This window comes from Vibrio sp. B172a (genome assembly GCF_030248355.1).
Classification (GTDB): domain Bacteria; phylum Pseudomonadota; class Gammaproteobacteria; order Enterobacterales; family Vibrionaceae; genus Vibrio; species Vibrio owensii.
In genome coordinates this window covers 57672-98961 of the sequence record NZ_JAHGAC010000019.1, presented here as the reverse complement: position 1 = coordinate 98961, position 41290 = coordinate 57672, and the positions used below count along the sequence as shown (strand labels likewise).

The following is a 41290-nucleotide window of genomic DNA, read 5'->3' as shown; positions in this document are numbered from 1 at the left end:
CCGAAGCTTCTAATTGGATTATCATCAACGAGTGCCCACACAGATTGATAGGTCTATATTGTTAAAGAGCTTGCTTATCAAGAAGTTTTTCTCTCAAAGCGGAGGTGCATTCTAGCGAGATAATTGAGAGTGTCAAACACTTTTTTCAACTAATTTTCCTAGAAGCTTTTCACCTCTTCGACTCCGCTGAAGCCTTGTGGCGTCTGCCGTGTCGATGGATGCGCATTATAGGGAGAAGATTTTCTTTGGCAAGACTAAAAATGCATTTTTTCTAAAAAAACATGCCAAGCGAACACTTTCCATCCAACCTTAAAATTACCCAGAAATAACACTCAGGATCTCTACAATTTACCCACAAAAAGCTGTGGATAACTATTCGTCGCTATCAAAGAAGTAGGAAATGCGTGAGCGCGGATTAAGATACTCTTTGATTTTTTCCGGCAATTTAGACGGGTGAATCGCATTAACTATCTTTATATCTTTAGATGCGAGGTCAATGATTGGCGCTTGCGTTCTTGGAACCGCAGGATCATAGACCAATACATTCGGGAACAATAGGTGAGATGCATTCACTGAGATAACCAAGCCCACCATATTGTTAGAAAGCTGAACTACCGTCCCTGGAGGGAATACGCCCATAAACTTAATTAAGATATTAAGGTTCTCTTCTTTATATAGGTGCTTACAGTTCTTATATAAGTGGGAAAGTGCTGTATATGGAATTTTCTGTTCAGAAGCGATTGGGGTATGACACAGATTGTCAAAAGCATTAGCAACAATAATCACCTGTGCGAGCTCATCAATCTCATCCCCCTTCAAACCCTCTGGGTAGCCAGAGCCGTCGCGCAGTTCATGATGTTGAGCGATCACGGTTTTTGCGCTATCTGGGAAATCTTCAATTTGGTTAGCCATGTCTAAGCCGTACTTAGTGTGCAGCTTTAGATAGTTGCTTTCGGGCTCACTCAGTGGCGTTTGCTTCCTTAATATAGCGGTTGGGATTTTGATCTTGCCCATGTCATGAAACAAAGCAGCAAACGAAAGTGCTTTTAGTTGCTCGGCAGAATAACCTTTCGCTCGTCCAATCATCATCGCAATAACGGCAACATTAAGAGAGTGGAAGTAGATATCTTCGAACTCATTCTTACCGTTCATTAAGTGCAAAGTCACATTGTCATCACACATTAACTTCTCAACGATATCGTCGATCAGTTGCTTTGCTTCCCCTACCGCATCTGCGGGACGGTTACGAATTTTCGTCATCACAGAACGCATTCGAGCGAGTGATCGTTCAAATTCTTTTTCACATTGAATAACGCGACGACGATAAGCGCTCAGCTTTTCAATTCGTTTTTGCTTCTCTTGCCATAATTTTTGAGCCTCAAGATCTAAGACATCGTCTTTCTTTACTTCGGTTTGAGGCTGATTAGCAGGAAGGGGAGATACATCGCTTTGTTCCGGATTAAAGTACACAAACTTCACGCCAAGGTGACGAATCATCTCCACTTGTTCTTGGTCTTTAATCTTGAAGCTATTGAGTAGGAATGGGTGATCGTTCCACTTTAGCGGAAGACGGATATGTAACCCAGGCTGAATACGATCCACTGTAAGTTTAATTGCTGCCACTGTTCCACTGCTGATAAGACTTTATTGATAAGCCTCTAATACTAGTAGATTTTGTAAATGAATTCATCAATAAGGGAGATGAATGAAGCTTCTCTGTGCATGTCATCAACAAACTCGCACAGAGAGTAATAAAGAAGGGTTAGAAAAGAGTTCGATCCGCTTTGCGTAGTTTTAACTCTGCTTCAAATACCGGCTTGGTGTGTGATTGCTGATCTTTGATTAGCCCCATTAACGTTTGAACTGCCACTCTAGCCATCTCACTGATTGGGAAGTGCACGGCTGACACCGTTGGATATAAGCTTTCACACAAATCCACACTATCAAAACTCACCAATGAGATTTGTTCTGGCACTGGGATACGCTTTTCATGCAAAAACTGCATCGCTCCGACCGTCATCTCTTCACTACATGAAAACACAGCCGTCACTTCAGGATGGCGGTGATAAATAGCGGCCATTGCATCATAACCACTTTGGCGTCCGTAATTGCCTTCTTCACACCAGCTTTCGTCTATATTAATGCCAGCCGTTTTCATTGCATCCACATAGCCGAGTTTTCGCAATAAACTGTTATGACGTTGAGAAGGACCGCTGATACAAGCGATATGTCTATGACCACCAGCAATTAAATGTTCAACGGCAATTCGACTGGCGTGATGATGGTTGAATGTGACGCAACGCTCCTCTATGCCTTCGACATAACGATCGAGTAGCACAAACGGCGTTGGCAACTTGGCGAGTTCTCGTAAATCATCATCAGATAGGTAGCGGCTATGGAGCACATAACCATCACACCGCAGATCATTAAAACGCTGAATGGCTTCCTTTTCCCCTTCCGCCGAATGGTGTCCTTGCGCTGTAATTAGGAACTTCTTATGCATGTCCAATTCGGTCTGCACTTGCTCCATCATCTCACCAAAGAATCCACCGGTATAGTACGTCACCAACAAACCAACCATGTTGCTAGATGAAGTTGCAAGCGAACGGGCAATAGCACTTGGGCGGTAGTTAAGTTCAGCCATCGCAGCTTCAACTTTTTTCTTTGTTTCTTCTCTGAACTTCCCCTCTCCATTAATAATGCGAGAAACGGTAGAGCGGTTTACTCCCGCAAGTTCAGCGACATCTTTAATCCTTGCCATCGTGCTTATTCAATCCAACTGCTTTTTGTTAATGGAGACAATACCAGAAAGTGACTGCCAGCAAATCGTAAGGTGTGTAGGGGGGGCGATGCTGGCAGCCTTAATCATACACTGGCAAATTTACGAGTAGAAATGAGAGTCGAATAATCCGTGATGCCCATACCGTGCTCGGCCAGCTCTTGCTTTAATATTGGAGAGGTCAGCACCTGAAGTTCTAACTCTCGCTGCAGAGCGTAGCCGCTAATAGACAATAAGTGTTGATCGACATCAGCAGGGTGACACATCACTTCAACCACATCATATTGAGACTTGAGACTTTTTAGATGCGCCATAACACCATCTAAACTCACCCCCTGATCATAGAACTCATCGGTAAAATGATACGTGGTATCACAGTCGATATGACACAAACCTCTACCACGCAACGGTACTCGATACTGCTCAGCCACTCTTCGAATCACTGGCAATAATTGAGGGTGAGTGTGAGCATGATGATGACTATCTATATGGCTAAGCGGTAATCCCAACGAAAGAAAGCGCTCAACTTGAGCAACGGCTTCTTGGTAAACCGCCTCTTCTTGGAAATCACGCTTCTTCCACAACTCATTAAAACGAACAAACTGCTCCCCACCACTGGTAAGATTTGGGTGCCCAGTTAGAGGGTTCCCTGCAGTAAAACGAAGGTGGACGCCAATTTTTAAGTTCGGATTCTGATTCGCTAACTCAACAGCGTGTTGCTCTGCGTCCATACCCATCATCATGGTTGTCGATAGCACAACACCCTGTTGATGCGCTTTGATAATGCCGTTGTTTACACCTTGAGTTAAACCAAAATCATCTGCGTTAAAAATCACTTTCATTCGCGATGTTCCTCGAGTTACAAAGTCGTCAGTTTAAACTGCGGCAGGTATGGTGCATTCACTTCCAATATTTCATCTAAGATGGATTTCGCACGACCAATATCTGGAACCAATGGGTTGTTCGTTAATGCCATTAAGGCTTTGTCATAACTCCCCTCAACCGCCGCTTCTATTGCGAGTTGTTCATAGGCTTTTACTTGATGAAGCAATCCACTGATATTGGTAGATAAATTGCCAACAGCCAGAGGTTTTGCCCCCCAACTTCCAATAACGGCACTGCATTCAATAACGGCATCATCAGCTAAGCCATTGATTGCACCATTATTTAGCACATTAACAACGTGAATACTGTTACGATTGTTGTAAATCGAATCCACAAGATTTAAAGAAGCATCAGAGTAATAAGCACCACCTCTCTCTTCTAATTCCTTAGGTTTGTGGTCTAAATTTGGGTCTTGGTAAAGTTTGAAGAGTGCACTTTCTGTTTCCATCACCTGTTCAGCACGTGTCCCCTGCTCCCCTGCACTTTGCTTTTCTTCTGCTAGCATCGCGTCGGTTTGATAGAAGTAACGATGATAAGGACATGGTATTGCGCCTAACGCTTTTAGAAATGCAGGATCCCATGGTTCTTCCCAAATATTCTTCATACTGAAATTGGCACCGTCACCGACTTTCTCTAGTACCGTTTGAGTAATTTCTTCGCCTTTCAGCCAAGCTTTTAGCACCCAAACAAGATGGTTCAAGCCTGCAAACTCGAGTTGAAGCTCCTTCGGTTCACACTCCATCATTTCAGCTATCATCATCTCCATCGAGACAGGGACATTGCACAAACCAATACTTTTAACCTTAGAGTACTTGCTCACCGCTTCAGAGACTAAACCTGCAGGATTGGTAAAATTCAGCATCCAAGCATTTGGCGCAAGCTCCTCAATATCTTTACAAATATCCAGAATCACGGGAATAGTTCGTAATGCTTTAGCAAATCCACCAGGACCTGTTGTTTCTTGACCGATGACATCGTACTTAATTGGGATACGCTCATCGTTAGCTCGTGCAGCTAAACCACCGACTCGGAATTGAGTCATAACAAAATCAGCACCTTTGATCGCCTCACGTCGGTCAAATCCAGCTTTGATTTCAATATCTGCACCAGCTTTATCCACCATACGCTGAGCTAAGCCCTTGATGATCTCTAGCTTCTCAGCGCCTGCTTCAATATCCACAAAGTGCATCTGTTTGACTGGCAAAAACTCCAAGCGTTTTATCACCCCTTCTACCAGTTCCGGAGTATAGCTGCTGCCGCCACCAATAATGGCAAGCTTGATTGCATCTCTTGGCATAATGGCTTCCTTACTTCTCAGCGAGTTGCTTATTCAGCGCGACGATTTCAACGGCCATTTCTTGCGCCAATATTGTGGTCATCAAATGGTCTTGAGCATGTACCATCACTAACGTCATTGGTACTTTGCCTTCTCCTTGGTCTTCTTCGATCAATTGAGTTTGAATCAAGTGTGCTTTGTTAATGCACTCTCTAGCTTGAGAAAGCTTTTCCTCTGCGGCAACGAAGTCTTTCTCTCTCGATAGACGTAACGCTTCGTAACTTAGACTTCTAGCCTCACCAGCATTGCAGATGATTTCCATCACAACTAATTCTTGTTCCATGTCTTCTCTCCGAAAAGAAGGGCTGCCAAGTCACAGCCCAATTAATAGTTAAGCCGTCACGCCTTCACCCGAAGGCTGCTCTGCTTCTTTGGATTCTTTATTGGTCGGTAATTCTTGCTCAAGTACCTGTTTCTCAAACATCTTGAAGAACGGCAGGTAAATAAAGAGGTCAAGAATAAGCAGGCCAATCACCAACAAAACAGGTGAGAATGTCCAGCCACTTCCCCATGACGCACCAATAATCGCAGGCGTTGTCCAAGGCGTTGTCGCGACACCCATACCAACAAAACCAAGATGCACAGCAAAATATGCGATGGTTGCGTTCAAGATTGGAGCAAATACGAATGGAATAAATAGGATTGGGTTCATCACTACAGGGCTACCAAAAATGACTGGTTCATTGATTTGGAAGAACCCCGGTACAGCACTCATGCGACCAATACTTTTGAGGTGCGCTGAACGGCTGAAAGACATCAATAGGACTAGTGCCAGTGTTGCACCCGAACCACCAATGAAGATATAGAAATCCCAGAAAGGTTGAGTGAATACGTTTGGAATAGGTTGACCAGCAACAAACGCATCAATATTCGCACTGATATTAGTTAAGAAGATTGGGGATAACAGACCAACAACAATTGCAGCCCCGTGGATACCTGCAAACCACAACAACTGACACACAAGCAGCGCACCAATGATCGCTGGTAAAGTATTGGAAGCACTGATCAATGGTTTGAACATTGCCATCACGGCATCAGGGATCAACATGTCATATTGAGTTTGAACAAAAATACTCAACGGATAGAGCGTAATGAAAATTGCCAAGACTGGCAGTAAAACTTCAAAAGAACGAGCGATAGCTGGCGGTACCTGCTCTGGCATACGAATAGTAATGTTATGCTTCTTCATAAACCGGTACAGTTCAACTGAGAAGAAAGCACACATAACCGCTGTAAAGATCCCTGTTCCTCCCATGTGATTCATCGCTAAAGCACCATCTTTGGCAGGAGCAGCAACCAATAAAAAGCTCATGAGTGACAAAACTGCACTGGTAATGCCGTCCATCTTGTACGCCTTCGCCAAACTGTAGGCGACCCCAAGCGAGACAAATATGGTCATGATCCCCATAGACATATTAAAGGGCATCATTATGGTATCGAAATGCGTTGTCGCGAAATCCAACCATATTTGCCCTAAAGTAAACGTGGTACCTTCAGCAAATGGGGGAAATGCAAAAATTAAGATAAAACTGCCAACAATAATAAACGGCATTGCCACAATAAATCCGTCTCTCATTGCTCTAACATGAGGTTGATTACCCACTTTAGCCGCAATTGGGGCTATATGCTTTTCGACGATTCCGATAATCGCATCATAAAGCTTCATAGATTCCATCCTTATTTCAGACAAAAGAATTCTGCACCGAATATTTATATTCAGTTAAAATTCTTACTTTTATTTAAATTATTGAATTAGTTAATAAGTTCTAATGCTTGTTGTAGTACTTCTTCCCCTTTCATCATTCCGTAAGCTTGAGGGGAAATCGCTTCAATATTTTTGCCGTGTTCATTTGCTGTTTTGCGAAGCTCTTCTAGTTGGAATCGCACTTGTGGCCCCAACAAGCAGACGTCATATTCTTTAATCGCTTCATCAAACGCATTCACTGATAGCGCATCTATCTTGCATTCAATGCCTTGTTTTTCAGCTGCTTGTTCCATTTTTTTAACCAACATACTGGTCGACATCCCAGCACTACAGCACAAAAGAATTTTTTTCATAGCCTTACTCCCGTTGTGTAAATTTCAATCTACAAAAACTGTAGCAAAAATAACCAACGCAAAAAAGCGCAACCGGTTGCATTGTTCGTGAACCAAATCTCATTTTAGAAAATACAGCCTATTTTTTATTAATTATTTAGGTCTAGGATAAAAGCCAACAAAATAACAAAATGTATTAACTTATATTTATAACTATCAATATATTACTACTGACAACGTCATAATTAATTTCTAAAAAGGAATAGAAAATGAAATTAAATAAACTGGCTATGGTTACATTTTTAGGTACTGCGCTATCTCAATTTTCATTTGCCCAAACTGCACCAAAAGGCACGATATATTTAACCTTTGATGACGGTCCTATTAACGCTTCTATTGATGTGATTAATGTGCTTAATGAACAAGGTGTTAAAGGTACTTTCTACTTTAATGCTTGGCACTTGGATGGCATTGGCGATGAGAACGAAGATCGTGCATTGGAAGCTTTGAAACTGGCGCTTGATACAGGGCATGTCGTCGCGAACCACAGCTATGCTCATATGGTGCACAACTGTGTTGATGAATTTGGCCCAACGAGTGGTGCAGAATGTAATGCAACCGGCGATCACCAAATCAATGCTTACCAAGATCCGGTTTACGATGCTTCGACATTTGCAGATAACTTAGTCGTGTTTGAGAGATACCTGCCTAACATCAACAGTTACCCGAACTACTTTGGCGAAGAACTGGCTCGCTTGCCTTATACCAATGGCTGGCGTATCACAAAAGATTTTAAAGCCGACGGATTATGTGCAACCTCTGATGATTTAAAGCCTTGGGAACCCGGCTACGTCTGCGATCTTGATAATCCATCAAACAGTGTAAAAGCTTCTATTGAAGTACAAAACATCTTGGCGAATAAAGGATATCAAACACATGGTTGGGATGTAGATTGGGCACCAGAAAACTGGGGAATTCCAATGCCAGCTAACAGTTTAACAGAAGCAGAAGCATTTCTTGGCTACGTTGATGCCGCATTAAACAGCTGCGCACCAACCACGATCAATCCGATCAACTCAAAAGCCCATGGCTTCCCTTGTGGCACGCCCTTGCATGCTGACAAAGTCGTGGTCTTAACACACGAATTCCTATACGAAGATGGCAAGCGTGGTATGGGGGCTACTCAAAACCTTCCTAAATTAGCAAAATTCCTTCGAATCGCTAAAGAAGCAGGCTACGTATTCGATACCATTGATAACTACACGCCTATTTGGCAGGTCGGCAACGCGTATGCTGCCGGTGATTACGTAACGCATTCTGGCACTGTTTACAAAGCAGTGACAGCACACATCGCGCAACAAGACTGGGCACCATCTTCTACTTCTAGCCTTTGGACCAATGCAGATCCTGCTACCAACTGGACACTTAACGTTTCTTATGAAGCAGGTGATGTCGTGACTTACCAAGGCCTACGCTATCTAGTCAACGTACCGCACGTATCACAAGCAGACTGGACTCCGAATACACAGAACACCTTGTTCACAGCTCTATAGGCTGTTCCTACTATCACCATGTAGTAGTTTGCGCGAGGCATACCCCTCGCGCTTTTTTTGTTTCGAGGATTCAGAAACTTCGAGGCACCGCCTTGAGTTACCGTATCGGCGCACCGACCTGACTGGACAAACATTCCTGCTACTAACGCGAAGGCACGCTAACTTTCTTCCGTCATTTCCGAACGCCCAAAACGACGAAAGGCCGCTATAAAAGCGACCTTTCTATGTATGGTACCAGTGGGTGACTTGGTTGGACAGGCACTCCTGCCGCCACGCTGGATTTTAATTAACAAAACCCAGATACAACAAAGCCCCGACTTTCGTCGAGGCTCTGTCTTAGAATATGGTATCGGTGGGCGACTTGATTGGACAGGCACTCCTGCCGCCACGCTGGATTTGAATTCACAAACCCCAGATACAACAAAGCCCCGACTTTCGTCGAGGCTCTGTCTTAAAATATGGTACCGGTGGGCGGACTTGAACCGCCACGCCCGAAGGCAACGGATTTTGAATCCGTCGTGTATACCAATTTCACCACACCGGCATCTCTGGGCTATTGCCCTTTGATGGTTGGCATTATACGTAAGCTTTTGACCTGCGCAAGCAGAAAAACCTTAAATAACTATCGTTTGCTGATAATTTCGCCACAAAGTGTGACAAAGGAGATCTCATCTTAGCTCAGTCTGCCGTTTCGCTTTGTTGTAATACTACCATTCAGCCCTATAAACGATTAACGGTAACATCCGAAACGTAACCATTACCTATATTAGATAGCGCACCATGAATCATCGTCGCTGCATCACCTGCACTCATAAAGCTACTGGTGTCTAATGACTTACCGCTCGTCTCCCAAAATTCCGTTGCCATACCTCCAGGATACACAGCGATAATTTTCATTGGTTTGCCTTTTAATTCCATACGAACGGATTCAATCAAACCTTTGACAGCCCACTTCACCGCGCAGTAGGTCGATTCTTGTGCCTTAGGCTGCTGTGCTGCTGTCGACATCACCATCACAACGTTTACTGGCTGATCTTGATAACGTTTGACCAACTCTCGAAGGATATTAATCGCCGAAGTGAGGTTATTTTCAATCAGCTTTTGAATCTCTTGCGGGTCTTGCTCAGCTAATAAACCAAAATACCCACTTCCCGCACAGTGAATCAGCTTAGAAGGCACTTTAGGCAGCTCATCAAACAAATTCTCGACTTGGGATGTATCCACCAAATCACAACTACGTGTTTGCGCTTTATTGGAGAGATGCTGAGCAAGAGTCGCCAACTTCTCTTCACTGCGTCCGGTTAACAGTGTTTCTTCGCCTTGAGCATCATACAACTTAGCTAGCTGCGCACCTAAGCCACTACTCGCGCCAGTAATTACGATCATCTTGTACCTCTATCACGTCATTCGTAATTTTGTTAACTCAGCAAGGTACCGTATGTTTGATGATTTCACAGGCTGAGTAGCGCGAAGTTTGAACTGGATAGCTTTGTTAAGTGGAAGGATGGATATAAAGTGTCTTCTGCTACGGTGATTTCTTCGTAATTAGAGACTCTGTGCGTTAGCTCTCTTTTCACCAACAAGCGGAATCTATATCCTGACGCACAATTTTAAAGGTAAGTGATGGAACTATGACGACTTCTACAACTCTTCCACCAGCAGGCTTCTTTCGTCGATTAGCGGCGTTGTTCTACGACACGCTGATTATCTTGGCGATTGAAATGATGGCTGCAGGTGTTGTAATGGCAATCGTCTTTGCGCTGAATGCAGCAGGATTGCTGAGCTACGGGGAATATGCGGATGCAGCTGACATGCTAGGAAAACATCCTGTATTAAGCCCACTATTTACATTCTATCTGGCGGCAGTCTGGGTATATTTCTTTGTCTTCTTCTGGACTCGAGCAGGACAAACCTTAGGGATGCGAGCTTGGAAAATGCAAATTCGTAACAGTAAGGATGGTGCACCAATTACGGTCACTCAAGCGTTAATTCGTTTAGGTACATCGGGCTTTGGTTTGGCTAACTTAACTGTGCCAATCGACCCACAAAAACGTGGCTTCCACGACATCTGGGCAAAAACTGAAGTCGTTGTCTTGCCGAAAGCAAAATAACAAAACAGCGTAAACAGAATAGAAAAAAGGAAGGCACTGTACCTTCCTTTTTTATGTTTATCGCTTTGGAAAACCTACAGTTTTCTTCTTAGCAAGGATACCGCGATTGCTAGGAACACTAAGCTAGGGGCCAATGCACCGAACACTGGTGGAATGCCGTATACCAAGGTAAGAGGTCCAAAGAACTCACTGGATATGTAGAAGGTAAAGCCCGCGACCACACCCGAAAGGACTCTTGCGCCCATGGTGACACTACGCAATGGACCGAAAACAAACGACAACGCCATCAGCATCATTACCGCGATAGAGAGCGGTTGAGATAGCTTGCGCCAAAATGCCAGTTCATAACGTGAGGCATCTTGTTCCGACGCTTTCAAATAGGTCACATAGTCATACAGGCCACTTAAAGAAAGCTCTTCTGGTTTCACCGTTACCACCGCCAGCTTATCTGGCGCTAATGAGGTGTGCCATTCCATCTGCTCTAAATCGCGCTTGGTAATGACGTTTTCATTTTCCATATCGGTGATTTGCACATAACGCATCAACCAGTTGTTATCTTGTTGGTAGTCGACTTCTTCTGCGAAGATAACTTTGTCTAAGTTCTTCTCTTCATCGAAACGCCACATGTTCAAGCCGTAGAGTTTGTCGTCTTCTACTTTACCGATAAAAATGAAGTCATTGGCATCACGAGCCCACACCCCAGCCCGAACGGAGACAATACTACCGCCAGACAAAGCAAACGCACGTAAATCACGAGCCATCTTTTGCGCTTCTGGTGCGCCCCACTGACCCAACGTCATAACGATAAGCATCAATGGTACGGCCGTTTTAAGCACAGATAAGCCGATGTCCAACTTAGAGAAACCCGCGGCTTGCATTACCACAAGCTCAGAGCTTGATGCCAGCATGCCCAAGCCAATCAAAGCACCCAGTAGCGCTGCCATTGGGAAGAACATTTCGATGTCGCGAGGAATACTCAAAAGTACGAAGTAAAGCGCATGCATTAAGTCATAAGCACCACGGCCGACTTTACGCAGCTGCTCTACGTATTTGATGATGCCCGACAAGCCAACGAAGGTCGCCAGAACCAACGCAGTGGTAGAGATGATCGTTCTACCGATGTAAAGGTCTAAGAGTTTAAACACAGCTTACGCGAGCCTCTTCTTGCGGAATTTGTCTTTCATTCGTCGAACAGGAACGCTGTCCATCATGTTTGCCAAAATAGCCACTATCAACAACATTGCATTGATTGGCCACATACCAATGGCCGCAGGAATCGCACCATCCTCTAACGCAGATTTCGTTGCACTGATGGCAAGGAAGTACGCAAGGTAAATCAAGATGGCCGGTCCCATTTTAGCGAAACGCCCCTGACGTGGGTTAACTGCGGATAAAGGAATAACCAGCATCGTTAATAGTGGAATACATACGAACAATGAGATACGCCATTGCAGCTCTGCTTGCGCTTCAGGATCTGGATGGCCAATCAAGTCCGCCGTTGGGTATGCCTCCCAGTCGCGACCTTTTTGCTTCACCTCACGTTGGCCAATCACACCTTCGTACTGATCAAACTTAGTCACCATGTACTCAACACGAGTCGGCACACCTTCATAACGCGTCCCCTCATGCATGGTGATGATCTGACGGCCATCCGACAATTCTTTCACTTCACCAGAAGAAGAGAACATCACGCTAGGCAAAATAGAATCACGTGGGCGCATCTGTGCTACAAACACGTTACTTAACGTGCTGTCTTTAATGTCATCGATGAAAACAACCGAAGAACCATCTGGTGTGCCTTGGAACTGACCTTTCTTAAGTAGATCAACGCTGTTTTCGGCAGCGACTTGTTCATAAAGCTGCTCTACGCGGTCTTGCGACCAAGGTGATAGCCATAATGCGTTAAACGCCGCAACACCAGAAGTAATGATCGCCAAGTACAACGCCGCTTGTACTAGGAATTTATTCCCAATACCTGTCGCGTTCATCACCACGATTTCACTTTCTGCATATAAACGACCAAATGTGATCAATATGCCGATGTACAAACTCAATGGCAGCATTAATAGCCCCATTGCTGGCATGTTTAAACCAACAATTGAGAAAATTAATCCAGCAGGAATATCCCCGTCCGAAGCGTCAGCAAGAACACTGATAAACTTCTGACTCAAAAACACCAAAAAAAGCACGAAGAAAATCGCAAATTGGCTCTTGAGTGTTTCGCGGATCAAATATCTAACAATAATCACGCTGAAATTACCTATACAAAACTTGTTTTTTTGGTCGAATCACTATAGTTTCCCGTTGAACCATTTATTTTTTTAAAAATTATAAACTAGATGTTAGCGCTTAAATCAGCTCTGTTGGTAAGACCTGAGCTTAAATTCAACAAGTAAGCGATCATTATCTAACATTTAGAGCAATTTGTCTTCAGGATGTAGGAGTACGCATGGAGTTCAGTGTTAAAAGTGGCAGTCCAGAGAAACAACGTAGCGCATGTATCGTTGTTGGTGTGTTTGAACCACGTCGCCTTTCTCCAGTAGCCGAGCAACTTGATAAAATCAGTGACGGTTACATCAGTTCACTACTTCGCCGTGGTGATCTAGAGGGTAAACCTGGTCAGATGCTGCTACTGCATCAAGTACCAGGTGTTTTGTCAGAGCGCGTTCTACTTGTAGGTTGTGGTAAAGAACGTGAGCTAGGCGAGCGCCAGTACAAGGAAATCATTCAAAAGACGATCAGCACACTTAACGAAACAGGTTCTATGGAAGCAGTATGTTTCCTAACTGAACTGCACGTTAAGGGTCGTGATACTTACTGGAAAGTTCGCCAGGCAGTAGAAGCGACTAAAGATGGTCTTTACACATTCGATCAGTTCAAGAGCGTTAAGCCAGAAACTCGTCGTCCACTGCGTAAGCTAGTATTCAACGTACCAACGCGTCGTGAACTAAACCTAGGTGAGAAAGCAATCACTCACGGTCTAGCTATCGCATCTGGTGTGAAAGCATCAAAAGATCTTGGCAACATGCCACCAAACATCGCAAACCCAGCGTACCTTGCTTCTCAAGCACGTCGCCTTGCTGACGATTACGAGACAGTAACCACCAAGATCATTGGTGAGCAAGAGATGGAAAAACTGGGCATGACATCTTACCTAGCAGTAGGTCGTGGTTCGAAGAACGAATCAATGATGTCGATTATCGAATACAAAGGTAACCCAGAGTCAGAAGCAAAACCTATCGTACTTGTCGGTAAAGGTCTGACGTTCGATTCAGGCGGTATCTCTCTAAAACCTGGTGAAGGTATGGATGAGATGAAGTACGACATGTGTGGTGCAGCATCTGTATTCGGTACAATGAAAGCGCTAGCGAAGCTAAACCTACCAATTAACGTTATTGGTGTTCTAGCAGGCTGTGAAAACATGCCAGGCAGCAACGCTTACCGTCCAGGTGACATCCTAACAACCATGTCTGGTCAAACTGTAGAAGTTCTGAACACAGATGCGGAAGGTCGTCTTGTTCTTTGTGATGCACTGACTTACGTAGAGCGTTTCGAACCAGACTGCGTGGTTGACGTTGCAACGCTAACGGGTGCTTGTGTTATCGCGCTAGGCCACCATATCAGCGGCGTAATCTCTAATCACAACCCACTTTCTCATGAGCTAGTAAACGCTTCTGAGCAAGCAAGTGACCGTGCATGGCGTCTACCAATGGCAGACGAGTACCACGAGCAGTTGAAGAGCCCATTTGCTGATATGGCAAACATCGGTGGTCGTCCTGCTGGTACTATCACTGCGGGTTGTTTCCTGTCTAAGTTTGCTAAAAAGTACAACTGGGCACACGTCGATATCGCAGGTACTGCTTGGAAATCAGGCGCAGCGAAAGGCTCAACGGGCCGTCCTGTCTCAATGCTTGTCCAATTCCTTTTGAACCGCAGCGGCCAAGAGACAGAAGAGTAATTTCTGAACATCATCTAAAAGGGCCGCAAGGCCCTTTTTTATTACCTCGATTTTCTAAAATGAAAATCGGATTTAATATGGTTTCAGGAAGAGACCAACGGCAAGTGAGAGAATGATGCAAACTGCAACCTTCTACATCATTAACAAAGAGAGCCCGCAAGCAACGGTGGCTGGCTTTGAAGAATACATTGTGTTTTTGGCTCAGCACTTTGCTCGCCAAGGCGCAAAAGTATATCTGAACTGCCAAGACAAACCGCATGCCGAGCAGCTCGCTGAAGCCTTTTGGCAAATTGATGCAGACAAGTTCATGGCACATAATCTTGTAGGCGAAGGACCGAAGTACGCCACCAATATTGAGATCGGCCATGAAGGTGTAAAACCTAATTGGAACCGTCAGCTGGTAATTAATTTGGCGGAAAATGAGACAACCTTTGCGAACAAGTTTGCTCAAGTGGTAGACTTCGTGCCTTGCGAAGAAAAAGCTAAACAGCTCGCAAGAGAAAGGTATAAAATTTACCGTCAGGCAGGTTATCAACTGCAAACGATCGAAATTCAATATCCTTAACGGTCAATCCTTATAGTTAAGCTCTCCACTCAGAGAGTTCACTTATAAAGATTGACTTAGATTCAACCATCAACGTATCCATTAAAAGAGCGCTATGGAAAAGACATACAACCCAACTTCAATCGAACAAGCTCTGTATCAGACTTGGGAAGAGAAAGGCTACTTTAAGCCACACGGTGACACTACTAAAGAATCATACAGCATCATGATCCCGCCACCGAACGTCACTGGTAGCCTACACATGGGCCACGCGTTCCAAGATACGATCATGGATACGCTTATCCGTTGTGAGCGCATGAAGGGTAAAAACACTCTTTGGCAAGTAGGTACGGACCACGCAGGTATCGCAACTCAGATGGTTGTTGAGCGTAAGATCGCTGCAGAAGAAGGCAAAACAAAACACGATTACGGTCGTGAAGCTTTCATCGACAAAATCTGGGAATGGAAAGGCGAATCTGGCGGCACTATCACTAAGCAGCTTCGTCGTCTTGGCGCATCTGTCGACTGGGATCGTGAGCGCTTTACGATGGACGATGGTCTATCTAACGCTGTTCAAGAAGTATTCGTACGTCTATACGAAGACGACCTAATCTACCGCGGTAAGCGTCTAGTTAACTGGGATCCAAAGCTACACACAGCGATTTCAGATCTAGAAGTAGAGAACAAAGACACTAAAGGCAACATGTGGCACTTCCGCTACCCACTAGCAGATGGCGTGAAAACAGCAGATGGCAAAGACTACATCGTTGTTGCAACGACTCGTCCAGAGACCATGCTAGGCGATACTGGTGTTGCAGTTAACCCAGAAGATCCACGTTACAAAGATCTTATCGGTAAAGAAATCATTCTTCCTATCGTTGATCGTCGCATCCCAATCGTGGGCGATGAGCACGCAGATATGGAAAAAGGTACTGGCTGTGTGAAAATCACACCTGCGCACGACTTCAACGACTACGAAGTTGGTAAGCGCCACCAGCTACCAATGATCAACATTCTGACTTTCGACGCGAACATCCGTGACGCTTCTGAAGTATTCAACACCAACGGCGAAGCAAGCGACGCTTACAGCACTGAGCTACCAGCTAAGTACCACGGTATGGAGCGTTTTGCCGCTCGTAAAGCTATCGTTGCTGAATTCGACGAGCTAGGTCTACTTGAAGAAGTGAAAGATCACGATCTACAAGTTCCTTACGGCGACCGTGGTGGCGTGGTTATCGAACCAATGCTAACTGACCAATGGTACGTGCGTACTGCGCCTCTAGCGAAAACAGCGGTTGAAGCAGTAGAAAACGGCGACATCCAATTCGTTCCTAAACAATACGAAAACATGTACTTCTCTTGGATGCGTGACGTTCAAGACTGGTGTATCTCTCGTCAGCTATGGTGGGGTCACCGCATCCCAGCTTGGTACGACAACCAAGGTAATGTTTACGTAGGTCGTGACGAAGAAGAAGTTCGTAAGAACAACAACCTAGAGTCAGTCATTGAACTGCACCAAGACGAAGACGTACTGGATACATGGTTCTCTTCTGCACTATGGACGTTCGGTACTCAAGGTTGGCCAGAGCAAACTGACGATCTGAAAGTATTCCACCCTTCAGACGTACTAGTGACTGGTTTCGACATCATCTTCTTCTGGGTTGCACGCATGATCATGATGACCATGCACTTCGTGAAAGACGAAAACGGCAAACCACAAGTACCATTTAAGACGGTTTACGTTACTGGTCTAATCCGTGACGAAAACGGCGACAAGATGTCTAAGTCGAAAGGTAACGTACTTGACCCAATCGACATGATCGATGGTATCGATCTAGAGTCTCTAGTAGAGAAGCGTTGTGGCAACATGATGCAGCCTCAGCTAGCGAAGAAGATCGAGAAGAACACTCGCAAGACGTTTGAAAACGGTATCGAAGCATACGGTACAGACGCACTACGTTTCACTCTTGCAGCAATGGCATCAACAGGTCGCGATATCAACTGGGATATGAAGCGTCTTGAAGGTTACCGTAACTTCTGTAACAAACTATGGAACGCAAGCCGTTACGTAATGATGAACACAGAAGAGCAAGATTGTGGCTTCAACGGTGGTGAGATTGAATACTCACTAGCGGACAAATGGATCGAGTCTCAGTTTGAACTAGCGGCGAAAGCGTTCAACAACCATATCGACAACTTCCGTCTAGATATGGCATCTAACACGCTTTACGAATTCATCTGGAACCAATTCTGTGACTGGTACCTAGAGCTAACTAAACCAGTTCTATGGAAAGGTACTGAAGCTCAACAGCGTGGTACTCGCCGTACGCTAATCACGGTTCTTGAGAAGACTCTACGCCTAGCTCACCCAGTGATTCCTTACATCACTGAAACTATCTGGCAAAGCATCAAGCCACTAGTTGAAGGTGTAGAAGGTGAGACAATCATGCTTCAAGCACTGCCTCAATTCGACGAAGCAAACTTCAACCAAGAAGCGCTAGACGATATTGAATGGGTGAAAGCGTTCATTACCAGCATCCGTAACCTACGTGCTGAATACGACATCAACCCAGGTAAGCCGCTTGACGTTATGCTGAAAGCTGCAAACGCAGAAGACGCAGCGCGTCTAGAAGCAAACAAACAAGTACTGATGTCTCTAGCAAAACTAGAATCTGTACGCGTACTTGCTGCTGACGAAGAAACGCCAGCGTGTGCGACAGCATTGGTTGCTAAGTCTGAGCTGATGATCCCAATGGCGGGTCTGATCGACAAAGACGCTGAGCTTGCTCGTCTGGATGGCGAAATCAAGAAAACTCACGGCGAAATCAAGCGTATCGAAGGCAAACTAGGTAACGAAGGCTTCGTAGCGAAAGCACCTGAAGCGGTTGTTGCTAAAGAGCGTGAGAAGCTTGAAGGCTACAAAGAGACACTAGCTAAGCTAGAAGAGCAGAAGACAACGATCGCTGCACTTTAATCGCTAAAGACTAGAGTAAAAGAGTCAAAGGGTTGGTGTGAAAGCATCAACCCTTTTTGCATTTTAGCGCTCGGAAAGCTTTCAAAGATATTCGCTCTTCTCTCCTACTTTCCCTCCTATTTAATAGTTTTTACCTATCAAACTAATCTTAACTGCCCATTAGATTTAATGATAATAATTCTCAATAATAGACCTATCGAAACAACACAACGATTGAGTAATTATCATGAAAAAGACACTAACCTTTGCAGCACTCCATTTTACAATCGCGTTTAGTGTCGCTTACGTGCTTACTGGCGACATTCTAATTGGTAGTTTAATTGCCATGATTGAGCCTTCAGTGAATACCGTCGCTTTCTACTTTCATGAAAAGGCATGGGCAAAAGTCCCAGCGCTTAAAGCTCGTCAGTGGATGACCAAATTAAAAACCGCAAGCTTTGCCACTATCCACTTCAGTGTTGCGTTTAGCGTGGTTTACTTACTAACAGGTGATGCGTTTGTCGGCGGTATCATGGCGATGCTAGAGCCAAGCTTGAACACTGTGGCTTACTACTTCCACGAGAAAGTATGGATGCGTAAATCAGATAACCAAGCACCACAGTTCTGTTTACACCAACACGCTTAAACATGGAGGCTCAATACGCCTCCTAACGAGCAAAATAACATTTACCATTGACAAAGTTGCGCACCGCAATTAATTTAATTGCGGTGCGCAACTTTATTTTTAGAGGTAAGTGATAATGAATGCTCGTCAACTTCGACACTATTCCCGTCAAGCCGTCCGATTGCTTGGTATGCTCGATAAACAATGCGGCGATGTCGCTCTCACTCCAGTGCAAGCGCACGCGTTAGGTGAAATCCAGCTGCAGCCGTTGACCATCAATCAACTGGCACAGCAGCTTAATGTCGACAAGTCCAATGCGAGTCGAACCGTTACCGGTCTGATTAAATTAGGCTTGGTTGAGAGCATCGAAAACCCAAAAGACAAACGTAGCCAACTTGTAGCGCTTACAGAGCGAGGGCAACAGGCGTTATCGCAACTAGACCAGCAGCAAAACAGCTTCTTTGAACAAGTGCTTACCCAACTCGATGACAGCGAGCAAGAGCAACTCAAACTTGGTCTAGAGACTTACCTAAAAGGGTTAACGAAAGTGTGCCAGGCTGAAGAATACGTTCTTCGACCTCTTACCAAAGCAGATAACTCGCAAGTTGCAGACGTGATTCGTAAAGTATCTGCAGAATACGGTTTAACCGCAGACAAAGGTTATGGTGTGGCCGATCCAACGCTTGATGACATGTACTCGGTTTACGACCAGCAAGGCGCAGCCTACTGGGTAGTCGAATACCAAGGCGAGATTGTGGGCGGCGGCGGCTTTGCACCTTTAGCTGGTGAGCCAAATGTGTGTGAGTTGCAAAAGATGTACTTCTTACCTCAAACAAGAGGGCACGGTTTAGCCAAACGCATCGTCGCATTGAGCTTACAACTGGCGAAACAGTTTGGGTATCAGCAGTGCTATTTAGAAACGACAGAATGTCTAAGAGAAGCGGTAGGCTTGTATGAAAAACTAGGCTTTGAGCATCTCGATGCCCCGCTAGGACAAACGGGGCATGATGCATGTGAAGTCGTGATGCTTAAAACGTTATAGCAATTTATCCCAAAACTTAAAGTACAAGGTGGGTAACACAGAGCTCTTGGCTAAGCGCCACTGTAAATGCTTGACGTTGCCCATCCAACTCCACCACGAGTTCGTAGAGATCATTTGGATCGGGATCATTAAGATCGGCATACTTTGGCGCTTCGATCTGGAACAAAGCACTCGCATGATCCGCTCGGACATCAATAGGAATATGGTAAGTCATGCCATTGAACTTAACCGATGCCGATACTAAACCCGGCGCAAAAGTTTGGTAGTACAAATCCACCTTAAACTCACAACCACCACCGTGGTGCCAAATCTGCTCGGTAGCCACGCGGTCTAAACGCACATTGCGAATAAACTGCAAATACGGTTCTTGCCATACCCCTAAGCGCTCATCACTCTTTTGGTATTCATGATCTGCAAGTGAGCACAACTCTGGTTTATCCTCATCCAACAGAAGATCTTCTTCTTCCTCAAGGAACAGGATCTCAAAACGGTTACGCCCCATCTGCATGAACGGACGAATGTCTTTTTTGTACACGCTTTGTGAGCTATCACAGTCGAACAATGCTACCCCGTTCAAACGCACTTCTGCATGGTAATCCACACCACCCAACACCATTTCTACCGCAGGGAATGCCATCATGGATTCGTCCACTTCAATGTCGTGCATCAGGTGCCACTCTTGCTGACGAATCGCTTCTTCAGTCAGTTCAGCAGGCAATACCTGACTCAAAGGAGCAGGGAAAGTAATGTCATCCTGTGGGATAGAAAGGTCCGTCAGTGGAGAGACTTGCCATAAACCGGCGAGTGAGAGTTGCATATACACCTTGAGCTAGATCAATTTTCACGCATTATATACACAACTAACTTAGGGTTACAGGCTATAAGCAGACAAACTCAATGAGAATTATTTATCGTCATCGGCGGTTATCATTTTCAAGGCACAAAAAAGCCAGCGATAAACGCTGGCTTCTTAGATTGAATAAGAGGATTACTCTTCGTCTTCATCATCTTCTTCAGGGTAAAGCGCATCTTCGCCTTCGTAGTAAGTACCCCAACCGTCGTAAATGATGTCGTATTTTTCTGCAAGATGAACCAGTTTCTCAACCTGTGCATCAATCGCTTCTGCGTTTAGTGCAGATTCCATTGTTGCATCACAGCAAAGCAGTTTGTTGCCGTCTTCATCTTCTGTTTCTTCAGCTTCAAGAACTTCAAAGCCCATCTTGAACGCTTCAACAACCGCTTTCTCTAGCGTGTCGAAGTCTTCAGCAAATAGGTGGTGCTCGATTTCGTATAGTGAATCTGGATCGCTGCCGTCTTCTAGCAATGCTGCAATGATATCGCGAGTCTCTTCCTTTTGAATCTCAATTAATTCTTCTACTGATAGATATTCATCTTCGTGAGACATGTTTTGGCTCCAGATTAGTTACTTGATGGAAACACTATACTCTAAACTGAGTACGTTAATGCGGTGAAATATGGCACGGATTGCGATGAAAAGCCACAAACAAACACCAAACTGCGGTGATTCTTGATGATAATTTTTGCTCGCAAATCTAAACTCCGCTCACAGAAACAAAAAATTAACAAAAACGGCTAATCTTTAATATTCAGAAGATCCTAATTGAACCTAAGACGAGTAATTTTAGGCTTGTTTGCGTGTTTATGATCTTGGAGTGAATACAGCAACGGCTCGGTAATTCTGACCTAACGAATAAAAGAAAGCTAAAAACTGCATATTTCAGAATGGTTATGCATGTTTTATGCACTTTTGATGTATGAGTTCTTTCTCGAACGAAAAAGAATAAAAACGCACTTTTTAAAAGTCATGAACAAACAACAAAATATAGAATTAAAATACACCAAGGAATCATTTACAAAATATAACGCCAAAAAACGATATTTTTGCAATATATAATCAAAGTTCTAGGACTTGCATCTTTGCACCAAGCTTGTCATAACTAACGGCTGGAATATTTGTAAGGATGCAAAATGAGTAAGCTGTACGTTGGATCAGAAGTTGGTCAACTAAGACGAGTTCTATTAAATCGCCCAGAGCGCGCCCTCACACACCTAACGCCATCGAACTGCCACGAGCTACTGTTTGATGACGTATTGGCGGTCGAAGCGGCTGGTGAAGAACACGACGCATTTGCGCGCACACTGCGTGAACAAGATGTCGAAGTACTACTGCTTCATGATCTGCTGGTTGAAACCCTTGCGGTTCCAGAAGCAAAACAATGGTTGTTGAATACTCAGATCTCTGACTTCCGTTATGGTCCGACTTTCGCTCGTGACTTACGCCAGTACTTCGCAGAGATGGACGATGAGCATCTAGCAAGCATTCTTCTTGGCGGCTTGGCATACTCCGAACTGCCAATCAAATCTTCATCAATGTTGCCGAAGATGAAGCGCCCACTGGATTTCGTGATCGAACCTCTGCCTAACCACCTCTTTACCCGTGACACGTCATGCTGGGTATACGGCGGTGTTTCTCTTAACCCAATGATGATGCCTGCACGTCAACGCGAAACCAACCATCTGCGCGCGATTTATCGCTGGCACCCAACCTTCGCGGGTCAAGATTTCATTAACTACTTTGGTGATGAAGACCAACACTACGACAATGCTAACGTTGAAGGTGGTGATGTACTGGTTATCGGTAAAGGTGCGGTTCTAATTGGTATGTCTGAGCGCACAACCCCGCAAGGTGTAGAAAACTTAGCGGCAAGCCTGTTTAAATCTGGTCAGGCGAAAGAAGTGATTGCTATCGACCTACCAAAACACCGCTCGTGCATGCACCTTGATACGGTCATGACGCACATGGATGTAGACACTTTCTCGGTATACCCAGAGATCATGCGTAAAGATTTAGACACTTGGCGCCTAACACCTAAAGGCAACGGTGAAATGCATGTCGAAGCATCACACAACTATCTGCATGCCATTGAATCGGCACTTGGCTTAGACCAATTGAAGATCATCACAACGGGTGGTGACAGCTACGAAGCTGAGCGAGAGCAATGGAACGATGCCAACAACGTACTGACGGTGAAACCTGGTGTTGTGATTGGTTACGAACGTAACGTCTACACTAACGAGAAGTACGACAAAGCTGGCATTGAAGTCCTGACTATTCCGGGTAACGAGCTTGGTCGCGGTCGTGGTGGTGCACGTTGTATGAGCTGCCCTATCGAACGTGACGATATTTGAGAAACCTCTCCCACCAAATAAAACCAATTGAGACTAAGGTTGATGTGAATGCATCAACCTTTTTTTGTTTTCAGTTAAAATAATTATTCACAATAAAAGCATTTATATGTTTTAATGCTTTTATTCTTTATCAACCAAACGACCTAAGGGACGAGCTATGGCTTTCAATCTACGTAATCGCAACTTTTTGAAGCTATTGGACTTCTCAACCAAAGAGATCCAGTTTTTGCTCGAACTGTCTGCAGAGCTGAAAAAAGCTAAATATGCAGGAACAGAGCAGAAGAAACTTCAAGGTAAAAATATCGCACTAATCTTTGAGAAATCTTCTACTCGTACCCGATGTGCGTTTGAAGTCGCAGCCTTTGACCAAGGCGCTCAAGTCTCTTACATCGGTCCTTCTGGCTCACAGATCGGTCATAAAGAATCGATGAAAGACACTGCTCGCGTTCTTGGTCGTATGTACGACGGGATTGAATACCGTGGCTTTGGTCAATCCATTGTTGAAGAGCTTGGTACTTATGCTGGCGTACCAGTCTGGAATGGTTTAACGGATGAGTTCCACCCGACCCAAATCCTTGCAGACTTCCTGACCATGCAAGAGCACGGGCGTGGGAAACAACTGCATGAGATGACGTTTGCTTACCTTGGTGATGCTCGCAATAACATGGGGAATTCACTCATGGTTGGCGCAGCAAAAATGGGCATGGACATTCGCCTTGTAGCACCAAAAGCGTTCTGGCCAGAAGAAGCATTAGTGGCAACTTGCCAAGAAATTGCCCAACAAACCGGCGCGAAAATCACGCTGACGGAAAACGTTGAAGAAGGCGTTAAAGGCTGTGACTTCCTATACACCGACGTTTGGGTCTCGATGGGTGAGTCGGCTGAGGCTTGGGATGAGCGTGTTGCGCTGATGGCACCTTACCAAATCAATATGGATGTGATTAAGCAAACGGGTAACCCTCATGTGAAGTTCATGCACTGCCTGCCAGCATTCCACAACGATGAAACGACTGTGGGTAAAGAGGTAGCAGAGAAATACGGAATGAAAGGGCTTGAAGTCACCGAAGAGGTGTTTGAGTCTGAATACTCTATCGTATTCGATGAAGCCGAGAACCGCATGCACACAATTAAAGCCGTGATGGTGGCAACCTTAGGCAGCTAAACCAAAGCATTAAAAATGGTAACAAAAACCATGATGTAATCGCTTGCGCTCACGAAAGTTAAGCGTATAATGCTCGGCAATTTGTCTGAGGATTACGAAATGACCACGCCGATTGCTGACGTAAAAACGCGATTTGCTCTAGCTAAGCGACTACGCTTACGTGCTGTTATTTTCGTTAATTCTATTGAATTTTAAAACCTCCCCAATTGGGGAGGTTTTTTTATGTCCGAAATTCCATCAGGGTAATTTTGGGGATAGTCACCACTGTTATAGGGAAGAAGATCATGGCGAACTCGCTTTACCAGAAGCACATCATCTCTATTCCAGAGCTTTCACGTGAAGAACTGGAACTGATTGTAGAAACTGCAGGTCAGCTAAAAAAAGAACCTCGTCCAGAACTGATTAAAAACAAGGTTGTAGCGAGCTGTTTCTTTGAGCCATCCACACGTACTCGTCTGTCATTCGAAACAGCGATTCAACGTATCGGTGGCGATGTTATTGGTTTTGATAACGGTGGTAACACCTCTCTGGCGAAAAAAGGTGAGACGCTGTCTGACTCAGTTCAAGTGATCTCTTCTTATGTCGATGCATTCGTAATGCGTCACCCTCAAGAAGGCGCAGCGCGCTTGGCGTCTGAGTTCTCTAACGGCGTACCAGTTATCAACGCTGGTGATGGCGCAAACCAACACCCAACGCAAACGCTACTCGACCTATACACCATCGCGGAAACACAAGGTCGTCTAGACAACCTGAACGTTGCGTTCGTTGGTGACCTAAAGTACGGCCGCACCGTACACTCATTGACGCAAGCATTGGCGAAGTTCAATAACATCCGTTTCTTCTTCGTTGCACCAGAAGCACTTGCGATGCCAGATTACCTATGCGAAGAGCTAGATGAAGCAGGTATCCAGTACAGCCTGCACACAGATATGGAAAGCGTGATTCCTGAGCTAGACATTTTGTACATGACTCGCGTACAGAAAGAGCGTTTCGATGAATCTGAATACGCGCACATCAAGTCAGCTTACATCCTAACAGCGGCACTACTAGAAGGTGCGCGTGAGAACTTGAAAGTGCTACACCCACTACCACGTGTGGATGAAATCACCACAGACGTCGACGTCACACCACACGCTTACTACTTCCAACAAGCAGAAAACGGCGTTTACGCACGCCAAGCTTTGTTGGCACTGGTTCTTAACGAAACACTGTAATCGAGGGAGAGAATAACATGGCTAAAGAAACTCAATTGCAGGTTGAAGCAATCAAAAACGGCACAGTAATCGACCACATTCCAGCACAAATTGGTATTAAGGTGCTGAAGCTGTTCGATATGCACAACTCTTCTCAACGCGTAACCATCGGTCTGAACCTGCCTTCATCAGCACTCGGTCATAAAGACTTACTGAAGATTGAGAACGTGTTCATCAACGAAGAGCAGGCAAGTAAGCTGGCACTTTACGCACCACATGCGACCGTAAACCAAATCGAAAACTACGAAGTTGTGAAGAAGCTAGCGCTGGAGTTACCAGAGCAAGTTAAAAACGTGTTTGAATGCCCAAACACTAACTGCATTACCCACAACGAGCCGGTTGCGAGCAGCTTCCAAGTGTTCGAGAAGAAGGAAGAAATCCGTCTGAAGTGTAAATACTGTGAGAAAGTATTCGCACGTGAGATCGTGACTGAGCGTTAATTTCTCGCTTCGATTCTTGCTAACGATAAATTGACTGATACCCCGCTAATGCGGGGTATTTTGCTCTTTACGTGCTTCATGTTTAAAGGCAAACTGATTCTTCTTAAGAACGCTCAAGATACTTGAGCAAACTCTTTATTCCCCCTAAACAGATGGAACAATTCAAATGACGAAAGTACTTCACACTGAGTCTGCACCAGCAGCAATCGGTCCTTACGTTCAAGGCGTAGATCTAGGCAACATGGTTCTAACTTCTGGCCAAATCCCAGTAAACCCAGCGACAGGTGAAGTGTCTGCAGACATCGCAGAGCAAGCTCGTCAATCTCTAGAAAACGTAAAAGCTGTTGTTGAAGCATCAGGCCTTAAAGTGACTGACATCGTTAAAATGACAGTATTCGTGAAAGACCTAAACGACTTCGGTACAGTGAACGAAGTTTACGGCAAGTTCTTCGATGAGCATGAAGTAGCAAACTACCCTGCGCGTTCTTGTGTGGAAGTCGCTCGTCTGCCTAAAGATGTAGGTATCGAGATTGAAGCAATTGCAGTTCGCAAATAATTGCACTTACTGACAAGCATAAAAAAACGGGTAGCTCAGGCTACCCGTTTTTTTTATTATCTTTTTGTGATGATATCGCAGTAACACTTAAGCAGCGTTGCGCTGTTTCACTTCTTCATCCAACTCTGCCAACTTCTCTTTCATTTGCTCGCGGCAAATATTCGCTAGCTCACGTACGCCTTCTTTGCCGTAACCTTCAGAGCTAACTGGTGGCAGCATCTCAATGATCACATGACCATTGTTCCAGCGGTTGAATTTGATATGGTCTGTCGAACTGCACACGATAGGAATGATTGGCACTTCTGCACCGATAGCGGCATGGAATGCACCAGTCTTGAATGGCAGTAAGCCACGGCCACGTGAGCGCGTACCTTCTGGGAACATCCATACTGAAACATCACTGTTTTTGATGCTGTCCACGACTTGGTCGATAGTGCCTTTTGCTTTAGAGCGGTTTGCACGGTCAATCAAGATGTTACCTGTTAGCCAGTAAAGCTGACCAAACAACGGCATCCACGCTAGGCTCTTTTTACCTACTGTTACCACTTTTGGTGTTACTGCAGAAGATACAGTGAAAAGGTCCCAGTTGTTTTGGTGGTTAGCAATGTAAACATGCTGACCGCGAGAGTACGCATCTTCCGGAAGACGCAGCTCAAGCTTGATACCAAATACGCGCGACATCTTGCCGAATAGACGACCAAAGGTGAACACGTGCTTAGGGTTTCGAGGGCTTAGTAGGCAGTAACCACAACCACCAATAAACATCACAATTGCGAAAATTGCGACAGCAAATACACGTAACAGTGCAATCATTGTTGTTCTCCAGGAACCGGCTTTGCGCCAGCTACAGCTATTATTGTCTCTTTGAACATAGTTATGAACTATGACAGAAAGCGCGATATAAAAAAGCCGAAACCTGAGTTTCGGCTCTCTTCATATCTAGGTCAACTGCGATGCAGTTTAACCTGCCTCACTCACGCGCTCAATATTTGCGCCAAGTGCAGACAGTTTATTTTCGATTTTGTCGTAACCGCGGTCGATGTGGTAGATGCGATCAACGATGGTTTCGCCTTTTGCGATACAACCTGCAATCACCAAACTTGCCGAAGCTCGCAGGTCCGTTGCCATCACTTGTGCGCCACTTAGAGAGTCTACGTCGCCACAGATAACCGTATTACCTTCGATATCTGCTTTCGCGCCCATACGCATCAATTCAGGTACGTGCATGAAACGGTTTTCAAAGATAGTTTCAGTGATCACGCCGCCGCCTTTCGCCATCATGTTCAATAGCGTGAATTGCGCCTGCATGTCAGTAGGGAAACCTGGGTGCGGAGCCGTGCGAATGCTTACTGCTTTCAGTTCACGGTCAGTCATATCAACAGAAATCCAGTCTTCACCAGTTTCTACTAATGCACCCGCTTCTTCTAGCTTCGCCAGTACCGCTTCTAGCAGATGTGCATTGGTGTTGCGACATACAACTTTGCCGCCAGAAACCGCTGCTGCAACTAGGAAGGTACCGGTTTCGATACGGTCAGCCACTACGCTGTGCTTACCACCACCTAGACGCTCAACGCCTTCGATAGTGATGGTATCAGTACCCGCACCAGAGATTTTTGCGCCAAGTGTGTTTAGGAAATCCGCTGTATCAACGATTTCAGGCTCACGCGCTGCGTTGTCTAGCGTTGTTGTGCCTTCAGCAAGCGCTGCTGCACACATGATAGTGATCGTTGCACCAACACTCACTTTGTCCATCACGATGTGCGCGCCTTTAAGGCGACCATCGACTTCTGCTTTCACGTAACCATCTTCTAGGGTGATGGTTGCACCAAGCTGTTCTAGACCAGTAATATGTAAATCAACAGGACGAGCACCAATAGCGCAACCGCCAGGTAGAGAAACCTGACCTTGGCCAAATCGAGCTACAAGAGGACCAAGCGCCCAAATAGATGCACGCATGGTTTTTACTAAATCGTAAGGAGCACAGTATTCGTTGATACTGCTTGGATCGACATGAACGGAACCATTACGACTTACTTTTGCGCCAAGACGCTTAAGCAGTTCCATGGTTGTGTCGATATCACGAAGGTGTGGCACGTTCGCCACTTCTACAGGCTCTTCCGCCAAGATAGACGCAAATAAAATCGGCAGTGCTGCGTTTTTTGCACCTGAAATGGTCACTTCACCAACCAGTGGTTTATCTGACCCAATAACTCGAAACTTTTCCATCAATAAACCTTAAAGCGACATTAGCTTCTTATCACGAGCCCACTCTTCTGGAGTGAACGCTTTGATCGATAGCGCGTGAATGTCGTTACGCTGGATGTAATCCATCAGAGGACCGTAAATTAACTGCTGCTTCTTAACGCGGCTCATTCCATCGAAACAAGCATCAACAGCAACCACCTCATAGTGGCTACCTTCACCTTTTACATGCACTTCTTGAAGGTTTAGTGCTTCTTCTAGTAACTGTTGTACTTTTGCGCTATCCACAATTTACCCCTGATAATTCTGTATATGTTTGGCCACTAAAGATTCAACGTTGCTCAGCTGAAACAAAGTGCGCAATTGCGCCGGCACGAAACTGAGCATTATATGACAGTTTTGCTTTTTTGCATGCTCTAATAAGTGGATTAACATCACCATTCCCGCAGAGTCAATGCGTTCAATCTCTTGGAGCGAGCATTCTAGCTCGGTTTGAGAAGGTTGCCATTGCTGTGCCACCGCCCACAATGCGGGCACTGTATCGCGATCCAGCGCCCCTGTAAGCTTAAGAATGTCTGTTTGTAAATGCCACTGAGAATGAGACTGCGCCATTACTTTGCTGCCTCGAAGCGAATTGGTTGTGCTGCCAATTTCTCTAAATCTTTTGCGACCGCAAGAATACCGTCTTGGCGAATCTGAGTATTCCACTCTGATTGCTTGCTCGATAGTAAGCTAATGCCTTCTGCAACCATGTCGAATGCTAACCATTCACCGGTTTTCTTATCTTTACGCAGTTTGAACTCAAGTTTGATATTTGGACGCGGCGCGTCAATGATATCGACTTTGATGCTCGTGATGCGCTTAGAAGGGTCTAGTTTTGGCTCAGGGCCAAATTCAATTTGCTGATCCGTATATTGTGTTAACACTTGCGCGTATGAAGTCACCAAATAAGCACGGAATGCTGTGATGAATTCACCCACATCTTCACGCTTCGCCCCTTTCAAGTTTGGACCAAGCAGTTTCAATGCCGCATAGCGATCGTTGACGTAAGGCATCAGCTCTTCTTCAACAATGGTTTTGAGCAAGTTTGGATCTTGTTTGATTTGCGGTTGCTCGTTTTTCAGACGCTCAAACGTCACTTCAGCAACCTGCTTCATCATTGAATATGGCTGAGTTTTATCTACTTCAGCTGCCACTGCACCAAAAGCAGTAAACGCCGCTACGAATGAAAGTAATAGTCTAGAAAACATGGGTTATTCCTTACTCGTGTCACCAGAATCGCCTGAGCCACCAATGCTGTAAAGTACCTGACCAATCAGGTCTTCTAATACTAATGCAGATTTGGTGTCTTCGATGGTATCACCATCAACAAGCATTTCTTCATCGTCAAAAACAAAGCCTGGAACCAAGCCAATGTACTGCTCACCAATCAATCCTGATGTCAAAATTTGCACACTAGAAGTTTCAGGGAACTGGTTATACTGGCTGTTAATCGACAAGCTCACGACTGGTAATAGGCTATCAGGGTTAAGTGTAATGTTACTTACACGACCGATAACAACGCCACCAACTTTCACTGGAGAGCGTACTTTCAAACTACCAATATTATCGAACTCGGCTTTCAGGGTGTAAGTATTGCCAGAGCCAATGCTTTTTACGTCAGCAACCTGAAAAATCATCACAAGAATCGCGCAAATTCCTGCTAATACAAAGCTGCCAACCCATAATTCTGTTTTACGTGTTTGTTGCATGATTAATTCCCAAACATCAATGCGGTCAGTACAAAGTCTAGTCCCAGTACTGCTAAAGAAGAATGCACAACAGTGCGCGTCGTTGCTCGGCTGATCCCTTCCGAAGTTGGAATAGCGTCATAGCCATTAAATAGAGCGATCCAAGTAACGGTAATCGCGAACACGATACATTTGATCATGCTGTTACCGATGTCTTGACCTAGTTCAACCGAAGATTGCATCGCAGCCCAAAAGCTGCCGTGGTCTACGCCTTTCCAATCCACACCGACAATCTGAGCTCCCCAAATGCCAACCGCCATAAAGATCATAGCCAATAGAGGCATTGAGATGACACCAGCCCAAAAACGCGGTGCGATAACACGTTTTAGTGGATCGACGGCCATCATTTCCATACTAGAAAGCTGCTCCGTTGCTTTCATGAGTCCGATTTCTGCTGTTAGAGCAGAGCCAGCACGGCCAGCAAACAAAAGCGCCGTAACAACAGGGCCAAGTTCACGTAGCAACGATAGAGCCACCATCTGACCAAGGCTACCTTCTGCACCATAGTCCACCAGCACAACATAACCTTGCAGACTAAGCACCATACCGATAAACAAACCCGAAACGACGATAATCGCCAATGACTGAACGCCAACCGAGTAAAGCTGCTTAATCAGTAACGGAAAGTTTTTTATTGGCTGAGGTCGAGTCACCAAGGCGCCAATGAGCATTAAAGTCGCGCGACCAAACGCTTCACAGATGGCGAGTGTGCGTCTTCCTAAAGAAGCGACAAATTGAATAAAGCTATCGGCCATCAAATAAGTCCTTTTCGATACTTTGAGCAGGGAAGCGGAATGGTACTGGCCCATCAGCTTCACCTTTTAAGAATTGCTGCACGCGAGGATCAGGGTTATCTCTCAGTTCTTGCGGCGTACCAAAGGCTATGATTTTGCCATCGGCCATCAAGTAAACCCAATCAGCAATACTCATCACTTCAGGAACGTCGTGAGAAACAACAATTGAAGTCAGGCCTAGTGCTCGATTCAAATTACTGATCAATTCGACCAGCACACCCATGGTGATTGGGTCCTGCCCTACAAACGGCTCATCGTACATGATGAGGTCTGGATCAAGTGCAATTGCACGCGCTAACGCAGCACGTCGAGCCATACCGCCAGATAATTCGCTAGGCATCAGCTTTGCCGCACCACGTAAGCCAACGGCTTCAAGCTTTAGCAGCACCATGGTGCGGATGAATTCTTCAGAAAGTTCTGTGTGTTCACGTAAAGGAAACGCCACGTTGTCGAACACGTTCAAGTCAGTAAACAAAGCACCCGACTGAAATAACATGCTCATCTTCTTTCGAGCGTGATAAAGCTTTTTACGAGATAGTGATGGGATATTGTCGCCATCAAACCAGATCTCTCCTTGCTCAGGATAAAGCTGCCCGCCTATCAGGCGCAGCAGTGTCGTTTTACCAATCCCCGACGGCCCCATAATGGCGGTCACTTTTCCTTTTGGCACTTGCAAATCAACACCATCGAAGATCTTGCGTTCGCCGCGTGAAAAAGTGAGATTGTTAACGGTAACTAAATCGTTGTTCGACATACTATCTCTTCTACTGTTTGTGAGCGGTTCTCACAGAGTTGCAATCCAACTCAACCCCGATTGTTTTCAAGATATTACGTCGAGAATATCCTAAAGTGACTTCGGTACACTTATTAGGCTGCAATCATAAGCACATTGAACGTTAATTAAAAGCACTGTTCAATTAAATAAAGCCCGCGAAATTCAAGCAATTCTTCATAAATTATGACGAAATGACAGGAAGGTGTTTATATCCCATGCCAGATTAACCGTATTCTGAACGACGAGTATATGAGCAACAATTAAACACAATTTCGTTACTAACCTTTAATTTATTTGTTGTTTATCTTCCATTTTTGGCCGCAAAAGGTCAAAATTAGCGGTTACTCATTTCACTTATTTTATTACTTAGGAATCATCATGCTCGAAGCCGTAGCGTTGCTTATCGTCGGTCTTGTTTTACTTGTTTGGAGTGCAGATAAACTTGTTTTTGGTTCTGCCGCTCTGGCCCGCAACGTCGGTATTTCACCTCTAGTGATCGGTATGACCATTCTAGCAATGGGCTCTTCGGCACCAGAAATGATGGTTTCTGCAACCGCAGCATGGGACGGCAAAACCGACACTGCTGTAGGTAACGTTCTGGGTTCGAACATTGCCAACATCGCTCTGATCCTAGGTATTACAGCCCTAATTAAACCGCTTTCTATCAGTTCTGCCGTTATTCGTCGTGAGCTGCCTTTGATGATAGCAGTGACGGTTCTAGCGGGTATCTTACTTTGGGACAGTCATCTAGGTTTCTACGAAGGTGTACTGCTGTTTGTTTTGTTTGGTGGCTTCTTATTTGCCATGCTGCAAATCAGCCGCAAAGAACAAAAAGCGGGCGATGCTTTCGTTGATGAGCAAGAGTCTGAAGTTCCAGACGGTGTGAGCAACTCAAAAGCCGTTATGTGGGTAGTGATTGGCTTGATACTGCTTCCTTTGGCAGCAAGCATGCTGGTTGATAACGCCGTGGTTATTGCTAAGTACTTCGGCATGAGTGATCTCGTTATCGGCCTAACCATCATTGCCATTGGTACTAGTCTTCCTGAGCTTGCCGCATCTCTTGCTGGCGTTCTAAAAGGCGAAGACGACATGGCTGTGGGTAACATCATCGGCTCAAACGTATTCAATATTCTTGCGGTAATGGGCCTACCAGGCATCATTAACCCTTCAACCTTAAGCGAGTACGCAATGGGTCGTGACTTCTGGGTGATGCTAGGTGTATCTCTACTCTTGGTAGCGATGTGTCTTGGTAAATCACGCAGCATTAACCGCCTTGAAGGTGGCATCCTGTTTGTGTGTTTCTTGGCTTACCAAGTGTACCTATTCGCAAACATGGCCGCTTAATAACATAATAAGTAAAGACAAATTGGAGCACTGATATGTCCACTCAATTTGATTTTCGCGCTGCTGCTAAACAAGTTCTCGATATCGAAGTAACGGCCTTACAACAACTTGACCAATACTTTGACGCGCAGTTTGAACAAGCTTGCGAATTGATTCTTTCCAATAACGGCAAAGTTGTCGTAATGGGCATGGGCAAATCAGGTCATATCGGCAATAAAATTGCTGCGACCCTTGCGAGCACTGGCACTTCGGCATTTTTCGTTCACCCTGGCGAAGCTGCGCATGGTGACCTAGGCATGATCAGCGCTGGTGATATTGTTGTTGCGATTTCAAACTCAGGGGAGTCTCATGAGATTTTGTCTCTATTCCCAGTTTTGAAACGCCTGAACATCAAAATCATCAGCATGACAGGCAAGCCAGAATCAAATATGGCGAAACTGTCCGATCTGCATTTGCAAATTACAGTCCCTAAAGAAGCTTGTCCGCTGGGCCTTGCTCCAACAAGCAGCACAACAGCGACATTAGTAATGGGTGATGCCCTTGCAGTTGCACTATTGCAAGCTCGTGGTTTTTCAGCAGAAGACTTTGCCTTGTCACATCCCGGCGGTGCACTGGGAAGAAAATTGCTGCTTAAGCTGTCTGATATAATGCACTTCGGTAATGCACTACCAAAAGTATCACCGGATGCTCTGATTCGTGACGCCTTACTCGAGATTTCGGAAAAAGGCTTGGGTATGACCGCTATTGTCGATGAGCACGATGCTATGCTTGGTATATTCACCGATGGTGATTTGCGCCGTACTCTGGACAAACGCATTGATATCCATACCACAGCGATCGGTGACGTAATGACGAAGAACCCTACCACCGCGCACCCAGAAATGCTGGCAGTGGAAGGGCTAAACTTAATGCAAGACAAGAACATCAATGCTCTGATCTTGTGCGATGACAATAAAATTGTTGGCGCACTGAATATGCATGATTTACTTAAAGCAGGCGTGATGTAAGATCACGCCCCCAAAAGACTTAACGAATTGATTTAACAGATTAAGGCAATGGTCAGGGAAGTACTGAGCTAAGATAAAGGCCTTTATTTTATGAGTTTTACTCGCCTTATTTATTTGCTCTTGGTTTTTGTTGTCGCTTGGTGTGGTTATTACCTACTCACGCCAAAAGGTAATGAAGATATCCAAGTAGCACCAAATTTAGAACTGCCTATGTTCAGTGGTACTGGACTAGAAAACATCACCTATGGTGAAAATGGTGTCCGCAGTTACATCATCCGTTCTACTAACTTGGATCATTATGCCAAGAGTGGAGACACGATTTTTAAAAGCCCAACGCTTATGGTTTACCGCGAAGGTAGCGTTGTGGAGTGGAAAGTTACTGCAACAAGAGCAGTACTAGATGAAGACCAAATTCTGACCCTGTACGACAAAGTACTGATGCAGAATCTATTGCCTGATGCGAGTTTCGACACCATGGCAACAGACAAACTGGTCATCAATCTAAGCAATCGTGATTTTAAAGCCGATCAACAAGTGATGTTGGTTGGACCGCAATTTGAAACTACCGGAGGCGCAATGCAGGGCAACTTAAAAGCTCACACTGCGACTCTGACTGATGAAGTTCAAGGTCGATATGAAACCGTTACACCTTAGCCTATTGGCATTGGTTTTAGCAGCGCCACAAGCGTTAGCACTTAAGTCGGATACTCAACAGCCGGTTTACATCAATTCAGACACCCAACAGGTGGACATGAAGAGTAATCAGGTGATCTTTAAAGGTGATGTGTCGCTTAAGCAAGGTAGCATCAATATCGATGCTGACAGAATCGTTGTGACTCGCGATCCTAAGACCGAGTCTATTAAGCAGATCCAAGCTTTTGGCAAGCCAGCGAAGTTTTCTCAGTTGATGGACGATGGCAAAACACTCAGTGGTCAAGCAACTGAGTTAGACTACCGAATCTCTACTGATGAACTGACCATGAAAGGTCAAGCGCAACTAGCACAAGACGGTAATACCATCAAAGGTTCGTCGATCCGTTACCAAATTGGTCAACAGAAGCTTGTCGCTGACAGCTCGAAGGATGAGCGCGTAACCACCATCCTACAACCGAACCAAATCGAGAACTAATATGGCAGTACTGAGCGCAAAGAACCTTGCGAAGAGCTACAAAAAGCGCAAGGTCGTTACCGATGTAAGTCTCGAAGTAGAGTCTGGCCAAATTGTTGGTCTTTTGGGTCCAAACGGTGCGGGTAAAACCACATCGTTTTACATGATTGTGGGGTTGGTGCCACGTGATGAAGGCACCATTACTATCGACAATCAAGATATCAGTATCCTTCCGATGCACAGCCGCTCTCGTTTAGGCATTGGCTATCTGCCACAAGAAGCATCGATCTTCCGTAAGCTGTCGGTGGAAGACAACATCATGGCTGTTTTAGAGACTCGCCAAGAGCTTACTCGAGAAGAACGCCAAGATAAGCTTGAAGATTTGTTGGAAGAATTCCACATACAGCACATACGCACCAGTGCGGGTATGGCACTATCAGGTGGTGAGCGCCGTCGTGTAGAAATAGCCCGAGCACTGGCCGCTAACCCTCAGTTCATTTTGTTGGATGAACCGTTCGCGGGTGTTGACCCAATTTCGGTTAACGACATCAAAAAAATCATTGAACACTTGCGCGATCGCGGCCTTGGCGTGTTAATCACTGACCATAACGTTCGCGAAACCTTGGACGTTTGTGAAAAAGCCTATATCGTAAGCCAAGGACACCTAATTGCATCGGGAACTCCGGATGAAGTTCTCAATAACGAGCAGGTGAAACAAGTTTATCTCGGCGAACAATTCCGTCTATGATTACATTAGGAACGGTAAGATTCTGAGCATTACAAGGTAAGTAACACTGAATGAAACCTTCATTACAACTCAAGCTAGGTCAACAGTTAGCCATGACGCCGCAGCTGCAGCAAGCGATTCGTTTGTTGCAATTGTCGACGCTCGATCTTCAACAAGAAATCCAAGAAGCACTGGACTCCAACCCGCTACTGGAAGTTGAAGAAGGCCACGAAGAACCTCAAGCAAACGGTGAAGACAAATCAGCGTCTGAATCTGCTGATAACAGTGCGAACGAAGCCAACGATGCCTCAGAGCCCGATCTGCCAGACAGTTCAGATGTAATTGAGAAATCAGAGATCAGCTCTGAGCTAGAAATCGATACTACTTGGGATGACGTTTACAGCGCAAACACAGGCAGCACAGGCCTAGCGCTTGATGACGACATGCCTGTCTACCAAGGTGAAACTACCGAGTCGCTGCATGATTACCTTATGTGGCAGTTAGACTTAACACCTTTCAGTGAAACCGACCGCACCATTGCCCTCGCGATCATCGATGCTATCGACGACTACGGCTACCTAACCCTTTCTCCTGAAGAAATTCACGAGAGCTTCGACAACGAAGAAGTGGAATTGGATGAAGTAGAAGCTGTACGTAAGCGAATCCAACAGTTTGACCCTCTTGGCGTTGCTTCTCGCAACCTACAAGAGTGCTTGCTACTGCAATTGGCGACATTCCCTGAAGACACGCCATGGCTTGCTGAAGCGAAGATGATTCTTAGCGATCATATCGATCACCTTGGTAATCGCGACTACAAGCTTGTTATCAAAGAGACTAAGCTTAAAGAAGCTGACCTGCGTGAAGTACTGAAGTTGATTCAACAACTTGACCCTCGCCCAGGCAGCCGTATCACACCCGATGACACTGAATACGTCATTCCGGATGTGTCCGTATTTAAAGATCATGGTAAGTGGACCGTATCCATTAACCCTGACAGCATTCCGAAACTAAAAGTAAATCAACAATATGCGCAACTAGGCAAAGGCAACAGTGCGGATAGCCAGTACATTCGCAGCAATTTGCAAGAGGCAAAATGGCTGATTAAGAGCCTAGAAAGCAGAAACGAGACGCTTCTCAAAGTTGCAAGATGTATTGTTGAACATCAACAAGATTTCTTCGAGTATGGTGAAGAAGCCATGAAACCAATGGTACTAAACGATGTAGCATTGGATGTGGACATGCATGAATCGACAATCTCTCGTGTAACAACACAGAAGTTTATGCATACCCCACGTGGCATTTTTGAATTGAAGTACTTCTTCTCTAGCCATGTTAGTACAGACAATGGTGGAGAATGTTCGTCCACAGCAATTCGTGCTCTTATCAAGAAACTGGTCGCAGCGGAGAATACCGCTAAACCACTGAGTGATAGCAAGATTGCTGCTCTTCTGGCTGACCAAGGGATTCAAGTCGCGAGACGAACGATAGCGAAATATCGCGAATCCTTGGGTATCGCCCCTTCAAGTCAGCGTAAACGCCTACTTTAAGGCACCAACTGAAAAGGAAAGTCTATGCAAATCAATATTCAAGGCCATCACGTTGATCTTACCGATTCAATGCAAGACTATGTTCAATCTAAGTTTCAGAAGCTCGAAAGGTTCTTCGACCACATTAACCAAGTCCAAGTCGTACTAAAAGTTGAAAAACTCAACCAAATAGCGGAAGCTACGCTCCACATCAATCAGGGCGAAATCCACGCGTCATCGAACGACGAAAGTATGTATGCAGCAATTGATTCGCTGGTGGATAAATTAGTTCGTCAACTTAATAAGCACAAAGAAAAACTAAACAGTCATTAATCATGCAATTGAGCGAGATACTGTCACTGGACTGCACCAAAAGTGCAGTCCATTGTACAAGTAAGAAACGTGCCCTAGAGATGATCAGCCAAATTGTAGCTGAGAACACGGGCCAAGATTCTACAGAACTGTTTGAGTGTATGCTCAGCAGAGAAAAAATGGGTAGTACGGGTATCGGCAACGGTATTGCTATCCCTCACGCAAGAATGCAATCTAGCGATAAAGCCATCGCCGTATTACTGCAATGTGACGAGGCGATTGAGTTTGATGCTATCGACAACCGACCTGTCGACCTTCTTTTTGCTCTTCTTGTTCCAGAAGAACAGTGCAAAGAGCACCTCAAAACACTATCCTCTATGGCAGAACGCCTGAGCAACAAGCAAGTGCTAAAGAGCCTGCGTAACGCTCAGAGTGATGAAGAACTCTACGACATTATGATTCATCAGTAATCAGGACGATCACCATGCGATTAATCGTTGTTAGCGGGCATTCCGGTGCCGGGAAGAGTGTTGCCCTGCGCGTACTAGAAGACTTGGGGTATTACTGTGTAGACAACCTACCAGTAAACTTGCTTGACGCGTTTGTTCAATCCGTATCAGAGAGCAAACAAAACGTTGCAGTAAGCATTGATATTCGAAACATTCCTAAGAAACTCAAAGAACTGAACACTACCCTAGAGAAGCTGAAAGCTGAACTGGATGTGACAGTACTGTTCTTAGACGCGAATAAAGAAACACTCCTTACACGCTACAGTGAAACACGACGGATTCACCCGTTATCGCTTGGTAGTCAGTCATTGTCGCTTGATCAGGCCATTGAGCTTGAACAAGAGATCTTAATGCCACTTAAAGCGCACGCTGATTTAGTGCTGAACAGCAGTGGACAATCTTTGCATGATCTCAGCGAAACGATCCGTATGCGTGTTCAGGGTCGAGATCGCAAAGACTTAGTCATGGTGTTTGAGTCATTCGGATTCAAATACGGCCTTCCTTCTGATGCTGATTACGTGTTCGATGTACGCTTCTTGCCAAATCCACATTGGGAACCTGCGTTACGCCCACTGACCGGCTTAGATGCGCCCATCGGTGCTTTCCTAGAGCAACACCAGTCTGTACTTGATCTTAAATACCAAATTGAGAGTTTCATTGAGACTTGGTTACCACTGCTAGAGAAAAACAACCGCAGCTACCTAACAGTTGCGATTGGTTGTACTGGTGGTAAACATCGCTCAGTGTACTTAACTCAAAAAATCGGTGAGTTCTTTGCTGATAAAGGCCATCAAGTACAAATTCGCCACACTTCATTGGAAAAGAACGTTAAGGAATAACGGTGGAAATAAGTCGTAAAGTATTGATCCAAAACCGCTTAGGCTTGCACGCCCGTGCTGCGGTTAAACTGGTAGAACTGGCGCAAAGCTTCGATGCGGTAATCACCATCGACAACGAAGAAGACAAAACCGCGACCGCAGACAGCGTCATGGGGTTGTTGATGCTGGAATCCGCCCAAGGACAATACGTGACTATCCACGCGACTGGCGATCAATCTGAGCAAGCCCTTGATGCGGTTTGTCATTTGATTGAAGATAAGTTTGATGAAGGCGAGTGATTCACTCGCTTTTTTATTATCTCTAGCCAGATATCCCACATAAGTTTCACCTCCTACTTAAATTCCGATAAATAATTTTGTCGACTTTCATAAGTTGTTATTAAAAGGTGCCTAGAATTAAGTTATTATTCAAAGCATTGTAAATATCAGGAATTGGGAGGAATGAATGGCAGAGCAAATAGAATTCGACCAAGCTCACCAAGCCCTCCAAGAAGTCACTGAAGCGCTGGAAAACGGCCGCTTCGTCCATGTTCGTCGCCAACTTCAGGACATGGAGCCTGAGGATATTGCCCACCTTTTAGAAGCCTCTCCGCGTAAAAGTCGTGAGGTTCTTTGGCAACTTACCGACCCAGAAGATTACGGTGAGATTCTTGACGAGCTAAACGAAGACGTTAAAGACAGTCTTGTGTCCAAAATGGCTCCTGAAGCGCTTGCAGAAGCGACGGAAGGCATGGACACCGATGACGTGGCTTACGTACTGCGTAGCTTGCCTGACGACGTCTCACGTGAAGTTCTTTCCCAGATGGACTCTGCCGATCGTCTGCGCGTGGAAACCGCCCTATCCTACCCTGAGGATACCGCGGGTGGACTAATGAACACCGACGTAATTACCATTCGTGGTGACGTTGATGTCGACGTAGTCCTGCGTTACCTGCGCATGAAAGGCGAACTACCCGAAGCGACTGATGCACTGTACGTGATAGATGATGACAGCAAACTGATTGGTGAACTGCCTATCACAACGCTGATCACGACGCAGCCTGATGTCAAAGTCAGTGAAGTCATGGAAGACGCCGACGATGCAATTACAGTAGATACCAGTGACTCCGACGTAGCAAGCCTGTTTGAACGTCGTAACTGGGTATCCGCTCCTGTTGTCGATGAGAACCAGCATCTTGTCGGTCGTATCACCATCGATGACGTGGTCGACGTTATCCGTGAAGATGCCGAACACTCAATGATGAGTATGGCGGGTATGGACGACGACGAAGACACCTTCGCTCCGGTCGTTAAATCGGCGCGTAAACGTAGTATCTGGTTGGGTGCCAACGTACTTGCTGCACTAGCCGCGGCTTCTGTCTCCAACATGTTTGAAGCCACGCTTGATCAAATGGCCGCGATTGCCGTTTTGATGACCATCGTACCTTCAATGGGTGGTGTGGCCGGTAACCAAACCGTAGCGCTTGTTATCCGTGGCTTAGCTCTCGGTCATATCGGTGACTCGAACAAACGCGAACTCTTGATGAAAGAAGCCGCCATCGGCTTGTTAAACGGCATTATGTGGGCGCTGATCATCGGTGGTATTGTGGTTGCTTGGAAAGGTAACTGGATGCTTGGTGGGATTATCTCCGCCGCCATGCTGACCAACCTACTGGTTGCGGGTGTTGCCGGTGTTACCATCCCAATCCTACTGAAGAAAATGAACATCGACCCAGCCCTCGCTGGTGGTATGGCGCTAACCACAGTGACTGATGTAATCGGTCTGTCGGTCTTCCTCGGTCTCGCGACCTTAATGATTTAATATCAGTAATGACCTACAGATAACGAGCAATAAAAAAGCCTGATGAAAACATCAGGCTTTTTAGTATCTAGCGCGTGGGAAGCTTACTCACCAGCAACCTTCATGGTATCCAA

Annotated in this window: 45 protein-coding genes and 1 tRNA gene (1 of these 46 running past the window's edge); 24 read left to right on the top strand and 22 right to left on the bottom strand. The window is 45.3% G+C overall.

All coding sequences use genetic code 11. The features are described from left to right. Nucleotides 1-372 precede the first annotated feature (372 nt). The 7 genes from KIT90_RS18010 to KIT90_RS17980 form a co-directional block, all read right to left on the bottom strand. Complete coding sequence (locus KIT90_RS18010; RefSeq protein WP_285377898.1) at nucleotides 373-1623, bottom strand: HD-GYP domain-containing protein; 1251 nt, start codon at nucleotides 1621-1623, stop codon at nucleotides 373-375. Between the two features lie 139 nt (nucleotides 1624-1762). Continuing rightward, entirely contained in the window at nucleotides 1763-2761 is a 999-nt protein-coding gene (locus KIT90_RS18005; RefSeq protein ID WP_038896993.1) for a LacI family DNA-binding transcriptional regulator, read from the bottom strand. 104 nt (nucleotides 2762-2865) lie between these two features. Then, nucleotides 2866-3621: a chitin disaccharide deacetylase gene (chbG, locus tag KIT90_RS18000; RefSeq protein WP_285377896.1), complete on the bottom strand. Its 756-nt coding sequence runs from the start codon at nucleotides 3619-3621 to the stop codon at nucleotides 2866-2868. A 17-nt stretch (nucleotides 3622-3638) separates the two neighbouring features. After that, on the bottom strand, nucleotides 3639-4961 hold the full coding sequence (locus KIT90_RS17995; protein ID WP_285377894.1) for a 6-phospho-beta-glucosidase: 1323 nt from the start codon (nucleotides 4959-4961) through the stop codon (nucleotides 3639-3641). A gap of 10 nt (nucleotides 4962-4971) precedes the next feature. Continuing rightward, on the bottom strand, nucleotides 4972-5283 hold the full coding sequence (locus KIT90_RS17990; RefSeq protein ID WP_005441971.1) for a PTS lactose/cellobiose transporter subunit IIA: 312 nt from the start codon (nucleotides 5281-5283) through the stop codon (nucleotides 4972-4974). 48 nt (nucleotides 5284-5331) lie between these two features. Continuing rightward, complete coding sequence (locus KIT90_RS17985; protein ID WP_009707622.1) at nucleotides 5332-6666, bottom strand: PTS sugar transporter subunit IIC; 1335 nt, start codon at nucleotides 6664-6666, stop codon at nucleotides 5332-5334. 86 nt (nucleotides 6667-6752) lie between these two features. Further along, a complete protein-coding gene (locus KIT90_RS17980; protein ID WP_012128957.1) occupies nucleotides 6753-7058 on the bottom strand; it encodes a PTS sugar transporter subunit IIB in 306 nt (101 codons plus the stop codon). A 248-nt stretch (nucleotides 7059-7306) separates the two neighbouring features. On the opposite strand from KIT90_RS17980, the gene KIT90_RS17975 reads away from it, so the two are divergent. Beyond that, nucleotides 7307-8590: a carbohydrate-binding protein gene (locus KIT90_RS17975; RefSeq protein ID WP_264403831.1), complete on the top strand. Its 1284-nt coding sequence runs from the start codon at nucleotides 7307-7309 to the stop codon at nucleotides 8588-8590. Nucleotides 8591-9049: 459 nt separating this feature from the next. Here the strand turns inward: KIT90_RS17975 and KIT90_RS17970 are convergent. Continuing rightward, a tRNA-Leu gene (locus KIT90_RS17970) sits at nucleotides 9050-9134 on the bottom strand. 176 nt (nucleotides 9135-9310) lie between these two features. Further along, nucleotides 9311-9976 (bottom strand): SDR family NAD(P)-dependent oxidoreductase, encoded by a 666-nt coding sequence (locus KIT90_RS17965; RefSeq protein WP_285377892.1) that lies wholly within the window; start codon nucleotides 9974-9976, stop codon nucleotides 9311-9313. Nucleotides 9977-10221: 245 nt separating this feature from the next. Between KIT90_RS17965 and KIT90_RS17960 the strand changes: the two genes are divergently transcribed. Continuing rightward, nucleotides 10222-10701, top strand: a complete 480-nt coding sequence (locus KIT90_RS17960) for an RDD family protein (protein WP_005441982.1) — start codon at nucleotides 10222-10224, stop codon at nucleotides 10699-10701. Between the two features lie 74 nt (nucleotides 10702-10775). On the opposite strand, the gene lptG is transcribed toward KIT90_RS17960, so the two are convergent. Then, nucleotides 10776-11846, bottom strand: a complete 1071-nt coding sequence (gene lptG / locus KIT90_RS17955; RefSeq protein WP_078608152.1) for an LPS export ABC transporter permease LptG — start codon at nucleotides 11844-11846, stop codon at nucleotides 10776-10778. 3 nt (nucleotides 11847-11849) lie between these two features. Continuing rightward, on the bottom strand, nucleotides 11850-12950 hold the full coding sequence (gene lptF / locus KIT90_RS17950) for an LPS export ABC transporter permease LptF (RefSeq protein WP_009707625.1): 1101 nt from the start codon (nucleotides 12948-12950) through the stop codon (nucleotides 11850-11852). Nucleotides 12951-13150: 200 nt separating this feature from the next. On the opposite strand from lptF, the gene pepA reads away from it, so the two are divergent. From pepA to KIT90_RS17925, 5 genes are all read left to right on the top strand, one after another. Further along, on the top strand, nucleotides 13151-14659 hold the full coding sequence (gene pepA / locus KIT90_RS17945) for a leucyl aminopeptidase (RefSeq protein WP_005432840.1): 1509 nt from the start codon (nucleotides 13151-13153) through the stop codon (nucleotides 14657-14659). Between the two features lie 115 nt (nucleotides 14660-14774). Beyond that, nucleotides 14775-15224 carry a DNA polymerase III subunit chi gene (locus tag KIT90_RS17940; RefSeq protein WP_285377899.1) on the top strand — a complete coding sequence of 150 codons (450 nt, stop codon included), beginning with the start codon at nucleotides 14775-14777 and terminating at the stop codon, nucleotides 15222-15224. A gap of 94 nt (nucleotides 15225-15318) precedes the next feature. Then, entirely contained in the window at nucleotides 15319-18177 is a 2859-nt protein-coding gene (locus KIT90_RS17935) for a valine--tRNA ligase (RefSeq protein ID WP_005432830.1), read from the top strand. A 226-nt stretch (nucleotides 18178-18403) separates the two neighbouring features. Next, entirely contained in the window at nucleotides 18404-18802 is a 399-nt protein-coding gene (locus tag KIT90_RS17930) for a DUF2061 domain-containing protein (RefSeq protein ID WP_005432839.1), read from the top strand. A 115-nt stretch (nucleotides 18803-18917) separates the two neighbouring features. After that, complete coding sequence (locus tag KIT90_RS17925) at nucleotides 18918-19823, top strand: bifunctional helix-turn-helix transcriptional regulator/GNAT family N-acetyltransferase (RefSeq protein WP_285377887.1); 906 nt, start codon at nucleotides 18918-18920, stop codon at nucleotides 19821-19823. A 16-nt stretch (nucleotides 19824-19839) separates the two neighbouring features. Here the strand turns inward: KIT90_RS17925 and KIT90_RS17920 are convergent, their stop codons facing one another. Both KIT90_RS17920 and rraB read right to left on the bottom strand, forming a co-directional pair. Beyond that, on the bottom strand, nucleotides 19840-20640 hold the full coding sequence (locus KIT90_RS17920) for a hypothetical protein (protein WP_285377885.1): 801 nt from the start codon (nucleotides 20638-20640) through the stop codon (nucleotides 19840-19842). Nucleotides 20641-20811: 171 nt separating this feature from the next. Next, nucleotides 20812-21228, bottom strand: a complete 417-nt coding sequence (gene rraB / locus KIT90_RS17915) for a ribonuclease E inhibitor RraB (protein WP_005432867.1) — start codon at nucleotides 21226-21228, stop codon at nucleotides 20812-20814. A gap of 584 nt (nucleotides 21229-21812) precedes the next feature. Here rraB and arcA point away from each other — a divergent pair. The 6 genes from arcA to KIT90_RS17890 all read left to right on the top strand — a co-directional run bounded on the left by arcA (nucleotide 21813) and on the right by KIT90_RS17890 (nucleotide 26444). Further along, nucleotides 21813-23033, top strand: a complete 1221-nt coding sequence (gene arcA / locus KIT90_RS17910; protein ID WP_005432859.1) for an arginine deiminase — start codon at nucleotides 21813-21815, stop codon at nucleotides 23031-23033. Between the two features lie 157 nt (nucleotides 23034-23190). Further along, nucleotides 23191-24195 carry an ornithine carbamoyltransferase gene (locus tag KIT90_RS17905; protein ID WP_285377883.1) on the top strand — a complete coding sequence of 335 codons (1005 nt, stop codon included), beginning with the start codon at nucleotides 23191-23193 and terminating at the stop codon, nucleotides 24193-24195. 69 nt (nucleotides 24196-24264) lie between these two features. Next, entirely contained in the window at nucleotides 24265-24390 is a 126-nt protein-coding gene (locus tag KIT90_RS27840) for a hypothetical protein (protein ID WP_005432831.1), read from the top strand. A gap of 89 nt (nucleotides 24391-24479) precedes the next feature. Further along, nucleotides 24480-25409 (top strand): aspartate carbamoyltransferase, encoded by a 930-nt coding sequence (pyrB, locus tag KIT90_RS17900; RefSeq protein WP_005441998.1) that lies wholly within the window; start codon nucleotides 24480-24482, stop codon nucleotides 25407-25409. A gap of 17 nt (nucleotides 25410-25426) precedes the next feature. Then, nucleotides 25427-25888, top strand: a complete 462-nt coding sequence (gene pyrI, locus KIT90_RS17895; protein ID WP_020195884.1) for an aspartate carbamoyltransferase regulatory subunit — start codon at nucleotides 25427-25429, stop codon at nucleotides 25886-25888. A gap of 166 nt (nucleotides 25889-26054) precedes the next feature. Next, nucleotides 26055-26444, top strand: a complete 390-nt coding sequence (locus tag KIT90_RS17890) for a RidA family protein (RefSeq protein ID WP_005432832.1) — start codon at nucleotides 26055-26057, stop codon at nucleotides 26442-26444. 87 nt (nucleotides 26445-26531) lie between these two features. On the opposite strand, the gene KIT90_RS17885 is transcribed toward KIT90_RS17890, so the two are convergent. From KIT90_RS17885 to mlaF, 8 genes are all read right to left on the bottom strand, one after another. Continuing rightward, nucleotides 26532-27257, bottom strand: coding sequence for a 1-acylglycerol-3-phosphate O-acyltransferase (locus KIT90_RS17885; RefSeq protein WP_005436392.1), 726 nt, complete (start codon nucleotides 27255-27257; stop codon nucleotides 26532-26534). A 147-nt stretch (nucleotides 27258-27404) separates the two neighbouring features. Continuing rightward, nucleotides 27405-28670 (bottom strand): UDP-N-acetylglucosamine 1-carboxyvinyltransferase, encoded by a 1266-nt coding sequence (gene murA / locus KIT90_RS17880; protein ID WP_005436390.1) that lies wholly within the window; start codon nucleotides 28668-28670, stop codon nucleotides 27405-27407. Between the two features lie 9 nt (nucleotides 28671-28679). Beyond that, entirely contained in the window at nucleotides 28680-28934 is a 255-nt protein-coding gene (gene ibaG / locus KIT90_RS17875) for a BolA family iron metabolism protein IbaG (RefSeq protein WP_005432865.1), read from the bottom strand. 3 nt (nucleotides 28935-28937) lie between these two features. Then, nucleotides 28938-29258, bottom strand: a complete 321-nt coding sequence (locus tag KIT90_RS17870; RefSeq protein ID WP_005436388.1) for a lipid asymmetry maintenance protein MlaB — start codon at nucleotides 29256-29258, stop codon at nucleotides 28938-28940. Continuing rightward, complete coding sequence (gene mlaC / locus KIT90_RS17865; RefSeq protein ID WP_005436387.1) at nucleotides 29258-29896, bottom strand: phospholipid-binding protein MlaC; 639 nt, start codon at nucleotides 29894-29896, stop codon at nucleotides 29258-29260. The genes KIT90_RS17870 and mlaC overlap by 1 nt, the downstream gene beginning before the upstream one ends. Nucleotides 29897-29899: 3 nt before the next feature. Beyond that, complete coding sequence (gene mlaD / locus KIT90_RS17860; protein WP_005436386.1) at nucleotides 29900-30397, bottom strand: outer membrane lipid asymmetry maintenance protein MlaD; 498 nt, start codon at nucleotides 30395-30397, stop codon at nucleotides 29900-29902. Between the two features lie 2 nt (nucleotides 30398-30399). Further along, nucleotides 30400-31191, bottom strand: coding sequence for a lipid asymmetry maintenance ABC transporter permease subunit MlaE (gene mlaE / locus KIT90_RS17855; RefSeq protein ID WP_005436385.1), 792 nt, complete (start codon nucleotides 31189-31191; stop codon nucleotides 30400-30402). Then, a complete protein-coding gene (mlaF, locus tag KIT90_RS17850; RefSeq protein WP_270051936.1) occupies nucleotides 31181-31984 on the bottom strand; it encodes a phospholipid ABC transporter ATP-binding protein MlaF in 804 nt (267 codons plus the stop codon). The genes mlaE and mlaF overlap by 11 nt, the downstream gene beginning before the upstream one ends. Nucleotides 31985-32383: 399 nt before the next feature. On the opposite strand from mlaF, the gene KIT90_RS17845 reads away from it, so the two are divergent. The 11 genes from KIT90_RS17845 (at nucleotide 32384) to mgtE (ending at nucleotide 41177) form a co-directional block, all read left to right on the top strand. Further along, nucleotides 32384-33349: a calcium/sodium antiporter gene (locus KIT90_RS17845; RefSeq protein WP_009707637.1), complete on the top strand. Its 966-nt coding sequence runs from the start codon at nucleotides 32384-32386 to the stop codon at nucleotides 33347-33349. A gap of 35 nt (nucleotides 33350-33384) precedes the next feature. Further along, the gene (gene kdsD, locus KIT90_RS17840) at nucleotides 33385-34356 is read left to right on the top strand and encodes an arabinose-5-phosphate isomerase KdsD (RefSeq protein WP_285377875.1); all 972 of its coding nucleotides are present in this window, start codon (nucleotides 33385-33387) and stop codon (nucleotides 34354-34356) included. Between the two features lie 90 nt (nucleotides 34357-34446). Beyond that, nucleotides 34447-35010 carry an LPS export ABC transporter periplasmic protein LptC gene (lptC, locus tag KIT90_RS17835; protein WP_009707639.1) on the top strand — a complete coding sequence of 188 codons (564 nt, stop codon included), beginning with the start codon at nucleotides 34447-34449 and terminating at the stop codon, nucleotides 35008-35010. Then, nucleotides 34991-35485, top strand: a complete 495-nt coding sequence (gene lptA / locus KIT90_RS17830) for a lipopolysaccharide transport periplasmic protein LptA (RefSeq protein WP_005436379.1) — start codon at nucleotides 34991-34993, stop codon at nucleotides 35483-35485. Before lptC ends, lptA begins: the two co-directional genes overlap by 20 nt. 1 nt (nucleotide 35486) lies before the next feature. Further along, complete coding sequence (gene lptB, locus KIT90_RS17825; protein ID WP_005432855.1) at nucleotides 35487-36212, top strand: LPS export ABC transporter ATP-binding protein; 726 nt, start codon at nucleotides 35487-35489, stop codon at nucleotides 36210-36212. A 50-nt stretch (nucleotides 36213-36262) separates the two neighbouring features. Continuing rightward, nucleotides 36263-37738: an RNA polymerase factor sigma-54 gene (locus tag KIT90_RS17820; RefSeq protein WP_005442216.1), complete on the top strand. Its 1476-nt coding sequence runs from the start codon at nucleotides 36263-36265 to the stop codon at nucleotides 37736-37738. 24 nt (nucleotides 37739-37762) lie between these two features. Continuing rightward, entirely contained in the window at nucleotides 37763-38050 is a 288-nt protein-coding gene (hpf, locus tag KIT90_RS17815) for a ribosome hibernation promoting factor (protein ID WP_005432838.1), read from the top strand. Nucleotides 38051-38052: 2 nt separating this feature from the next. Next, on the top strand, nucleotides 38053-38499 hold the full coding sequence (gene ptsN / locus KIT90_RS17810; RefSeq protein WP_020195889.1) for a PTS IIA-like nitrogen regulatory protein PtsN: 447 nt from the start codon (nucleotides 38053-38055) through the stop codon (nucleotides 38497-38499). A gap of 14 nt (nucleotides 38500-38513) precedes the next feature. After that, nucleotides 38514-39377 carry an RNase adapter RapZ gene (rapZ, locus tag KIT90_RS17805; RefSeq protein ID WP_005442214.1) on the top strand — a complete coding sequence of 288 codons (864 nt, stop codon included), beginning with the start codon at nucleotides 38514-38516 and terminating at the stop codon, nucleotides 39375-39377. A gap of 2 nt (nucleotides 39378-39379) precedes the next feature. After that, nucleotides 39380-39655, top strand: a complete 276-nt coding sequence (locus tag KIT90_RS17800) for an HPr family phosphocarrier protein (RefSeq protein ID WP_005442213.1) — start codon at nucleotides 39380-39382, stop codon at nucleotides 39653-39655. A gap of 166 nt (nucleotides 39656-39821) precedes the next feature. Beyond that, the gene (gene mgtE / locus KIT90_RS17795; RefSeq protein WP_005432861.1) at nucleotides 39822-41177 is read left to right on the top strand and encodes a magnesium transporter; all 1356 of its coding nucleotides are present in this window, start codon (nucleotides 39822-39824) and stop codon (nucleotides 41175-41177) included. A gap of 83 nt (nucleotides 41178-41260) precedes the next feature. Here the strand turns inward: mgtE and pmbA are convergent, their stop codons facing one another. Continuing rightward, nucleotides 41261-41290 carry the 3' end of a metalloprotease PmbA gene (pmbA, locus tag KIT90_RS17790; RefSeq protein WP_005442211.1) on the bottom strand. The gene runs 1314 nt beyond the window's last position, so 30 of the gene's 1344 nt are visible here — the last part of the coding sequence; the start codon falls outside the window, past its right edge — the gene reads right to left on this strand; the stop codon is at nucleotides 41261-41263.

Bases quoted from the DNA above. Each gene is read 5' to 3' on its own strand.
- KIT90_RS17870 (WP_005436388.1), bottom strand. From the start codon at position 29,258: ATGGCGCAGTCTCATTCTCAGTGGCATTTACAAACAGACATTCTTAAG.
- KIT90_RS17905 (WP_285377883.1), top strand. From the start codon at position 23,191: ATGGCTTTCAATCTACGTAATCGCAACTTTTTGAAGCTATTGGACTTC.
- pyrB (WP_005441998.1), top strand. From the start codon at position 24,480: ATGGCGAACTCGCTTTACCAGAAGCACATCATCTCTATTCCAGAGCTT.
- lptC (WP_009707639.1), top strand. From the start codon at position 34,447: ATGAGTTTTACTCGCCTTATTTATTTGCTCTTGGTTTTTGTTGTCGCT.
- KIT90_RS17820 (WP_005442216.1), top strand. From the start codon at position 36,263: ATGAAACCTTCATTACAACTCAAGCTAGGTCAACAGTTAGCCATGACG.
- KIT90_RS17890 (WP_005432832.1), top strand. From the start codon at position 26,055: ATGACGAAAGTACTTCACACTGAGTCTGCACCAGCAGCAATCGGTCCT.
- KIT90_RS17975 (WP_264403831.1), top strand. From the start codon at position 7,307: ATGAAATTAAATAAACTGGCTATGGTTACATTTTTAGGTACTGCGCTA.
- KIT90_RS17930 (WP_005432839.1), top strand. From the start codon at position 18,404: ATGAAAAAGACACTAACCTTTGCAGCACTCCATTTTACAATCGCGTTT.
- lptB (WP_005432855.1), top strand. From the start codon at position 35,487: ATGGCAGTACTGAGCGCAAAGAACCTTGCGAAGAGCTACAAAAAGCGC.
- KIT90_RS17995 (WP_285377894.1), bottom strand. From the start codon at position 4,961: ATGCCAAGAGATGCAATCAAGCTTGCCATTATTGGTGGCGGCAGCAGC.
- arcA (WP_005432859.1), top strand. From the start codon at position 21,813: ATGAGTAAGCTGTACGTTGGATCAGAAGTTGGTCAACTAAGACGAGTT.
- mlaE (WP_005436385.1), bottom strand. From the start codon at position 31,191: ATGGCCGATAGCTTTATTCAATTTGTCGCTTCTTTAGGAAGACGCACA.
- KIT90_RS17965 (WP_285377892.1), bottom strand. From the start codon at position 9,976: ATGATCGTAATTACTGGCGCGAGTAGTGGCTTAGGTGCGCAGCTAGCT.
- hpf (WP_005432838.1), top strand. From the start codon at position 37,763: ATGCAAATCAATATTCAAGGCCATCACGTTGATCTTACCGATTCAATG.
- pyrI (WP_020195884.1), top strand. From the start codon at position 25,427: ATGGCTAAAGAAACTCAATTGCAGGTTGAAGCAATCAAAAACGGCACA.
- KIT90_RS18005 (WP_038896993.1), bottom strand. From the start codon at position 2,761: ATGGCAAGGATTAAAGATGTCGCTGAACTTGCGGGAGTAAACCGCTCT.
- chbG (WP_285377896.1), bottom strand. From the start codon at position 3,621: ATGAAAGTGATTTTTAACGCAGATGATTTTGGTTTAACTCAAGGTGTA.
- KIT90_RS27840 (WP_005432831.1), top strand. From the start codon at position 24,265: ATGCTCGGCAATTTGTCTGAGGATTACGAAATGACCACGCCGATTGCT.
- KIT90_RS17920 (WP_285377885.1), bottom strand. From the start codon at position 20,640: ATGCAACTCTCACTCGCCGGTTTATGGCAAGTCTCTCCACTGACGGAC.
- mlaF (WP_270051936.1), bottom strand. From the start codon at position 31,984: ATGTCGAACAACGATTTAGTTACCGTTAACAATCTCACTTTTTCACGC.
- mlaC (WP_005436387.1), bottom strand. From the start codon at position 29,896: ATGTTTTCTAGACTATTACTTTCATTCGTAGCGGCGTTTACTGCTTTT.
- KIT90_RS17845 (WP_009707637.1), top strand. From the start codon at position 32,384: ATGCTCGAAGCCGTAGCGTTGCTTATCGTCGGTCTTGTTTTACTTGTT.
- KIT90_RS17985 (WP_009707622.1), bottom strand. From the start codon at position 6,666: ATGAAGCTTTATGATGCGATTATCGGAATCGTCGAAAAGCATATAGCC.
- rraB (WP_005432867.1), bottom strand. From the start codon at position 21,228: ATGTCTCACGAAGATGAATATCTATCAGTAGAAGAATTAATTGAGATT.
- KIT90_RS17940 (WP_285377899.1), top strand. From the start codon at position 14,775: ATGCAAACTGCAACCTTCTACATCATTAACAAAGAGAGCCCGCAAGCA.
- ptsN (WP_020195889.1), top strand. From the start codon at position 38,053: ATGCAATTGAGCGAGATACTGTCACTGGACTGCACCAAAAGTGCAGTC.
- mlaD (WP_005436386.1), bottom strand. From the start codon at position 30,397: ATGCAACAAACACGTAAAACAGAATTATGGGTTGGCAGCTTTGTATTA.
- KIT90_RS17960 (WP_005441982.1), top strand. From the start codon at position 10,222: ATGACGACTTCTACAACTCTTCCACCAGCAGGCTTCTTTCGTCGATTA.
- kdsD (WP_285377875.1), top strand. From the start codon at position 33,385: ATGTCCACTCAATTTGATTTTCGCGCTGCTGCTAAACAAGTTCTCGAT.
- KIT90_RS17980 (WP_012128957.1), bottom strand. From the start codon at position 7,058: ATGAAAAAAATTCTTTTGTGCTGTAGTGCTGGGATGTCGACCAGTATG.
- KIT90_RS17935 (WP_005432830.1), top strand. From the start codon at position 15,319: ATGGAAAAGACATACAACCCAACTTCAATCGAACAAGCTCTGTATCAG.
- KIT90_RS17990 (WP_005441971.1), bottom strand. From the start codon at position 5,283: ATGGAACAAGAATTAGTTGTGATGGAAATCATCTGCAATGCTGGTGAG.
- pepA (WP_005432840.1), top strand. From the start codon at position 13,151: ATGGAGTTCAGTGTTAAAAGTGGCAGTCCAGAGAAACAACGTAGCGCA.
- lptA (WP_005436379.1), top strand. From the start codon at position 34,991: ATGAAACCGTTACACCTTAGCCTATTGGCATTGGTTTTAGCAGCGCCA.
- murA (WP_005436390.1), bottom strand. From the start codon at position 28,670: ATGGAAAAGTTTCGAGTTATTGGGTCAGATAAACCACTGGTTGGTGAA.
- KIT90_RS17925 (WP_285377887.1), top strand. From the start codon at position 18,918: ATGAATGCTCGTCAACTTCGACACTATTCCCGTCAAGCCGTCCGATTG.
- KIT90_RS17885 (WP_005436392.1), bottom strand. From the start codon at position 27,257: ATGATTGCACTGTTACGTGTATTTGCTGTCGCAATTTTCGCAATTGTG.
- rapZ (WP_005442214.1), top strand. From the start codon at position 38,514: ATGCGATTAATCGTTGTTAGCGGGCATTCCGGTGCCGGGAAGAGTGTT.
- mgtE (WP_005432861.1), top strand. From the start codon at position 39,822: ATGGCAGAGCAAATAGAATTCGACCAAGCTCACCAAGCCCTCCAAGAA.